Raw genomic sequence first — 57,671 nt, forward strand, 5'->3', positions numbered from 1 at the left:
TTTTGCTTTATAATTAATTTTAGTATGTGATTTCATTGCAGATAAATTATACTAAAAAACAGGTCGAAGAGCTACCGCTCTTCGGCCTGTTTTACTTTTATGGGCTTTTTATTTTGAAACAGCCCCTTTTTTATCTATTCTACTTTTTTATTTCATCAACAAACTTTTTTGTTATTATTTGTGGCCTTGTAATAGCACTTCCTACTACTACAGAATGTGTACCTAATTCTAAACATCTTTTTGCTTTTTGTGGTGTATCTATTTTGCCTTCTGCTATTACTGGAATATTAACATTTGTTATAATTTTCTTTAAAAAATCAAAATCATTTTTGTCAATACTTTCTTCTCTAGAATACTCTGTATAACCTACTAATGTAGTAGCTATAATATCAAAGCCAAGTTTTTCTGCTTTTATTGCTTCTTCAAAATTAGATATATCAGCCATTAATATTATATTAGAATATTTTTCTCTTATATCTTTAACAAAATTACCAAGACTTTTCCCATATGGCCTTTTTCTATTTGTAGCATCAATAGCCACTATATCTACTCCTACTTCAACAAGTTCATCTACTTCTTCCATTGTAGGAGTAATATAAACATTAGAATCTTTATAATTCCTTTTTACTATACCTATTATAGGTAAATTTACCATCTTTTTTATTTCAGCAATATCTTCCTTGGAATTTGCCCTTATACCTACAGCTCCACCTTTTTTTGCTGCTAAGGCCATTTTTCCCATTATATATGAATTGTGTAATGGTTCATCTTCAAGAGCTTGACAAGAAACTATTAGCCCATTTTTTATTTTGTCTAAAACCATCATATCCCTCTTTTCCATTTACTCTCCTATGAGCTCTTCGATTTCATTTTTTATTATAGTTACAGAAGGACCATAAATTACTTGTACTCCATTACCTTGTATTATAGTTCCTTTTGAACCAGTATTTTTCAGCATTTCTTTATTAACTAATTCTTTATTCTTTACAGTAACTCTCAATCTTGTGGCACAGCAATCTACTTCATCAAGATTTTCTTTTCCACCTAAGGCCTTAACTATAGATTCTGCTCTATCATTACCTGTGACTACCTCCAAGCTTTCTTCTGATGCTTCATCTTCTCTTCCTGGTGTTTTTATATTAAATTTAGTTATTAATATTCTAAAAGTTAAATAATAAAGTAAAAACATACCTATTCCTAAAATTGGAACCATAACCCAATTTGTTTTTGAATTTCCCTGCAATACTCCAAACAATATAAAGTCTATAAAACCACCTGAAAATGTTTGTCCAATAGTTATTTTAAATATATGTGCTAACATAAAAGATAATCCATCAAACAAAGCATGAATTACATATAAAAATGGTGCAACAAACAAAAATGAAAACTCTAATGGTTCCGTAATACCTGTTAAAAATGAAGTCAAAGCTGCTGACATAAGGAATCCTGCAACTTTCTTTTTGTTTTCTGGTTTAGCCGTATGATATATAGCTAAAGCTGCTCCTACAAGACCAAACATCATAGTTAAAAATCTACCAGCCATAAATCTTGAAGTTCCAATAAAAAATTTACTTACATTTGGTTCTGCCAATTGGGCAAAAAATATCTTTTGAGTTCCCTCAACTAAAGTGCCATTTATTACTTCTGAACCTCCAATACCAGTAGTCCAAAATGGCATGTAAAATATATGATGTAAACCAAGAGGTCCTAACATTCTTAAAATAAATCCATAAAAAAAGGTTCCTATATATCCAGTAGCAGTAACAGCCTTACCCATAGCTGCAATGCCATGTTGAATTGGAGGCCATATGAAAAATAGTATAATACCAACTAAAATTGCCGCCTCTGAAGATACTATAGGTACAAATCTTGAGCCACTAAAAAATCCTAAAAACTCAGGCAATTGAGTTTTATTATATTTGTTGTGAATAACTGATGTTACAGTCCCTATTAATATTCCACCTAAAACTCCTGTTTCAAGAGTTTGAATACCAAGAGTCATTCCTTGACCAACGGATGCAATATTATCAGTAGCCAATTTGCCAGTTATGATTAATAATGCTTTTATTGATGTATTCATAACAAGATAGGATAATACCGCTGCAAGACCAGCTGTTCCCCTGTCTGATTTAGCCAATCCTACTGCAATTCCTACAGCAAATAGTACTGGTAAATTAGCAAAAACTATCTCCCCGCACATACTCATTATCGTAAATAAAGTTTGTAACCATCCTATATTTAAAAATGGGTAAGCTTCTATAGTATTAGGATTTGATAAAGCTCCCCCAATGCCAAGCAAAAGTCCAGCTGCTGGCAAAACTGCTATAGGAAGCATAAAAGCCTTGCCGAATTTTTGAGCCTTACTAAATGCATTATTCATTTTCGTTCACTCCTTTTTATGAAAACTATTTTCATGATTATTATATCAAAGAAAATAGTTTTTGCAAGCGTTTCTAATAAATCTCAAAAATAAAAAAAGCGTTACAGATAATTTTATCCGTCCGCTTTTCTATACCTATCTACCGCCTCTAATGTTTTATTCATAGAAGAAGATAGTTCTTTATCTCCTAATAATAAAAGTGATAGAATGTCTATTAAATAAATTGTTGACAACTGACTGTTTATAAAATTTTTCTCTCCTACAAATTTTGTATTATATGTTATTATTGATAGATCAGCATACTTGTTTATAGGGCTGTCATCAAAGCTTGTTATTACTAAAACAAAAGCCTCTTTTCTTTTAGCTTCTTTCAATCCTTTAATTACTTCAACTGTAGTACCAGAATTAGAAATTCCTATAACCATATCATCTTTTGTTAAAAGACTACTATTCATTGCCATAATATGTGGATCTGTTACAGCATCTACTATCATCCCCATTCTCTGCAATCTATATTTCATCTCAAAAGCTGTTAATCCAGAACTTCCAAACCCGTATATAAATATCCTATTGGCTTTCTTAACTTCTTCTACAAATTTTAAGATTATTTCTTTGTCTAGTATCTTGTTAGTTCCGCTAATAGTAGTATTATAATAAGAATATACCTCTTGGAAAATATCATCAGTAGCAGCATTATTTTCTGTAGCATTAGATGCACATAATTGCATCTTCATTTCAATAAAACTTTTACAACCTATCTTTTTACAAAACCTAGTAATAGTAGAATTGGATGTATTTGTCTTTTCTGCTAAATCATTAATATTAATATTTTTTAAAGTACTACTATGCTGAATAATGTAATCAGCTATCATTCTCTCCTTTTCTGAAAATGATAGATATTTATTTTGTATTTGAAGTAAAATATTATTATCCAATATATCACCTTCCTAGATACCAATTATATCATAATAAATTTTAAATTTAGAATCTAGCATTAATTATATAGTTAAATATAAGGACAGTACCTTCTAATCTATAGCAAAAATTATCAAACTACTGTCCTATTCCACTATTCTATTATTTTAGTTCCTTCTCCAAATACTTCTTCCCAATCTGATACAAATTTATCTACGCTATAATCTGTTAAAGGATGGTTCATTAGAGATTTAGCTACATCTGCCGGTACTGTAACACTTTGAATTCCATGTTTAAATATTTCTAGAACTTGTTGAGCATTTTTAAAGCTTGCACCTAACACTTTACAATTAGAATTGTATTCTTTAAATATCGTTAGAAGATCTTTTACTACATTTATTCCATCCCCTGAAATATTATCTAGTCTATTCACATATGGAGCTACATAGCTGGCACCAGCTTTAGCTGCCAAAACTCCCTGATGAGCTGTAAATATAGCTGTTGCTGTCACTTTTATACCTTCTTTAGATAATTCTTTAACAGCTCTAAAGCCTTCCTTAGTAACTGGTATTTTAACAAAGATATTTTTATGAAGCTTATTTAAAAATCTAGCTTCTTCCATCATTCCTTCAAAATCACTACTTACTACTTGTACATGTATTATCTTATCTTCCCCTATTATATTAGATATCTCTTTTACTGATTGGAATATCCTTTTGTTTTCCTTAGCTATTAAGGTAGGATTGGTAGTTACTCCATCAATGGGCAATATAGAATTTAGTTCCTTAATTTCTTGTATATTTCCTGTATCTAAAAATAACTCCATATTAATCTCCCCTATCTATTTAAATTTTTTTAAATCTTAAAAACTAGGTGGCGTCATGGCCCAAATAGATATACATTCTTCTTCTCCAATATTTATATATCTATGAGGTATAGTACTATCTAAATAAATACTGTCTCCTTCTTCTAAGATATATTCTTTGTCCTTAGTTTTAACCATTAATTTGCCTTTAATGACTATTCCACATTCTTCTCCATCATGGTTAATGAGACCAGTCCTTGAAGAATCTCCTGGATTAATAGTTATATATAAAAATTCTATCTTCCTATTCAAATCTGGTGTTAATAATTCATAAGTAGCAATAGTGTCTGAGGTGACTATCCTCTTCCTTTTATCTTTCTTTACTATTGGATTAAATACTGGAGTAGGTTCCTCATCAAAAAAATAGCCTATAGATGAATTTAAACTTTTAGATATTTTCCAAAGAGTAGCTACTGAAGGGTTGACAGCATTCCTTTCAACTTGGCTTATTAGTCCAGCACTAACTCCTGATAGTTTTGAGAGATCTGCAATACTTATGTTTTTTTCTTTTCTTAATTCTTTTATTTTTGAACCTATATCTATTTCCAAAATACTCACTCCTATAAAAGATATCGTTAATATTTTACCATAATATAGTTTTCAATACACTAAATAATATTCAATATATTGAATTATTTAAAAATATATATTATACTATAAACATAACAGAATTTGGTTAAATATTTTATATAATTTAAAAATTATATTTTCTAAAGGGGGATTTTTAATTATTATATGGAAGGAAAGCCACTTCTTTAAGTGTTAGATAAATAACTAGTATTTAATAAATTAAATTTTATTGTTATTTTTTTTAAAATAGGATATAATAAATATACAAGAGGTTGCAGAATAAATTAACTAAATAGTTTTTTAAATAAACATGTGTTGGAGCACATGTTTATTTTTTTGTGTTCTTTTTATTATTTTTTATATTAAAGTTTAATTCATTTTCTATTTTATCATTTATTTTATTTTTAGCTTTAAATTCTAATTCTATCTTTTCTTTATTGTATATAGTTATGGCTCTAGCTAATTTTAAGATAATACCTACAGATGCACCTACCTATGATATGGTTTGGGATTATGTAGTACCTTTAGCATTGCCTATGCTATTATTTAACGCAAATATTAAAAAGATTTGGAAAGAAAGTGGGCGTATGGTTATCATATTTGTCATAGGCGCTGTGGGAACTGCATTGGGAGCAACTTTAGGTTTCCTTTTATTAAAAAATCATATTCCTGAATTATATAAAATGGCAGGTATGATGACAGGCTCATATATTGGCGGCGGAGTTAATTTTGTAGCTATGGCTGATAATTTTGTAGTATCAAAGGAGTTGATTTCTGCCTTAGTAGTAGCAGATAATTTAAATATGGCCTTATATTTCTTTATTCTCATAGCTATTCCATCAATTTCATTCTTTAAAAAGAATTATAATCACCCTCTAATTAACGAATTAGAACAAGTAGGAGAAAATGGAGAATCTAAGACTAGAGCCGCAGCTTATTGGGATAAGAAAGAGATTTCCCTTAAGGATATCGCTTTCACAGTAAGTATAGCTTTTATAATAGTAGCTATATCTGATGCTTTGGCTAATTTTTTAGCTAGTATTATTCCTACTGGAAATTTTGGACTAGCATTACTTAATGGGTTTTTAGGAAATAAATATTTAATTATTACTACTCTTACTATGCTTCTTGCAACTTATTTTCCAGATTTCTTTGGAAGTATAGGTGGAGCACAGGAAATTGGAACTTTCTTAATATATATTTTCTTTGTAGTTATTGGAGTACCAGCTTCTATACACCTTATTATTACAAAATCACCCCTATTATTAGTATACTGTTCTATAATGGTCATAATTAATATGATATTTATACTAATCTTAGGGAAAATATTTAAATTTAATCTAGAAGAAATCCTTATTGCATCAAATGCAAATATAGGTGGACCTACTACAGCTGCAGCAATGGCTATTGCAAAGGGATGGACCTCTTTAGTTCTTCCATCAATTTTAGCAGGAACCTTAGGATATGTAATTGGTAATTATTTTGGTATATTTATTGGTAATTTATTAAGCATTTTCTAAATTATAAATATTAGTAGAGAAGGGATGAGTATATGATTTTTGATTGTCACGGTGATATCTGGACAGATGTTACTGTTCAAAGAAGTAAAGGTATGAAAAATATTATAAAAAATAGGCATTTAGATAGATTTAAAAAAGGAAATATTATAGGTGGAATTTTTGTACTCTGGACAGACCCTCCACATGATAAAACTCCAAGAAAAAGGTTATTAGAAATGGTTGAAGCTACTGCTGCAGAAATAATGGAAAATCAAGATATATTAAGAATTATTCTAGAAAAAGAAGATTTTAATAAGGCATTAAATGAAGAAAAACTAGCTGTTATAATTGGTGCAGAAGGATTGAGTGGTATTGGAAAGAATATTGATTTGATAAATGCCTTGTATCTCTTTGGTCTAAGACACGCTTCTCTTACTTGGAATGAAGAAAATTTACTAGCTACAGGAGTAAGAGGAAATCCTAAAAGAGGTGTTACAGAGTTGGGAAAAAAGGCTCTCCATCTAATGGAACAATTAGGAGTAATAGTTGATGTATCTCATGCTAATGATAAAACTTTCTGGGATATATATGAAAATACTACCAAACCTTTTATAGCTTCTCATTCAAATTGTAGAGCTCTTTGCAATGTAAAAAGAAATCTTTCTGATGAACAACTGAAAGCTATTCGAGAAAGAGACGGATTTATAGGACTAAATTCCTTTAATGAGTTTGTCCATTTAGATAAGGACAAACAGGATTTAAAACATTTAGTAAATCATTTAGACCATATGGTAGAAATAATGGGTGTAGATCATGTAGGTTTTGGATTTGATTTCTTTGATTTTCTAGAAAATAATACTACTGATGATTTTGTAGAGGGAAATACTATAGGAACTCTAGGCTTCGAAAATGCTTCTAAAACCCATAATTTAATTGAAGAAATGAAAAATAGAGGATATAGCAAGGAAGATATTGAAAAAATAAGCTATAAGAATTTCTATAGAATCATTGAAGAATTAATATAAAAATAATGGACAAGATATCTTGTCCATTATTTTTATATTAATTGTTTGAAAAAATTTATATCTGGATTTTTCCGGTCTTCTCTTGTCACAATTATGCAAATCAGTCTGAATAATCTTGCCTAATATATAACAGTAAGATAATACTCTAACTTAATTAGCTATAATATCTAAATATTTTTGCTAATTTCAAAATCAATCCCAATTTCAAACATCCTATGCCATGGAAAATAGATTTTCAAATTATTAATTGATATATTCTTAAAGCTTTTCTTGATAATTTTTTCATACAACTGTTTAAGTCTTAGCTTTACTTCTTTAGAAACTTTTTCATCTTGACCATTCAACTGAAAATAATTTCCTCCCAATGATGGAAGTACATCATCTGTCACAACTTTCCTAATTTTTGCTTGATAAAGCCCATCTTCTAATAAATGATATAGTAAATTTTTTCTCATATATAACTGATTTTGTTTCTCAAGCCCAAATACTCCTGCTGCTATAGACGTTCCTAACGTATTACAGTTAGTATTCCACCCTTTATATGAAACTAAACGCTCTAACACATTATACTCATCTAAATATCGAATTAATTCTAAATCTCCACCATTAGCAAAAGCACTATCTGCAACTACAACAGGCTTATTTTGATTAACAAACCGATAGATTTGATCAACAAAGAAGTTAAGTTGTCTGAAACTATTATAGCTTATATCTTTATTATCTTGATAAGTAGCTTCTTCCATTATTTCTCCTGGTGAATTAATAGCTAATATAAAATCTGCATCTTCAGGGCTATTTATCCATTGGCATCCTGAAGCTAATATATGTGCCTTTAAACTTTCATTTAAAGGCCGGTCTTCGTATAGTGGAATTATTAATGGTCCTTTTGTTGAGCTATAAAAAGGGTATACTTTAGGACTCCTATCTAGTAAATAATTTAAAGCCCTAGCAATTAGAGTACTTCCTACTTCATCAGCACCAGGATATATCATAACATCGTTCTGAATATTTTTCTTCAATATATTTCTATATATAACTTTCTGATCTTTTGCTGTGTATCCATAAACAGATGAATCATCCTGTGGAATAGAAAGAAAATCAATTATATCCTTTTCAACTAATTCTAAAATACTTTTATTAATTAAGAGATTAAATTTTCTTCTATTTTCATAATCTTTCAAATATTCCTGTGGAATAATATTACAAATTTTATTTAACATTTTTTCTTCATCCACATTAAGCCCTACACGACTTTTTTTATCCATTAAATATGCTCTATAAAAGATTTTTTCACCATATTCTTCATAATAGTCTGGTTCCTCATCAGAAGAATTATACCTTGGAGTTCTCATAATTAAATTAAATCCAAATATTGGAGTTAATGGATTTAACTCTTTTAATGTAATAAAATTATTTATACGTTTTGATCCTTCTTCTTTTGACAAGTTATGAAGTCTAGATGGAAGTAGTCCACCATAAATAAGCATTTCAATCGATAAAACCATTATATCTGCATTAACTGATTCTTCTAATACAAATTCCCAAATCTTATTAACATCTCCAGGTTCTTTCTTATTTCCTAATAGTTCTTTATGTGGAACAATTAATTCAATGTCCTTTCTAGTTTTAGAAATATATTGTGGATATAAATAATTACATGGACGCTCATCCAAAGGAACATATAAAATCTTTATAATTTTTATCACCTCAATTATCATAAACATAACATTTGATGTATCATAATGCTTTGTATAACTTATTTTTTAAAATACTAATTTTCTTCATCTATATAGGATTCATTTTAAGAAAATGCAAATTTCTTAGTTGAACTACATTGATCATTGAATCTATGGATTCTTTTCTTTGAATAAAAAATCTATGAAACTAATTTAGTTTATACATGAACATGATAAGCAATATTTTGATTCTGATATTAACAAAAATTCTTTAGAACTAAAAAGGTTGCTTTTATTCCCTTATAACTATTATTAATGATCATACTGATAAAATTAATATTATACTTTAACCATACTATTTATTTCTTTCTTCAGTTTAATCTATTCTTTCCATACCTGAACAACTATCATTCAACATTGACCTAATACAATCAATGACTGTATTGTAAATGTAAGTTGATTTTTCTTTTACTGATATAGGAGAATGTTCCATTGCATAAGAGTTTTTAGTAACTTCATACATTGATATATCATTCTCAGAGTCTCCAATAACATGTACTTGATTAGATTTCAATTTCAGCTCATCCATTATTTTTCTTATAGCCATTCCCTTAGATACATCTTTTGGAATAATTTCTAAAGAATGCTTACTAGTAATAACACAATCAACAAACTCTCCATATTTTTCAGCTACTTCTTGTCTTATTTCTGAAAAAATATCTAAGTTACCAAAAATAAGAAATATAGTAGGAAATATATCTATTCCTATCCTTTCATACATATTAGGAATAATTATTGAAGAATCAACGAATTCTGCTACTTCTCCTTCTGGTCTTGAAGATGGAAAATATCTACGTTTAAAGTCTGAAACTTCAAATCTAATATCTTTTTCATATAATAATTTTGATATTTGTCTTGCAATCTCTGAATTAATCCTCTTTCCAGAAAACATATTTCCATGATGATCTTTTATAACTGCACCATTTTGGCTAATACGATAAAGGCCACTTATTTCCATCCTCTTTTCAACATAAACTATATCATGATCTAGTCGTCCAGTTGCAATTATAAATTCGCCACCAAAACTTGTAAACTTACGGATAGCCTCTGCAGTTCCTGGTACAATTCTATTTTTGTTATCTAGTAGTGTACCATCTAAATCACAAAAAATTGTTTTTAACATGAATTACCTCCTATATTTCTGTATTCTCGTCTTCTAATTCTGTATGAGCTGAAACTATATTTGTTGCCATTACAAATGGAAGATAAACTATTATAGAAATACCAATTAATAATGCTGCTAAAACTGCTGCTCTCCAATCTCCTGCTGTAGACAAATAAGCAGATAAAATAGGTGGTGTTGTCCATGGTACCATAACAACAGTTTTAGAAATTAAACCTAATCGGGTTGCTATATAAGCAATATTTAAATTTATCAATGGCACTAATATTAATGGAATTGCTAAGATTGGATTTAAAATTACTGGTAACCCGAACATGAGAGGTTCATTTATGTTAAATAAACCTGGTGCTATAGATAGTTTAGCTATTCCTTTATCTTCTTCTCTCTTGGAAGCAATTAATATAGCTATTATCAGCCCTATAGTACAGCCACCACCACCAAGCATTGCAAAACTATCAATAAATGGTTTTGTTACAATATTTGGAATATCTAATCCAACATTAAAAGCATTAATATTTTCTTGAATAGCTACTAATAAAGTAGGTTCGGTAATTGGCCCTAATACAAAAGTTCCATGTATTCCTAGAGACCATAATAAATTTTGAAATAACATTACAATATTTATTCCAATCATACCTTGAAAAACAGCACTTAACGGTTTTTGTATTAACTTTACAACTAAATCCTGTAATCCAAATCCAAATAAACTTTCTATAATAAACACAATAACTCCAAATAATGTTAATGTAATAAAAGCTGGAATAAGTGCACTAAATGATTTAGATACTGCCAAAGGTACAGTATCAGGTAAAGAAATTTTAAACTTATTATTCTTCTGAAGTCGTAAAAATATTTCAGTACCAACCAATGCTGATATAATAGCGAATAATAATCCTGTAGCAGAGGTTTCATTCTGACTAATAGCCCCCATAACTTCTACTGGTTTGTCAGCACCAATAGGTACTATTTCAAGCGTAGATGGAAACATAGTCACTAAGACAGCAACTGAAATAACTCCTGAAATTAATCCATCTTCTCCATAGCTCTCTGATAATTTGTAAGCAACAGTAAAAGCAATCAATATTGATAGAAAACCAAGTGTTCCGTTATAAACTTGATTACCAATTGCCTGATATCTACTTAAATCAACTATATTTCTTAATATCCCATTATTACTATCCAATATAACATTATTGATCAATATGAAAAAAGAAGATACTATAACAAGAGGCATTAAAACAACAAAACCATCACGTATAGCACATAAATGACGTTGGTTTGAAAATTTCATTGCCACTGGTGTTAGCCAATTTGATATTTTACTTGAAAACTTTTTCATAGTTTCTCCTCCCTTTCTATTTTCTATTATTTAAAGTTTCCATAATGCTGGTTAAAACATTATCTGCATTCATCATCCCATAATCAGTACTATTAATTACTCTCACTGGACATTTACCATTTACTAGGTGCTCCATTTGTTCTTTCATGAATGCAACTTGAGGTCCTAACAGAAGGAGATCGTATTCCTCCTTTTTAATAAGAAATTTTCCTTCTGTAATTGATACTGCCTGAATATTTAAATTAACTTCTTTTTTCTCTATTTCTTTTTTTATTTTCTCTACCAACATACTAGTAGACATACCTGCACTACATAAAACTAAAACCTCATACATTTTCTTTTCCTTCCCTATAAGCTAAATTTACCAACTTGAATACTAATAATTTTCTTAAATAATTTTAGTTGTCATATCATACTATAAACAAATTTTTTTGTAATCTCTTTAGGCCTAGTAATAGCTGTACCTACAACAACAGCATATGCTCCAATATCTAAAGCTTTCTTTGCTTCAACAGGAGTATTAATTCGTCCTTCTGCTAAAACAGGTATATTAAGATTTTTGACTAGTTTGGTAAGAAGAGAAAAATCAGGTCCTTCTTTTTTAGAAGAATATGTAGTATAACCTGCTAATGCAGTAGATACACAGTCTACACCTAACTTTTCTGCCATCACTCCCTCTTCAAATGTAGAAACATCTCCCATGACCAAACAATTATTATTCTTAATATAAGAAATTAAAACTTTAAGTTCTTGGTCTTTTGGTCTTTTTCGATTTGTTGCATCTAAAGCAATCATATCCACACCAACTTTTAATAATTTATCTACTTCCCTTTTTGTTGGTGTAATATATACATCTGAATCGGAATAACTTGCCTTAATAAGTCCTATAATAGGAAGTGGTACTTCTGCTTTTATCTCTTTAATATCTTCAACAGAATTTGCACGTATAGCTGCAGCTCCACCTTGCCATGCTGCTTTTGCCATTTTACCCATAATATAAGAACTATGCAAAGGTTCATCTTTTAAAGCTTGACACGATACTATTAACTTCCCTTTTACCTTATCTAACATATCATCACCTTCTATTTGTTTTTCGTAAATCAATAATTTCATTTGCTAAATCTCTAGCTAATAATGCAGTCATAAGGTGATCTTGAGCATGAACTAAAATAATTGAAACTTCGTTTCTTTCTCCTCTTGCTTCACTTTGTACTAAATTTGTCTGAATTTTATGAGCAACTATCAGTTCTTCATCAGATTTTGCCATTAGCTCTTCCACCTTTTTGAACTCATTATTTCGTGCATGTTTTAATGCTTCCATAATATTGCTTCTTGCATTTCCACTATGCATAATAAGTTGAAAAGCAATCTCATTTGTATTCATAATTTCCTCCTATTATTATTTTTATTTCATTATACCAAAATAAAAATAGCCTGTAAAGCATATTTCTCCAGTTTTATTTTTTTGGAGAATATATTTCAAATTAGATATACAAAAAATCAACAGTTTAGTTAAACTGCTGATTTTTATTATGAAATTAAGCAAATAATTACTCATTTAATTGAACGAGATATTTTTTCTTTCATATATTTAATTTTCTTTTCATCTATTTCAAAAAGATAATAACAAATTTGCTCTATAATGAAAAGCTGAGACATTTCCGTAATAAGGGTACTTCCTTCTTGATCCACTTCTTTGCCAGCTGTATAAATAATTAAATCTGCAATTTTTGTTATAGGAGATCTAGAATGGTTGGTAATTGCTATTGTTTTTGCATTATTCTGCTTCGAGTTTTTTAAACAATTAAGAGTTTCTATTGTATCACCTGTTATACTAAAAGCTATCGCCGTATCCTTCTCAGTTATTAGATGAGATGATACTAATTGTATATGTTGCTCAGTAAAAGAATACGCCTTATATCCAAGACGCATCAATCTACCTTGAGCACCTTGTGCTGCTAATCCAGAAAAACCAACCCCAAATAAATAAATTGTTTGACTTCCCTTAATCCATTTTGCAGCTTGTCTTAAACTCTCTATATCAGTCAGCTGCATAGTTTCATCAAGCATTTGAATCATTTCATTATAAACCCCACAACCTTTTTTTCTAAAATCAGGCTCCTTTGGATTACGTAAGTTTTTAGCCATATTTGTTTTAAAATCATGATATCCTGAAAATCCTATTTTCTTAAAAAAACGAAATATTGTAGCTTCTCCTACACCACATTCCTCTGAAAATTCACTTAAAGAAGTAAATACTATGTTTTGGTAATTTTCTAATATATACTTAGCCACAATTTGTTCACTTGGTGTAAGCGAAGGGTATACACTTTTTATTTTTGTCAAAAATTCAGATGCCATCATATAAATATATTTCCTCCTAACTCCAATAAAATACATAATGTATTATCTTACAATATTAACAATTAATCTAATAATACCTTTTCTATTTCTGTATTCCATAATAAAATTTCTTCAATTAAATTTTAATACCTTATATTACTTTTGTCTACTTTATAAAATATCACAAACGCCAACATAGATTTGATTCTAAATATTACATTTATTAAATTATTTAAACAATCTAAGCGTAAAATCACCATTGTCTCTAGAATTCTTTCAATTCTGTAGTAACATATAACGGATTATAATTCATTAGAAATCAAATTTTGTTCATTTAGCTTTCTACAAAAACTATTTTAATTTATTTGCAATTAATTATACATAAGCTAGATAATTAGCTAGTATCTAGTTGCAATTATAAATAATATTAAAATCTAGTAGATATAGTATTTTATTTCTTATCGTAGACTTATTTTTTAATACCTCTCTTAAATTAATAAAGGGGGAATAATTATCCCAAAATCAGATTTAGCTATTATATTTGGTATACGCCCACTCATAGACAGAAACACTAGGTTTGGTATATTGTTTTCTATATCCTCATCCACATTCCTCATATTCTATCTAACTGTAGTGATGAACAAATCCGTAAATTTATTTTTAATTTTAACTTTTCCCCATTATATTTTATTATTCTTGAACTTGTTTTTTATTCTAAAAAACATCATTATATATTTTATTATCTAGACATACTTCAAAATCTAAATGTCATCATCCCGCTACTCTTCATATTATCAGTAATACTTGAATCTATCTTTAGAAAATAAAGCTAAATAAATTATATAATCTATTCCCAGATTTTAAATTCTATTCTCTGACAATTTATTTATCTAAAAGTATACCAAATATTGTTCTTATTACAAGATAATTTATATCATATACCATAAACTTCTTCATCAACTATAATACGTTTTTTAAAAAAAGATACCGAAAAAGCAAAGAAATCTAGGTTTAATAATATTGAAATTTATGAAACTCATTGATATTTAATTAATGGGTTTTCATCACCATTTTCGACTAAATACGAGTACAATAAAAATCTATAATACAGGACTAGCTTTTAATATATTTATATTTGAAAAAATAAGCTATAAGAATTTCTATAGAATTATTAAAAAATAGCTATTTTCATATTCCATTGATATTATAAATTTTTCTTCTGCAGTATACTTACTTCTTTTTAACATAAAAAAGCCCCTTAAGATATCAAATTTTTATTTTTTAATCTATCTACCTTAAGGGGAGTATATAGATGCCTTATCCATTATTTTTAAAAAAGTTTATATCTGGATTTTTCCTGTCTAATATATTTTTAACTCTCCGTACCTTATTTATTCTAGGGTATAGGCTAAATCAAAACCTGTTTGTGTTGCATTAGAAATTTTTCCTGGTTTAGTTGCATCTCCTAAAATCATTACATTATTGAAATTATTTTGTATATCTTTTACAAACTCATTATTTTCTACACTAGTAACTCCCAATGAAAGTACTACATAATCTGTTTCTATGGCTATTTTTTCATTATTATTAGTATTTAGTACATTTACTTTTCCATTATCTATCCCAACTAATTTTCTACAAGGTATCATTTTTACACCGTATTTTTCAAGTCTAGTAGTTATATCATATAATACTGAGCGATAGACTCCAGGACCTATTTCATTTAGCATTTCTACTACTTTTACTTTATTGCCTTTTTCAGCTAAATACTCTGCAGTTTCTAACCCTGTCATTCCAGATCCTACTACTACTATTTTCTTATTCTTCACATCCATTTCCTTATCTAATACATTAGTTGCTAATACTACATTTTCTCCATGAATTCCTGGTAACTCTGGTACTATATTTTTTCCACCTATTGCTATAAATACTGAATATGGATTGAGAGCTTTTATTTCTTCTATAGTAGGCGATGAACCCAACCTAATATCTACTCCAAGTTGTCTCATTTGATATTCCATATTATCTATTAAATTTTGTAATCTTTCTTTGCAAGGTGGTTTACTTCCTAAATACACACTCCCCCCAAGATTATTTTTCTTTTCAAATAGTACTACCTTAAATTCTCTTTCAGCTAATACTCTAGCAGCTTCCATTCCTGCTGGTCCTCCACCTATGACTACTATTGTCCTTCCTTCGCCATTTTTCCTATAGTCGCTATATTCATTCTCATAGCCCAGTCTAGGATTTACAGCACATTCCACTGTTTTTCCATTCATCAATTGTTCTATACAATGTAAACAAGCTATACAAGGTCTTATTTCCTTTTCCCTTCCTTCCTTTGCCTTCTTTGCCCACTTAGAATCTGCAAGTTGTGCCCTACCTAGAGCTATAAAATCACAATTTCCTTCTTCTAAAAGCTTTTCTGCAAATTCCGGAGTTTTAATAGCATCACAAGCAATTACTGGTATTTTTACATTATCTTTTATTCCTTGAGCTAAATGTTTCTTCCATCCTTCTTTATAAGAAATTGGTTCAATAATTGTTATACCTGATTCATAAGTACCTGAGCTTACATTTATAGCATCTATCCCTATACTTTCTAAATATCTAGCCATCTTTATAGCTTCTTCGTGAGTTATTCCACCTTCAACAAATTCATCTCCATCTATTCTCACACTTATTGGGAAATTTGGTCCACAAATATGTCTTATTCCTAAAATTATTTCTGTTACAAATCTCATCCTATTGTTAAAGCTTCCACCGTATTTATCAGTTCTCCTATTTGTCAATGGGCTTAAAAATTGACCTATTAAATATCCATGAGCACCATGAAGTTCAATACCATCTATTCCTGCTGTTTGTGCTATCTTAGCTCCTATGACAAATTTCTTTACAAGTCCTTCTACTTCTTCAGTAGTCATTTCTCTTGGCTTTTCACCTACAGTCTTACATGTTATAGGACTTGGTGCTACAATTTGTCTTCCTTCAATAAGTCTGCTATAAGACTGTCTCCCTGGGTGATGGAGTTGTAAAAATATCTTTGTACCATGTCTATGGACTGCTCTAGCCAATTTTTCTAATCTAGGTATGTGTTTTGCCTCTATGGCACATAATTGATTTGGTAATCCAACTCCTGTTTCATTGTCAATTCTAGTGATTTCTGTGATTATTAAACCACAGCCACCTTCTGCTCTTTCTTCATAATATCTAATTATTTCATCTGAGGCTTCTCCCGTTGATGTAGCTAATGATGTTCCCATTGCTGGCATTACTATTCTGTTTTTAAGATTCACTTTCCCTATACTACCTTTCTCGAAAAGATTTTTATACTCCATAGATAAACCCCCTTATTAGTAATATAAAGTTATATATAACTTTATATTAAATAGGATTATGTTACCATTAATAGATTATTCATACATAGAAATACTATGAATTATAGATTGAATAAAATAAGAGAAATAGGAAATATAGCTTTAGACAACAGCGAAGAGATATTTAGACTCAATATGTCAATAAAGATATTAGAATATATACTCAATATACATTAACGAGAATCTTCTTAACCCTTACATAAGGCAAAAAACCTAATCCATAGAGCCTAATCTTTTCAGATTTATTATCTAAATATTAAATGTAAAAAATTGGCCTATGGATTGCCAATATGAATCTATAATCTATATAGATGATCTAAAGGTCCTTTACCCTTTCCTAAATCTAAACCTGCTTTTATTGCTCCAGTTAAATATTCTTTAGCTTCTTCTACTGATTCTAATATATCCATACCTTTAGCAAGATTTACTGCTATAGCTGAAGATAAGGTACAACCCGTTCCATGAGTATTTGGATTAACTATTCTCTCTCCTGCTAGCCAATAGCATTTCCCATCCATATATAATAAATCATCAGCACAATTTTCTAAATGGCCACCTTTAACTAGTACTGCTCCCTTTATTAATTTATCTATTATTCTAGCAGCCTTTTCCATATCCTTTCTATTATTTACTTCTATGCTACTTAATAGTTTGGCTTCAAACATATTTGGTGTGATAATATCCGCCAATGGCAATAATTCTTGAATTAAAGTTTTAGTTGCAGTAGATTTCATTAAAGAGTTTCCACTAGTTGATACCATAACTGGATCTACTACTATATTCTTTCCATCATACTCTTTTAATTTTTCAACTATTACCCTTATTATATTTTCATTTGATATCATTCCAATTTTTATTGCATCAGGATAGATATCAGTAAATACTGCGTCTAATTGTTCCCCTATAAATTCTGGAGATAAATCTACTACATTTGTTACGCCGGTGGTGTTTTGTGCTACTACAGAAGTAATAACACTCATTCCATAGGTTTTATGAGCAGCAAAGGTTTTCAAATCTGCCTGTATACCTGCTCCCCCACTAGGATCTGTACCTGCTATAGTTAATAATTTTTTCATAATTTCTCAACCTCCAATTGACTAAAATTATCAATATATATCTACAACTTCCCTTATTTCTTCCAAATCAGATAAGTCTGATTCATTTTTTACTGCAACAATGTTTAAACCACATTTTTTAGCTACTAATATACAATGGAGAGTATCTTCAAACCTTATATATCCTTAGGTTTTAATCTAAGTCTATTAGTTGTATTTTGAAAAATTCAGATTGTTCTTTACTTAAACCAAGGTCTTCAGCAGTTTGGATAAATTTAATATAATCTTTAATGTAATGTACAATTGAATTTTACTTCTATACATTTTCAAAGATGTTTTTAAACCCTAATATTCCTCTATTTTTATATAAAAAAGACTTGCCATTGCAAGTCTCATTATAAATTCTTAAATGATCCCTACGTTGGCATTATCCAAATCAGGTTATATGGTCGAACTGATACCACAGCTCCTCTCAGCAAAGTTTATCTAAGCCCCCATTTTTATATTCTCTTGTACTTTAATCATATCATAAATTGTTGAAATAAATCCAATAATCTTGCGTTACCTTTTTATTTGTAAATATTTGTTATTGTCAATTTATAGTATAAATTGACAATAACAAATATAGGGATAGTATTTTGATAATCATATACATTAACAAAATACTATCCCCGTATCCAATTTCAAACTAATATTTGAGTATTATTCATACTTTGCCCTTTCTCCACCAATAAGTTTTGGTCTTACTCTAGCTGCAGTCAAATGGGCTGAGCCAATATTTTTAATAGACAATCTTACTGGAACAGCTACTCTTTTTAAATGCATGCCAATAAAAGTATCTCCTATATCAAGACCTGCATCTGCCTGTATTTCTTCAACTACTACTGGATTGTCTAAAGCTCTATAATAAGCAGAGCTTAATGATCCCCCTGCCTTAGGATGAGGTACTACTGTAACAGGTGTTAATCCATATTTTTTAGCACATCGTTCTTCTATAATTAAAGCTCTATTTAAATGTTCACAACATTGAACAGCTAGAAATATGTTTTCTCTTTTGATAATAGGCATTATACTATTAATAAGTTCTACCCCAATATCTGGTACAGAGGCAGAACCAATAGTTTCACCAATAATTTCACTAGTACTACCACCTATAACTAAAATGTCTTCTTCTTTTAAATTAGCTTTCTCTAATAATTCTTCTACTGCACTAATAAAATCTTCTTTTAAATTTTCTAATTTATCCATAAAAAACACTTCCTTTAAAAATTGTTAAAGTATTGAATAATAAAGTTTTATGATATAATAGATTTGAGATTATTTATGTCACGCCAATTCTTTGCAGTTATTTGTTCTACAGATCTAAAGTCTTCTCTCATTTCTTTAACTTCATCATGAACATATTGAACTTCTGATTTTAATTCCTTTCTAGTCATATCATGTTCATTTTTTATACGTTCTTCTATTGACTTAAAGCGATTATCCATCTTTTCTTCTAATAACTTAAACTGGTCTTTAGTATTCTTTTCTGAATCTGAAAACTTATTGTCTAATGATTTAAACTGCTCTTCAGTGCTTTTTTCTAAGTCTGAAAATTTATTATCTAATGATTTAAACTGCTCTTCAGTACTTTTTTCTAAGCCTGAAAATTTATTATCTAATGATTTAAAATGCTCTTCAGTACTTTTTTCTAAGCCTGAAAATTTATTATCTAATGATTTAAAATGCTCTTCAGTGCTTTTTTCTAAGCCTGAAAATTTATTATCTAATGATTTAAACTGCCCTTCAGTGCTTTTTTCTAAGTCTGAAAGTCTGCTGTCAAATGAATTAAATTGCTTTTGAATGTCACCTAGTATCATCAAAATTTTTTCTTCATTATCCATAGCATTATCCCCCAGCCATTTTATTATATTATATCATAAACTAAATTCTTTAACTATATCTGAAATAAGTTTCTTTTTATCCTCTTTACTAATAACATAGGATATACTAAATTCAGTATTAATCACCTGCTTTACTTTTATGTTATTGTCATAAAATGTTTTAAATATTCTAGTATGATAATCTGCCACTAAATTAATTCCTGTCCCAATTAGAGTTACTTTCATAGAATCTTCATCTTTAACAACTTTTATTGGATTAATTTCCGAGTAAACTAATTCTTCTATATTATCAATTGAACCATAATCATCTTTTGAACATATGAACGATATGTTTATAGCTTCATTTGGAATATTCAAAACATTTATAGTATTTATATCTACTCCAATGCTGATTAAAGTATTTAAAAAATTTATTATTTCATGTTCACTATTATTAATATTTAATATATTTATTATAATACAACTTTCATCTATTGATAATCCTGTTATTTTGCTTTCTTCCACCTTGCTAACCTCCCCTATAAAAGTACCCTTACTATCAGTAAAACTTGAAGCTAAATAAATTGGTACATTATATTGTTTAGCTAATTTTATGGCTCTTTTATCTAATACTTTTGTGCCAGAAGAAGATAGAGAAAGCATTTCATTATAGTCAATGTATTCTATTTTCTTTCCATTAGAAAATATTCTTGGATCTACAGAATATACACCTTCTACATCAGTATATATCTCACATATACAATTAAGTCTTCCTGCTAGAGCTACAGCAGTAATATCCGAACCTCCTCTGCCCAAGGTTGTTATATCTCCTTTATTATCAATTCCCTGAAAACCTGGAACTATAACTACTTTCCCCTGCTTTAAATATCTTAAAATACTGCTTTTATCAATATCTTTTATAGTAGATCTAGTATGCTCACCTTCTGTATATATTTTGGCTTGATATCCCGTTAAAGAAATAGAATCACATCCTAATTCTTTTAAAATCATAGATAACAAGGCCGCTGTTTGCTGCTCTCCTGTGGACAATAGCACATCTAATTCTCTTTTATCTGGTATATTAGATACCTTTTTAGACAGGGATACTAATTTGTCTGTGGTATTTCCCATAGCTGATACTACTACAACTAAATTCTTTTTTTCTTGTTTTTTAGTAATTATTCTTTTAGCTATATATTTTATTTTTTCAATATTCTCTACTGAGGAACCTCCATACTTTTGAACAACTACATCCATTTGCTATCAATCCCTTCTAACCATATATTCCAGAATAAAAATACCTTATATCTTCTACATTTAATTTAATTTCATTTATCATTTTATTAATCAAATTTTCCGAAGTCCAAGGAAGTATTACAATTAAACTTTCTTTATCATTTATCACTTTATGCTTAGAATTATACATATTAAGTATATTTAATAGATAATTATTATCTTTTCCATCTTTTGAACTAAGTCTAAGATAATACTCTCCGTCAAATGTTAAATATTTATCTCCACTTATTTTTCTATTTTCATAAACTTTTCCATTTGTGTAAGTTCCCTTAACTATATCCAATACATCTAGCACTACAGAATTGGCTGTAGGATTTTTCCCAGCTCCTTGACCATAAAAACGTAATTCTCCAGTATTATAGCCTCTTAAGGAAATGATATTGAAAGCATCTTTAACATTAGAAAAGAAAGATTCATCCTTTACTAATAGTGGCTCCACACTTGCATAAATATGATTATCAGATCTTTGCGAACTACCAATGAGTTTGGGAACAAGTTTCAATTTTCTAAACTCATTTATATCTTCAATACTTATTTCATCAATTCCACGACAATTAATAAACTTTGAATCTACTGGTTGATTGTAAGCGATAGTGGATAATATAGCTAGTTTTCTTCCAGTATCATATCCTTTAATATCATCTGTAGGATCTGCTTCAGCATATCCTTTATCTTGTGCATCTTTTAATGCATCTTTAAAACAAATACCTTTTTCGTACATTTTTGTAAGTATGTAATTTGTTGTGCCATTTAATATTCCTTGAATTTGGAATATATCATCAGCTTTTATTCCTTGTTTTAAAGAATTTATTATAGGTATTCCTCCACCTACACTAGCTTCAAAAAGAAATGCCTTATTATTTTCCTTTGACAAATATAATAATTCCTCCATTTTGGAAGATACAACTGCTTTATTGGCTGTAACAACATGTTTCTTGTTTTCTAAAGCATATTTTAAATAATCATAAGCAATTTCTTTTTCACTCAAAACATCTATTACTATATCAACTTCTGGATCGTCTAATATATCTTTAGGATTTAAAGTTAGTAATTTATCATCAATATCAATATTTCTATTTTTATTTTTATTTTTAACTAGTACTTTTTTAATTTTTATTTTTTCCCCTATTTCATCTTCAAAAAATCTTCTCCTATTATTAATTATTTCATATACTCCTGAACCAACTGTACCAAGTCCCATAAGTCCAATATTTATCATTTATATACACCTACCTTATTAAATATTCATGTATCCAATTTGTATAAAATAGAGTAGCATGAGCTCTCCATCTTGATTTTAATTTAGTATTTAAATCATCCTTGTAAGAATAATATTTAGGCATTTTTATTGGTTTTCCTAATTTAGTATCTCTTTCATATTCTTTTTTCAATGTTTCAGATTCATATTCAAGATGACCAGTTAAAAAAATTTTATTACAACCTTTATCAGATACTAAAAATATTCCTGTTTCATCTGAAGTTGATAATATTTCGAGACCTTTCTCTTTTCTTATATCTTCTTCTCTCACTAATGAATATCTAGAATGAGGAACTAGAAACTCATCATCAAAACCTTTCAATAATCTATGATTTTTATTAAGAACATTGTGTGGAAAGACTCCAAATACCTTTTCTTCCAAATTATATTTAGGTATTCCATAATGATAATAAAATCCAGCTAAAGCTCCCCAACATATATATATGGTGGATTTTATATTTTTTTTAGAAAACTCCATTATAGAACTAAGTTCTTGCCAGTATTCTACATCTTCAAACTCTTTTAATTCTAAAGGAGCACCTGTTATTATCAATCCATCTAAAAAATCATTTTCTATATCTTTTAAAGTTATATAATTATCTTTTAAATACTTAAAACTACAATTTTTAGGAATATAACTTTCAAGACGAATAAAATATATATAAATATCTATAGAAACTTGGGATAAAAGATTTAAAAAATGTATTTCCGTTTCAATTTTATTTGGCATTAAATTTAAAATCCCTATTTTGGGAACTTTTTTCTCTTTTTCTAAATTTAAAACATTTTTTTCTAAATAAATACTCATTTTTATCACCTTTTTAAATTAAACTTAAAGCACTATGGAAGTCCTCTATTATATCTGAAATATCTTCTATTCCTACAGATACTCTTATCATGTCTTCTTTAATTCCAGCCTTTTTCAACTCTTTAGTACTAAGTTGTCTATGGGTAGTTGAAGCAGGATGAAGTACAGAAGTCCTTACATCACCTAAATGGACGACTAAAGAAACAAGATTTAAATTAGTCATAAATTTTTTAGCTCCAGCTTTTCCTCCTTCTATTCCAAAAGTAAGTATACCACTTCCACCTAAAGGTAAATATTTTTGACTTAATTCATAGTCAGGATGACTTTCTAATTTAGGATAATTAACCCAAGAAACTTTTTCATGACTTTCTAAGTATTTAGCTAACTTTAAAGCATTTTGGCTATGTTTTTCCATTCTTAAATGAAGGGTTTCTAACCCTAAATTAAACATAAAGCTGTTAAAAGGACTTAGAGAACAACCTATGTCTCTTAATAATTGGGTTCTGGCTTTTGTTATATATGCTTTTTCTTTAAACTCTTTATAATATCTAATACCATGATAGCTTTCATCAGGTTCTGTAAACTCTGGATATTTCCCATTATCCCAATTGAAATTACCTCCATCTATTATTACACCACCTATATTATTTGCATGGCCATCTATATACTTAGTTGCTGAGTGGATTATAATATTGGCTCCATGTTTAAAAGGCTGACAAAGATATGGAGTGGGAAATGTATTGTCAACAATAAAAGGTATATCTAATGTCTTTGCTACCTTAGAATATTTTTCAAAATCTAAAACATTCAATGCAGGATTTCCTATAGTTTCTGCATATATAGCCCTAGTATTTGGTTTAGAATAATTTAGTATTTCCTCCACATCCATATTTGGATCAATAAAAGTTACTTCTATACCATATTTTTTTAAAGTTGTGGATAACAATGTATAAGTGCCACCATACAATGTGGATAAAGCCAAGATATGTTGATTTTGTCCACATATATTTAGTATTCCAATAGTTGTAGCTGCTTGCCCTGACGAAGTGGCTAATGCTCCTACTCCATCTTCAAGTTGACTTATCTTTTCCTCAAAGGCAGCAACAGTTGGATTGCTTATCCTTGAATACATATGGCCTTCTTCTTTTAAATCAAATATATTTGCAAGTTGATCAGGATCTTTATACTTATATGTTGTACTTTGATAAATAGGAAGCACCCTTGGCTCTCCTGATTTTGGAGAATATCCTCCTTGAACACATATTGTTCCTTGTTTACAATCTTTTTTCATGTATATCTCTCCTTTCAATTTTTAAAAAATAAAAGACACTTCTATAAATAAGAAGTGTCTAAATAAATAAATGAAAATAAGACCTTCTTATCTTTCAGCCAATGGCTGCAGGAATTGGCACATTTCCAGTTTAAACTGGTTGTTGCCGGGCTTCATAGGGCCAGTCCCTCCACCTCTCTTGATAAGATTATCCATCAAAAAATCCTTCCTAATGTCTTAGGAAGGATTTAATCTCTTTTTATCATCCATCTTATCGACATTAGCAGAACCACCTTATTAAAAATATAACAGGTTGGTATAGGGTCAACGAGCTAATTCTCTACCCTAATTCTGGATAAGTTATATTATTTAATTGTTGTAAACATATTAACATCAAGTATAAGATATGTCAAGGAATATTTAAATTCAAAAATTTATATTATCTCTTTTAGACTTATTTTAATCATCTAAATTTTAAGATATGCCAAACAAAACATCCCATTGACACACATCTACTTTGATCTAAACTTTTGCAAAGGTCTAATTTTATCTAATAAATATACTTCTTCATCTGCAACTTTACCTACTACACTTGTTTTGCCACTATTAGGCATAGGCTTTAATTCAAAATGTAATTATATACTGCACCTATTAAATTCGCATCATTTCCATATTCACATTTTTTTATAGTGGGCAAAATAGTAGTTATATCTATATGAGCTTTTAAAAATTCTAATTTCTCATTTATTTTATCTATTAAATCTTCCCTCTCGCTTATAGCACCACCTATTATTATAACTTCTGGGTCATAAATATATTGAAGTGTATATAAACCAGTTGCAAAATTTTGATAAAATGTTTCTATCGCCTTTATGCAATATTTATTTCCTTCCTCCGCCAATTGAAACACTCTAACTCCATTTAAATCTCTTGGACTTATTCCCATTAGTCTGGCTGCATTTCTAACTATAGATGATGTAGAAGAAGTTTCACTCCAATTTTTAAATTTTCCTGTTTCAAAATCTCTATCCATTATCATGTATCCAAATTCTCCACCATAAAGGTTTTTCCCAGTATGAATTTTTTTATTTTTTATTATTGAACCGCCTATTCCAGTACCACATATTACAAATAGGGCATCATTAACATCTTTTCCAGAGCCTTTCCATACTTCTGCTAAAGCTGCACAGTTTGCATCATTTTCAAATGATACTTTAAATCCAGTTGTCTTAGTAATTAACTCTCTCATATTACAATGATGAATATAAGGTACTGCGCTAGCCCCTTCTATAATCCCCGTATTATTATTTACAGCACCGGGAACACTCATAGCTATACCATCTATTTTACTCTCATCTATTTTTATTTTTAAACTATCTACTACTTTTTTTATACTATTTAAAAAATCATCTAGTTTTTTTGGTGTAGGGTATTTTCCCTTATAACAAATATTTCCTTTTTTATCTGCCATACCGTATTTGATGTTAGTTCCACCAATGTCAAAAGTTATGATTTTTTTATCCATTTTTTATTCCTTTCTAATCATCAAATCCATTATTTTTTGCTACTTCTTTTATCCAAAGTCCACTTTTCTTTAGGCTTCGTTTGAAATTATTTTCTAAGTCAACTCTATATAAGCCATATCTATTTTTATAAGCATTGCACCATGACCAATTATCCATAAATGTCCATAGATGATATCCAAAACAATTTGAACCTTCTTCTATACTTTTATGAAGCCATTTTAAATGTTCCTTTATAAAATCTATTCTATAATCATCTTGAACCATTCCATTTTCATCTATAAACCTTTCTTCATTTTCTACTCCCATTCCATTTTCTGATACAAACCAAGGAATATTTTTATAATTATCTTTTATATTTATGCCTATATCATATAATCCCTTTTCATATATTTCCCAGCCTCTATATACATTCATTCTTCTTTCTGGCCATATGTAATATTCAAAAAAATCTTCAGGCATTAAACTTTCTGTATCTTTAGGTGTTTCTCGTTTTTGTATTCTTCTTGGCTGATAGTAGTTTACTCCTAAGAAATCTACTGTGTTTTTCTTTATTATTCTTAAATCTTTCTCTTTCCACTCTGGAGTTAAATCATTTTCTTTTAAAAATTCTATAAGTTCACTTGGATATTCTCCTAAAACTGATGGATCTAGAAAACTTCTGTTGAACATGAGGTCTACTAGATTAGCCGATTTTAAATCTTCCTTATCGTTACTTCTTGGATATGAGGGTGTTAAATTCAATACTATCCCTATCTTTCCATCTAATTTAAGTTTTCTAAACTCCTCTATAACCCTTGCACTAGATAACATAGTATTGTATCCAACTTGAACTGCCCTTTTCATATCGGTTACTAAAGGATAATGCATTTTATAAAGGTATCCGGCTTCCACTGGCACTATAGGTTCATTAAATGTTATCCACTTCTTGACCCTATCTCCAAAAATCTCAAAAGCTTTTTTTCCATAGAGAGCAAAGCTTTCTACAACTTCTCTACTTTCCCATCCACCTTTATTTTGCATTAGCATAGGCATATCAAAATGGAAAAGATTTATAATAGGTTCTATATCATTATCTATCATCTCATCTATTAAATTATTATAAAATTCTACTGCCTTAGGATTTATATTTCTACCATCTGGCAACAATCTAGCCCAAGATATAGAAGTTCTATAGGAATTTAAATTTATAGCTTTCATATTAGCTATATCTTCTTTATACATTTCATAAAAATTAGATGCTTTTTCAGGTCCTATTCCATTAAAAAAGGCTGTCCTATCTTTTCCATACCAATAATCCCATATGGTTGGTGCCTTATCATCTATATTCCATGCTCCTTCTGTTTGGGGAGCTGATGCTGCACTTCCCCAAAGAAATTTTTTTGGAAAATTATATTTCATTTCATTACTCTCCTTAATTTTATTTACAAAAAACTGCTTTTTCTGTATCTAACCATCTTTCTACCAAATCTTTATCTCTTAATATATATTCGGAAAATATCATATCTATAACAATTAACATAGGTATCTGAGCTGATATGCTTCCTACCCAATCCTCATGATCTAAATTAGCTGTAAGTACATAATAATCCGCATATTCTATAATTGGCGAATCTTCGCTCCCAGTTATCAACACTACCTTAGCTCCATTTTTTTTAGCTACTTTTATACTTTCTAACATCTCAAGATTTTTTCCTCTCAAAGTTAAAGCCAAGACCAAATTATCTTCTTCTAATATAGAAGCCACCATCTGCATAGATTTCGCATCTGACACTACCTCTACATATTTTCCAACTCTGACTAGTCTAAATTTCAAATCTGAACCTACTATTCCATTTAGTCCCAAACCAAAAACATGTATTATTTTATGAGTACATATTAAATTTGCTATATTTTTTATAGATTCTATATCTACTTTTTCTACAACCTGCCTAATTATATCCATATATCCGTTTATCATTAAATTATCTGAAACTATATTGTTATTGGATTTAATCTTTAGTTCTTGATTATATACATATATCAGTTCTTTATAATTATTAAATCCTAGTTTCGAAGAAAATCTTGTTATAGATGCTTCAGATACGTTTAATTTTTGAGATAACTCACTTATGGTAAGAGACTCTCCTCTGTTTAAAAAATGTTGTGCTATAACAGTCTCTACATTAGTAAATTCCAATTTCATACTTTCTATAAGCAACATTAAATTTTTCCCCAATTTCTTCACCTCAAAGTAACAGATTATATTTTACATCCTTATTCTATAGTTTTTTATCTCCTTAGGATTGAATGATCCTATATTTAGGATATTAGAACCCTTTATACTTTCTATCTTATCTTCTTTCATATCTATCAATTCGATAGATTCTAGGGTTTTGTTTATCTTTATATTTCCTCCATTTTTGATAAATTCTTTTGAAGGATTGTATAATCTCAATATATACCCATCTCCATTGTCGCTTTTCTTAATGGCACTTACTATTATACCATCTATCTCATCCATATCTAATAGATTAAATTCATTGGGAAGTTTATGGGATAATTTATTGCTTACAAAGTATTTTAATGTATTAGTAAACTTATTTAACTCTTGTATTTGATAATACGGTGTAGATATAGAATAATTTATATACTTTTTCTTTATTTTATATGGAGAAAATTTCCTGTCTAAATCTATAGCAAATTTAAAATGTAACTGTTTTAATAATTGGCTATCAGGCGTTTCTATGTACTTAAATTGATTTCCCGAGGCAACTCCTGGTCTTCTTAAAAGTTCTGGTCTTCCTAAATATCCTACACTTCTAAATAAAGTAAGAGCTACTTTGTCTTTTCTATCACCTACTATTTCATATTCCTTAATGCCCTTTGACATTACTGTAAAACTGTTTTCATCTTCATTAAGATTTACATAGCTTAACATTGGATATATAGGAGTTGGTTCTTCCTTCCACCCTATTTCTCTCCAATCATCTATATGCTTAGGTACCGTCTCCCTTCTTATATAGCCAAAAGGTGTATCTGCATAAGAATATTTTGATTTTATACCAGTATTAAATATTATCCTCATTCTATGATCTTTTACATTATTGTTTATTTTCATATTGCATTCTATTAGTTTAGAATCTTTTGTAAGCTCTATTTGTAAATCATACTCTACATAACTATCTATTAAATCTTTTTTTCTACTTTCTAAGTCCTTAGGTAATTCATAATTGCCTTTTAATCTTATAACATCCACATATTTTCCATGTTTTGTATCTATGATACTATGTTTAAAATCAAATTTATATATTCTATCATTATACGGAGGAGAATAGTCATAAGTATCTCCTTCATCTCCTGATTCTTCTATATATATGGCATCTTTATATATTTTGTTTTTTTCTTTATCTATTATATTTATCTTTCCGTTTTCTAATTCTATCTTTATCTTTTCACTCTCTATATAATTGTCTACATTTGCTTCTGTTTCCGTAAAGCTTTGTTCTCCTTCTACTAACTTTATAGTCTTGTACCCCATAGGCTTTAAGCTTATAGGAAAAGCTATTTTCGTTACATAATAATATAAATCTTTTTTATAATCTTCCTTGTTTCTACTTATAACACCACTATATTCTTTTGTTCTATTAAGCACCTGGTATTCTATTTTATCTTCACCATCAAATAGTGCGAAATTCTTATCCTTTGTACTAACTTCAATCTTTATTACTTTGTATCTTGTATAAGGTAATGTGTTAAATATTGTTATATCATTCTTTTTCGAATCAACTCTAGATTCACTTATTTTTCTAACAAGATAATCTACTGTAGAGTAAGACATCTGTTCTGCTTTTTCATATCTACTTAATATTACTTTATTTGTTTTATCTGTATTGCATCCTCCAGCACTATCATGGGCATGATTTCTAAGTATCACTTCCCATATATTTTGTACTAATTGGTTTTTATACTCTATTCCAAATTGTTCTCCTATTACCATTAAGGGCTCTACTTGATATATTAATCTTCTTTCTACTTTATCATTTAAATATTTATGGTCATATCTTGAAGAATATATAGATCTGTGTATCTTTGAATCTTCACTATATAAAAATTCTCCTTGTATTTTATTCAAGGGTTTATCTTCTGCCAAAATATCATCAAACATTTTTTCATAAGTACTTTCTTTGAGATAATACTTTCCCTTTAATCTTTTATTAAATTCCTCTATTCTAGATTTTAAATTAAAGTCTACATACCTTTGATCTCCTCCCACTGGCAGAGGAATATTATTATATATTGTATCTTTTTCAATAGTTTCCATTAACCATTTTTCATCTTCTGAATATATTAGATTTCCACCTATGAAATAACCATTTTTTATATTGTATGCTAGAACTTCACTTCCATCTTCGCTACTCCACCAAAATTCTCTATATGGGGATATTTCCTTTGTTATTCCTCTCCAAAACACTACTTTATCTATACCCATCCCATTATATATTTGTGGAGCATCTATACTTTGACCAAATGAGTCTGGTACATACCCTATATTCATATATCCACCTAAATCTTTTGCCATATCTATTCCTATTTTTAAATTTCTTACAATAGATTCTCCAGATATTATCATCTGATCTGTTTGAGTGTACCATGGTCCAGTTATTAATTTGCCAGTGGATATAAGTTTTCTTATCCTATCTTCTTTATTTGGACATACTTCTAAATAATCCTTTAAAATACTAAGTTGTCCATCTAGAAGATAATAATCAATAATCCCTTCCTCTAAAGCTTTCAAAACTTCATCCATATGATATATCAATTGTATTAAAGATTCATTTGCAGAAAAATACCATTCAAAATCCCAATGTGTATGTGCTATTACATGTATTTTTTTCACTTTTTCCTCCTTTTTATAAACCTCCTAAACTAATAATTACACTAGTAAAGGAGGAAAGTTTAGTTTTTTATTTAATTTCTATTGAACTTACAATATTATAAAGTTTTTCCGTGTCATCTTCTTCTAAAAGCATATTAACAAACTCATTATCTATTAATTTTCTAGCAATAGAACTTAGTATTTTAAGATGTTGAGCATTTCCATCTTCTGGTATAGCAAGACCAAATGCAACTTTTATAGGTTTTCCATCTAAAGAATTCCATTCTATTGGATTACTCAATTTTATTAAGAATACTCCTGGCTTTATAACTGTAGAATTTTTACAATGGGGTATAGCAATTCCATCTTTAAACCCAGTAGTAACTTCATCTTCTCTTTGATGTAAACCTTTTAAATAATCCTCTTTTGATTTTACATATCCTTGTTTAAATGCTACACTAGCAAATCTTTCAAATACCTGATCTTTCGTTTCTGAATTATTGTCAAAATATATATGTTCTATGTCAAATACTTCTTTATTCATATTTAACCTTCTACCTTCTTTCTACTAAATCCTATAATAAGTGCTGTAACAAGAACTCCTACGGATATGGAAAATACCCATGTTATTATTGGAATTGGTTGTTCTATATATCCTACTATAGTCCCTAAAGGTGAACCTATACCACCATAAAATTTACATCCAAACTTTGCTACCAATGCTCCTGCAACTGCTGAACCTGCAACATTAGCTACTATCATTTTAACAGGTTCCGATGCTACGAAAGGTATAGCACCCTCTGTAACCCCTACCATTCCCATAGCAAATGCTGCATTAGCAGATACTTTTTCTGTAGATGTAAATTTATCTTTAAATAGTATAGTCGCTAACCAAACACCTAAAGGTGCTACTGATATTGCTGCCTGTGCTGCAGTGCCTGGAACAAAATTAGCTTGTTGAATTCCATATTTAGTAACTGTATCTGTAAATATAGTTGTACCAAATATTAATGCTGTTTTATTTATTGGTCCACCTAAATCAAATCCTATCATGGCACCTATTATAGCTCCCATTATTATAGGCGCTGATGCATGAGTATTGTTAAGATATGTAAGTCCATCGTATAATCCATTCATTATTCCAGCTATAGGTTTACCTATTACAAATAACACTATTACTGATATTGCAAATGTTGCTATAAGTGGTAATATCATTATAGGTACAAGTGGTTGCAATATTTTAGGCCATTTTATTTTCTTTAAACCTTTTATCATATATCCTACTATAAATGCCACTATAATAGCTCCTATAAATCCACTTCCTGCTTCAGTTCCTAATATTTCAGGATCATTTACTATATATGCTCCTATCATGGCTGGAGCTATAGCTGGTCTATCTCCTATAGATTTTGCAACAAAACCAGCAAACAAAGGTATCATTAATTTAAAACCAACCTGCCCTACTTGGAACATTTTAGACATAAAAAATCCCATAGTTGTGGATGTGTCAAATCCCCAATTTACTATTCTGCCTAGCTCATCTTTTTGAAATGCAAATACATTCGCTATAGCAAGTATAAGTCCTGCTGCTATACACATAGGTATCATGTATGATATACCATTCATAAGATGTTTGATAACTCCATCTTCTTTAGTTTTTCCTAATGTTATATCTCCAACTTTAGTTCCTTTTTTACCGAAAATTTCTCCACTTTCAAGAGCTGTATTTATAAGTACTTTAGAATCTTTTATAGCCTCTATAGATTTAGTTTGATATATCTTTTTACCTGTAAATCTTACAAGCTCCACATTGATATCAGCAGCTATTATTGCTACATCTGAATCTTCAATATCCTCTTTTGTTAAAACATTTTCTGCTCCTATAGTTCCATTTGTTTCAACTTTTATATCATATCCCATCTCTTTTGCAGCTTTTTCTAAAGATTCTGCTGCCATATATGTATGAGCTATACCTGCTGCACAGGCTGTTACTGCTACAATTTTTTTACTCACTTTTTTCATGCCCCCCTTATTATTTCTACTATATTATATCCTTGACAGTTACTGATGTAAACGATTTCAACTCATATAGGTTCTAGTATCTTTTTATATGATTTTTTTGAAAAAAATTTCATTAATAATTTTGGATAAAAAAATAATAGATTGGTATAGGAGCAATAAATGAATAGATTAATAATTTTAGATAAAAAAAGAGCCTTGTTATGGCTCTTTCAAGTTTCAATTCCTTATAGGTAGACTAATGCCTTATTATTTAGAGTAAAATGTTAAACACATGTTTAATATTTTACTCTCTATTTTATTTTGTAGAAAATTTTTACTAATACGATAAAAACAGCTAAACATATAATAATGGTTAAAACTAAATTTTTTATCATTGGAGTAAGGTTGGGTATAACTTTCATAGTTTCTTCTATAATATCATCTCCTTAAAGTTTCAATTCCTTAATTGAGGAGTGAAAAATAAGTTTCAATTCCTTATAGGTAGACTAATAGCATTTGGATACCTTGATATTACTATATTCTTTTATTTATGTCAAATTGCTTAAAAACCTTAGACTATTACATATATTTAATATAATCCTTCCTATATATTGCCATTACTAACTTTTATAAAAAATAGCCTGTCGTCGACTTCCCAGGGGTTTTGCCCTATTAGTAGTCGATAACAAAAATAATAGAAAATTAGCACGAGTAATTAATAAATCTCCTGTGATTGTGTATTCTCTAAAATGTGTCAAACAAAACGCCCCAGTGCTCATTTTATAATTCTAATATCTTAATAATAGCTTTTTCTAACTCACCACTATAAACTGACTTTAATGATTCTTGACCCCATTTTGGAAACTCTGGTCTTTTATATGCAAATATTAAAGTAATAAGGGTTGATATGCCGTTATCAATTATTTTTTCAGTTTCATTAATTTTACCGTATTTTTCAACAAATGCTTTTCTAGCTTCTTTTGATAGCGATAAACATACATTTCTAATATCATTATATCTAAATCCAATTCCTAGAAAATTATAATCGAACATTATTGCTTCTTTCTTGTCATGACTTACCGCCAAGTTTGTCCAATAAAAATCGTTATAAGTCAATGTTTGCTCAACTTCTCCAATCTTAGTGAAAATTAAATCTAAATTATCTATTATTAGCTGCCACACATGATTGTCTTCTGTCTTAGTTCTGTTTTTTATTAGTTCAATATTTTCTTTAGTAATAACATCTGCTTGTCTATAAAATATATTATCTTTATTAGATACATATTTTGCACCTTCATTGTGTAATTTTTTATACCATTCTGCCAAATCCTCTGCTACTTCAATATCGGATAAATCAGATTCTATTCCTAATCTATATGTTTTACTTTTTTCTAAGTCCTCTAATAACAAAGATTTGCCCGTATGTCCAACTACCTCAATTGTTGGTATGTTTAATTCTTTAAGAATGAAATAATTCTTAATTTCTCTTGTATATTCTATATTTTGAAAATATTTGAGTATATAAGAGCTATTTCCATATATTACTCTAAAAAGATAAATCCCATCTTTATTTCGAATTTCTTTTAGATCCAAATAGTTTTGTTTAGATATCCCAAATTTTTCTAACTCTTTATAAATATTCTTAATCAAATCTATCCCCCCAAAATTGAAAATCCTCAAAAAATTTTCTCCTGTTTAATAAAAGCCTTATAATCATATCGGAAAGTCTGTAATCCAAGTGACAAAATCTAATTTATAATTATAAATAAAACTAAAATCTAGTTCATATAATATGTTAACATATTAAGACTTTTTATAGTAAAATCAATATCTATATTACCATTACTATAAATATGTCGAAATATGAAAATACAGCTCTATTTTTAGAGTCATCATAAAGATAATGGTATTGGGTATATAATATTCATAATGGAGGGATCTTATATGAAAAAACTCTTTTCAGATGTTAAGATTAAAAGCTTAGAATTAAAAAATCGTATAGTAATGGCTCCAATGTGTATGGTTGCCTCTGATGATGAAGGTTATGCTAAAGATTGGCATGAAATTCATTATGCTTCCAGAGCCATTGGTGGTACTGGTCTTATAATCTTAGAAGCAACAGCAGTAGAAAGTAGAGGCAGGATAAAAAATGGAGATTTAGGAATCTGGGATGATTCTCATATAGAAGGATTGTCAAAGATAGTTAAAAGTTCTAAATCTCTTGGTGCAAAAGTTAGCATTCAGTTAGGTCACGCTGGGAGAAAATGTGAAGTAAAATCTGAGAGAATTATTGCTCCATCTCCTATTGCTTTTGATAATAGTTATTCTACTCCAAAAGAAATGACTAAAGATGATATAAAAACTGTAATAGATTCCTTTAAAGAAGGTGCTGAAAGGGCAGAAAAAGCTGGATTTGATGCTATTGAAATTCATGGAGCTCATGGATATTTAATTAATGAATTTTTATCACCACTGACTAACAAAAGAAAAGATGAGTACGGTGGAAATCCACAAAATAGGGCTAGATTTCTAAAAGAGATAATAAGAACAATAAAGACAGTATGGCCTGAAGATAAGCCTATAATATTAAGGATTTCTGGTGAAGAATATGTTAATGATGGAAATCATCCAGAAGATTTAGTCCATATTATAAACTTAGTAAAAAATGAAGGTATAGATATAATAGATGTAAGTTCTGGAGCTGTAGTTCCTGCTAATATTGATGTCTATCCCGGATATCAAGTGCCTTTTGCAGAAACCATTAAAAAAGGAACTGGACTACCAGTTATAGCTGGTGGTTTAATTACAGAACCAGAAATGGCTGAAGAAATACTCAAAAATAATAGGGCAGATTTTATATTTTTGGGAAGAGAATTACTTAGAAATCCTTATTGGCCATTGGAAGCTGCCAATAAATTAGATCAAGATATAGAATGGCCTCATTCTTATAGAAGAGCTAAAATTTAATGTATTTTAGTTTATTCTACTAAAAAAGTATAGACTATAATGGCCAAATATTAATATTTGGCCATTATAGTCTATGAACATTCAGATTATTTCTTTTTCAGTTCTTTTAATTTCTTCTCTATCAAGACCTATTAATTCCATAATATCTTCCATGTTAAAACCATTTTCAGTACTTCAATTCCTTTCTATAAAATGATTTAATAAATCCTCCACTCCAGATTTATCTTTAAATAAATTTCTCTTTAAAAATTCAGTATCTAATTTTTCTTCTAAAATGTACCAAACAAAATATCCCGATGCCATTCTTAAGATAATTTAGATTTTATTTCTTTTATATGCTTTTCAGTTAATTCTATTACTTCCATTATTTGTTCTAATGAAAGATTCATATTTATTAATTTCTTGACTATTTCTATCTCCTTCTTTTCCATGCCTTTTTTTCCGCATATTTTAATCTAGATATGTCATCTCGCCTTACTTTTTCCTTTGCAAAGTATTTTTCCCTATCTACTTTAATTTAAATTCCATGGTTACAGGATTATGATCTGTATATTGAAAATCTAGAGAATGTCCCTTAACATTTAAGATTTCAATATTGTCAGAGACTAAATAGCCATCTATTACTGCAGTGAAATTAACATCTTTTACATAAGGTGTAGCGTCCGTCCTCGTAGTTGGTACATTTTTATCTACTGCCCAAGTAAACCCTTCAGGTTTGAAATCATCTGGTATTTTTTGGAGCCAATCAGGCCATTCTTCTGTAGTTTTAAATATAGAAGGATCTGTCGTTGGCATTAAATGATTCCAATCTCCTCCAACTACTACATAGTTCCCATTTTTATATTCCTTATCTATATATTCTTTTAAAAATCCAAGTTGTTGCACTCTAATTTTTCCACCTTTATCATAAGCAGAAAAATGAGAGTTTATCAAAACTAGTTCTTTCCCATTCTCTAATGAAATTCTGCTTTCTAAAAAACATCTATCTAATTCAGCTAATTGACGTGGCCAACTTTCTTTTCCAGGAAATTGATATCTAGTTGCACTATCTACACTATATTTAGATAATGTGACCAAGCCAGCTGAGTTAACTCTTCCATGAGGTTTCAACATTGGAACTGGCACCCATAAAGTTTTATAATTAATTGCAAAACTTGATGAATAATCTTTTAGATTGTTTTTTAAATGTTCATATTGATTTACATGGAAGCTCCTTGTTGCATTTGTATCGACTTCCTGAACAAATACAAATGTAGAATCATTATTAGCTAAAAACTCTGTTATTCCATTTAAGTTTTCAATTGTTTTTTCTTTGCTTGAAGATCTAGAACCCTTCCCTCCATCCATAAAAAAGTCTTGATCTTTATCCATACCACAGTATCCTATATTGTATGTATCAACAGTGAAAACCTTATCCTTCTGGATTTTCTGTTTTTGTTGATTTTCTACTTTTAAAGGTATTTTGTCTTCTGGTCTGTAATCAGTAATAATCATAACTAATAAATATACTAGAAATATACAAATAACTATTCCTACAACCCATCCCAATCCTTTTAAAAAATTCATCATATACCCTCCCCCTTCAATGTATTTTAACATGTATGCTAATATATTTCGATAATTCTATGAATAGTTCTTATCCGAATATTTTATAGGATAATTAACAAGATATAAAATCTATTGAATATTTCTTGACTTACCATATGTGAAACTCTTAACATGTAAATATTAAAATTAAAAAATTAGCCGCAATAAAAACGCGGCTAATTTAAACTTATTCTTATTTCATTTCTTTTAAATCGAAAGATACTATCCCTTCTTTACCTATTTTTATTATATTCTCCTTAAGAGCTTCTATATCTTTTGTGTTTTTTTGCATAATAGCCTCTAATAATATTGATAAATTTACTCCAGATAAAACCTTGCTATTTTTTATATCTTGTGATAATAATACACAGGTTTTAAAAGGGGTACCTCCGACAATATCTGTTAAGAAAAGTAATCCACTACATTCTTTCATAGTTTCTATTTTCTTTTTTATATTGTTTTCTAGATCTTCTGTTGAATGGTCTAGTCTAAATTCTACACCTTGTAAATATTTTTGTTCTCCAGCTATTACATCTACTGAACTAATAAGTCCTTTAGCAAATTCACCATGACCTACTATTATAATACCTATCAATTTAATCACCTTTTTTTATAATATTGTTAAAAGTCTTCCCACTATACCTATTACTACAGTAAGCAATATTAAGACAATTGGGGAATAATCTTTCTTCAACAATTTATACATCCAAAATGTATATAATGCTGGTAACAATTTTGGCATTATTTGATCTAACACTTCTGCTTGTAATTTTATATCTGCTCCTCCTGCTGTGATAACTACAGGTGTTCCTAAAGAAATATAAGAAGCTACTAAAGCACCTACTACTGTTAACCCTACTATAGAAGCAGCTCTTGAAAATGCTTTAGTTTGTTCTCCTAACTGTTTAACAGCACTAACTCCTGTACTATATCCATAATTCATAAGTCCAAATCTAAGAACAAAATGGATTGCGTTAAATATTATCAAAAATATAAATGGTCCTGCAATATTTCCTTTAATGGCCATTGAGGCCCCTATACCAGATGCAATGGGTAGAAGAGTTAACCAGCATATGGCATCTCCTATACCACCAAGAGGTCCCATAGTTGCAACTTTAACAGCTCTAATAGTATCTGGCTCTTCTTTTCTCTCTTCCATGGCAATAACTATTCCCATTATAAATGTTACTAGAAAAGGATGGGTATTAAAAAATTCCATATGCATATTCATAGAATTAGATAAGTCTTCTTTATTTTTATGAATCTTTTTAAGTCCTGGTAGTAAACCATAAAGCCAACCACCTGCTTGCATTCTTTCATAATTAAAAGATGCCTGTAAAAATAATGATCTCCAAGTCATTTTATTTAGATCTTTCTTGGTAATAACATTATTTGTGCTTGGATCTTTATAAGTATAATTAGATTCCATTAGTACGAGCCTCCTTTCTATGAGAACCTTTTCCTTTTATCTTATTTGAATAATAGTCATATAAAGATATGGCTAATCCTAATAATGCTACCCCTAATATTGGTAATTCAAAATATGCTACAAGCACAAAACCAATAATTAAAAATGCCATATACTCTTTCTTGTACATAATTTTTAATAGCATAGCAAATCCTATTGCTGGCATAATTCCACCTGCAACTTCTAATCCTCCTATTAACCATTCAGGCATTTTAGCTACAACAGATTCTGCAGCTTCTGCTCCAAAATATACTGGTAGAAAAGCAATTATTGCATAGAAAATAAATAAAATCAACATTCCTAAATAATTAATTCTTTCGATGCCTTTAATATCTGTATTTTTAGCATACTCATCTGCTTTATGCATAACTGGAGAAAATGCTGTAAATATTAAAGTTATTGCTCCTTGTACAGCCACTGCAAAAGGCACTGCTATACCTACTGCTACTTTTGGATCTTGCTTTGTTAATATTGCAAATGCAGTTCCTACAATACCACCAATAACTACATTAGGTGGTTGTGCACCTGCCAATGGTACTGCTCCCATCCAAATTAACTCAAGAGTAGCACCAGTAATTAGCCCTGTTTTCATATCCCCCAGTATAAGACCTACAATCATTCCTGTAAATACGGGTCTATGTATATGAAATAACCCGTTAAAAAGATCTATTCCTGCAATTCCTGCCCACAAGGCTATCAATAATGATTTTCCTAACATAACGCTCCCCCCTTATTTTTTATATAAAACTCCCATAGAGGAGTTTATTTCTTAAATCAAATCCATAATATTCTTTCCTCTCTCATCTGGAACTCTTCTAACATCCATCTTCACACCTAGTTCATCTAATTTTTTAAAAGTTTCAATATCTTTTTCATCAACGGAAACAGTACTTATAATTTGTTCTTTACCTTCGCTATAGTGCATATTACCTACATTTACTTTGTCTATTGAAACACCGCCTTCTACTAGTCTTAAAAGTGTTTGTGGAGTTCTGACTACTAAAAATATAAGTTGATCATCAGCTGCATATCCTATATTGTCTATTGTCTCTTGTACAGTAAAATATCTTGTTTCAATAACATCTGGAACTGCCATATCCATTAAACTTTGTTGGATACTGTTCTCGGCAACTTTATCATCTGCAACTAATATTAAATTGGCTCCTATATGATTAACCCATGTTACTGCAACTTGTCCATGAATTAATCTATTATCAATTCTTGTTAATAATATATTAGCCATATCACTCACTCCTTTTTATTTTATAATCATAAATAGTAACACCTTTTACTACTCTATTAACAGTACCACTTGGACTTGGATTATCAGGTTCTATACCAAGCTTTTCAGACATCATTAATGCAAATATCTGAGCATATAATACATAAGCTACAGCTGAGTAAACTTCGTCACCTAATCCTTTCTTTTCATTATTTAAAAACCAATGATAATCTGAATGCTTTTCAAGTTCTTCATGGTAACTTTGTGATATAGTAACTAGTTTATGTTCTCCAGATTCTCCATAAACTTCTTTTACAAGGTCTAAATCATATCTTCTTGTATATTCATCTTCTGAAATATAAGCAAATACCAATGTTTTATCATTTACTATAGACTTTGGACCATGTCTAAAGCCTAATATAGATTCATAATTCGAAACTACTTTTCCACGAGTTAATTCAAGTAATTTCAAAGCACTTTCCCTTGCAAGTCCACTTAAACTACCTGAACCTAAATATACAACTCTGTCATATCCCAATTTAACTAATTCTTGTATATTTCTATAAGCATTATTAATAATGTTTGTACCTAGTTTTGAAATTCTAGTAACTATATCTTTTATTTCATCTATACTATTAATATCAAAAGTTAATAAAGAACCAAGCAACATATTAGTAAAACTACTAGTCATTGCAAATCCCTTATCATTTGATCTTTCTGGCATAAGCAATAATAAAATGTTTTCATTTCCTTCAGCAATTTTTGCCAGCTCTCCCTCTGGATTACATGTTACAAATATATGACTAATATCTTCAACTAATTTTTCAGCTAATTTATAAGTTGCAACACTTTCAGGACTATTTCCCGAACGTGCGAAGGAAACTATTATTGTTGGAGATTCTCTTTTTAAGTAGAAACTAGGATTTGATACTATATCAGTTGTTGCAATAGCTTCAAAACTGCAATCATATTTACTATTTAAATAAGGAACAATAATTTCTCCAACATAGGCTGAAGTTCCTGCTCCTGTAAATATAACTTTTGTATTTTTATTTCTACTTAGTCTCTTAAGAAATCCTTCTATCTCATTCTTATTTTGTTCAATTATTTTAATTGTTTCTAACCATAATTCTGGTTGCTGATAGATTTCTTTTGCAGTATTTAATCCATTTTTATCTTTCCATTCCTTTTCAGTTAGCCCAAACACTTATATCATCCTCCCTTTTGTAATGTTGTCATGTTGTAATTACCAGTTCATTTAAAAATTATTTATTAAGTATTACATGGAATTTAAATCTATCTCCTCTTGCAATACCCTTTGTATACTCAATTATTACATCTTTTTCATAGGTAATCCTTTCTATCATCATACTAGGGAAATCCTCTGAATACTCTAATAGCTCTGCTTCAAAGCTTCGAGTTAAAACCGATTGAAATATTTCTTCTGCTCTTGTAAAAGAAGCATCATATTTTCCTGTAAATATGTCATACATTGGTTTTTCTTGAAGTTCTTTTTTCGTTAGATCAGGAAACCTATTACAAGGTACATAACTAGTTTCAAGCATCATTGGTTCATTGTCTGCAAGTCTCAATCTAGTAAACTCATAAACCTTGTCTCCAATTTCTAACTTCATTTTTTTTGCAATTTTTTCATTACATTTAATAACCTTAAAATTTAGTACTTTAGATTTCGGTTTTTTACCCATCTTCTTCATTTCTTCTGTAAAACTATAAAACCCTAATAAATCTTGTTTTAATTTCTTAGGAGATACAAAAGTTCCTTTACCATGTTCTCTATATATGTAACCTTCTTTTTCTAACTCTTGAATTGCCTGCCTAACAGTAGATCTGCTAACATCATACTGTTCACACAATTCCCTTTCGGAAGGAAGTTTATCATCCTCTTTTAAATTTTCTATCTCTATCATTTCAACAATTATATCCATCAATTGATAATATAAAGGAATCCTACTTTTTTTATTTACCTTTTTCATTTAAACCAACCTTCTATATATTATTCATTCTGGTACGTACCACTTTCTATATATCATATTATAATAAGTATTAGATTTTGTCAACAGTAAATTCTGATTAGAGTTTCCCCATTTTTTTAAAAGAGAACCTCCTTGTGATTTTTTAATTTGTAATTAGCATACTACAAATTTATTTTATCACTTGGAGGTTATTTTTTAAAAAATTATTGTTAAAGTTTTATAAGATATACGCTGTAACCAAGGAATTTCCTCTGCTTTTTAACTATTATATTTAATAATCAATTTCATTTGAATCTATCAATTTTTTATTTTCCGAAACTTTTTTCCACCAGTAAGCACTTTTTTTAGGATATCTATCCTGTGTATCATAATCTACATAAAACAACCCATATCTTTTATTAAATCCATTTGTCCAAGACAATAAATCCATTAAAGACCATATGAAATATCCTTGTACATTCACTCCATCTTCTATAGCATCTAAAATTGCATCCATATGATTTTTAACATAGTCTATTCTCTCATCATCATATATCTTTCCATTTTCAAAATTATCCTTATATCCTAAACCATTTTCTGTTACATATATAGTCTTATATTTTGGATAATCATTTTTAATACTCATTAACATATCATATAATCCCTTTGGATAAATTGGCCAGTCCCAATCAGTAGCAGGTATATCATTATTTATAACTCTTTCACCTATACCTTTGATTCTAAACACCAAAGTTCCCTTATCTCCTGTACCATTATGCCTTATTTCAGTTTCTCCATCATAGTGAGCAAGAAAATCACTAGCATAATAATTTACACCTAAAAAATCGTTTTTCCCTGCTGCAGATTTAATAATTTCCATATCATTTGGTTCAATTTCTAGGCTTCCATTATTAGCTTTCAAAATATCTTGTACAACTTTTAATGTTTCAGCCTGGTAGCCTCCACCTAAACATGCATCTAACATAAATCTATTTGCCAATATATCTTCCAAATAAGCTGCCCTCTTATCTTCTTCTGATTCAGAAATAGGATACTTAGATTGTAATATATGAACAATACCAATTTCACCCTTTAAATCCATAGACTTATATAGCTCTACCACTTTAGAATGTGCAACCATCATATTGTGCATAGCCTGCACAGACTTAGGAATATCATATCTAATATTTGGTGGAAAATGTCCTATTACATATTGACCTAAAGCTAAACTTAAAGGTTCATTTATGGTAATCCATTTCTTAACCCTATCTCCAAAGTTTTCAAAACATACTCTTGCAAACCTTACAAAATGTTCTATATTTTCTCTGTTTAACCAGTCACCTTCTTTATAAAGTGGTAGCGGAGTATCAAAATGATGTAAAGTAACAAAAGGTTCTATACCATTTTTTAAACATTCATCTATCAATTTATTATAATAATCTATTCCCTTTAAGTTTATTTCTCCTTTTCCATCAGGAATAATTCTTGTCCATGCAATAGAAATTCTAATACCATTTACTCCAAAATCTTTTGAAAGCTGTAAATCTTCCTTGTATTTATGATAAAAATCGCTTGCTATATCTCCATTATATCTACTTTCAGGCCTATGTAAATATTCATCCCAATAACACGGACCTCTTCCATCAATATTAACAGCCCCTTCTGCTTGATAAGCTGCTGTTGCCCCACCAAATATAAAATTACTATCAAACGCTCTCATAATCACTACTCCTTTGCTTTATCAATCATTTTTTAAATTCCATAATACATAATTTAAAGCATCTATAGGTTCTCTTGTTAATGCTACATATTTTTTTCCTGAAGTCGAAACAACTTTAGTTTTCGAATTACTAACAGATTTCTTGACTTCTTCTAATCTTGAGCCCATCTGTGGTGCCAATACTACTAAATCAAAGTCATTTACAACATCTGTATGTTGGCCATAAGCCATTGCTATTGCTTTTACATCCATATTCTTTTCATTTGCTCCTTTACCTATGGCATTAGCTAACATACCACTAGTTGCACCATTAGCACAAATAACTAATACAGAAATTGACTTATTTAAATCATTATTTGTAATTTCATCCATTTCATCTATAACTTCTGTAGCTTCTTTATTAATTTTTTCTTTGTTAACTTCCTCTTCCATATCATTTGTTTTTTCTTTTTCAACTAGTTGAGTATCATAAGCTTTCATAAAAGGATAATATATTAGGAAATCTGCTAAAAGTAATAATGGTGCTAATAAAAATGACATTGGTGCAAATCCAGTCCCCATAATTAATCCTATTGGTCCTGGAGTTGTCCAAGGAAGATTATAAACAAATCCATTCATTCCCAAATCAATAAACAGTTTTAATAACCATACATTTACAATAGGTGCTGCAATAAACGGAATTAAAAACATTGGATTTAAAACTAAAGGACCACCAAATAAAACTGGTTCATTTATACCGAACGCTACAGGAATTAATGAAGCTCTTCCCACTGCTTTTAACTGTTTCGACTTTGCCATAAAAGCAAACATTATTGTAATTATTAATGTAGCTCCAGTACCTCCAATAGTTGCTACAAAATATTGTGATCCCTGTGAAAGTACCTTAGTTGCATGTTCACCTGCTTGAAATGCCATAAAATTCGCCTCTACATTGGCTAAGTATATTGCTGAAACTGCTGGCTCTACAATTGAAGGTCCATGAATACCTACAAACCAGAAAAAAGCCATAGCACCATATATAATAGCTAGCCCTAGATAACTATCTGCAGCAGTAAATAATGGCTGAAATACTCCTAATACCCATTCACTAAATCCAGTGTTAGTAGTATATCTAAATAAAATATCAATTACCCAAAATACCAATATCGATAATGCCATTGGAATTAAATCAGCAAAAGTTTGAGATATATGGCTGGGTACTTCTTTAGGCATTTTTATAGTAATATTATTTTTTACACATATTTTATAAATATTAGGTACAATAAAACCTGCTACAAATGATGACAATAAACCCTTTGTTCCAATAAAGTCTGTTCCAAAGCCACCTTCAATTGAATCAACACTAAGCAATAAAAAACCTATTATAGACGCTACCATTACAGATAACGAATTAATTTGATTCAACTTTGGCAATCGTCTATTAAAGTTATCTGACAAGCTCTTTGCTATAGTTGCTGACATTAAAAGACCTAATATACCCATAGAATAGTTATAGGCTTTAAGTAATACATCTGTAGTTTTATCAGGCCAATAATGTCCAAAAATATTCGGCACAAAAGCCACTAATAAAAATAAGCTAGAAAACAAAATTACCGGTAAAAGACTTATAAAACCATCTCTAATAGCCATAAGATACGGGTTGTTTGAAATCTTTTCAAATACTGGCATTCTTTTTTCTAGTCTTTTTATAATCTTATCCACACCAAATCCCTCCTAAGAATCAAATTATAAACTTTTATTAGTTCTCTTATATAAACTAATAAAGTTATTTATTATATCTCTTAAAAGCATGATAGTCATTAAATGATCTTGTGCATGGACCATAAAAAAACCTATTTCTTGTGCCTCTCCCCTCGCTTCACTTTGAATCATATTAGTTTGGATTTTATGAGCATCTACAATACATTTATTACCATTTTCAATTAACCTTTCTGCTTCCTCAAAATTATTATTTTCAGCTTCCTTTAATGCATTTAAAAAATATGTCCTAGCTTCTCCAGCATTAGCAATAATCTCTAATGCTATCATTGCAGTATCTTCATATTCTTTTACCATATCCTTCCCTCCTAGTCATGATAATAACCTCTATCCCATTTTTCAAGAAGATCATCGAAGAGATGCTCATCATTTATATAGCTATCATCTTCTATCATGTCATCAATAGATTTAATAAGTTCTTTATTTTCTTCTGTCTCTTTATACTCAGTAGATATAAATGTATCTATAATTTCTTCCATCAACCCTATACCTGTAATTCTTCCGCCAATGCCAATAATATTCGCATTTAATTCTTCTTTAGAATATTTAGCAGTAGTTATATCTCTTACTAAAGCTGCTCTAATCCCTTTTATTTTATTAACTGATGTTGTAATCCCTACACCAGTTCCGCAAATCACAATACCAAGATCTGCCTCTTTATTTATTACTCTTTCAGCAGTCTTTTTTCCATATATAGGATAATGAGTTCTTATATGATCATAAGTTCCATTATCAATTACTTCATGTCCTTTAGCTTCTAAGTATTCGACAATATGATTTTTAATATCTGTTACAATATGGTCACATCCAATAGAAATCTTCATATTCATCACTCCTATGCCAATCTATTTAACATATCTATTCTTATTTGATGTCTTCCACCACTATACTCATTATTTAAGAAGTTCATAACTATGTTTTCTGCAAGTGTTTTCCCAATTATGCCAGAGCCTAGAGAAATAATTTTAGTATTATTATGTTCTTTTGTCATATGAGCAGAATGTTCATCAGATACTTCTGCACAAATAATACCCTTTATTTTATTAGCAACCATAAAAGAACCTGCACCATATTCATCAATTACAATCCCGAAGTTATCTTCTTCTTTTAAAACTTCCTCGCTTACTAATTTAGCTGACTCAACAAAGTTTAGATTAGGGTCTGGCGACACATCTACAACTTTATAATCTTTTGAGTTCAGAAATTTTATCAAATGTTCTTTTAACTTAAAACCTTTAACATCAGAACCAATAATAACTTTCAAGTAAATCCACTCCTCTATAAAACTATTTTATATTGATATATATTGTTGTGTTTTGTTATCTTATGTTAATAATATCAATATGCTCACTATTTGTCAACATGTTTTTAATATATCACTCATAATTTATTCTTTACCGGCTAATTTTAAGCCCTTCATCAATGTATTATTATTTTTGATTTTGTTATATAATGAAATTATACAAAAAATATATCGCCTATATCTCTTAACTTCATATCTATTTTGTATAAAGTTAAAAAACATAGACGATATATTTTGATTCTTTTAGAAGATAATATTATATTTTCAATTTTGTAATATTTATTCCATTAATAATATTTCTAACATTATTTATATTTACCTTACCTGTTTCTTCCTCCATGGCATTAGCTGCACCACAAGCTGCTGCTACTTTCAACATATATTCAAAATCATATCCTTCCATTAATGAAATAGCGAATCCTGCAATCATAGAGTCTCCAGAGCCTACAGAATTTACAGTTTTCACACTTGGTACATTTATTTTATAGGCATAGCCTTTATTAAAAACTATTGCACCTTCTCTACCAAGGGAAACAACGACTATTTCAATGTCATTTTCTAATAAACACTTTGCAGCTTTAACTATCTCATCATTAGAAGTTATAACATGTCCTACAAGCTTCTCTAATTCATCTTTATTTGGCTTAATTAAAAAAGGTGAAGCTTCCATGCCTAATTTCAAAGCATCTCCACTGGTATCAAGTATAAACTTTTTATTTTGAGACTTAGCTACAGATATCAGATCTTTATATGTTTCTAGTGGCAACCCCTGAGGTAAACTTCCTGAAGCACAAATTATTTCACTTTCCCTTATTAGTTCATTATATAAATGATTAAAATTTGATATTTCTTCGTTAGATATAACTGGCCCCTTTTCTAGTATTTCAGTTTGACTTCCATCATCTGAGTGAATAGCCAAGCAACTTCTTGTTTCCCCATTAACAGAAAGAAAATTGTGATTAATATTTAGCTCATCTAATTTTTCCTCTATGAAAGAACCACTTTTGCCACCTATAAAACCAGTAGCTATTAGAGAATCACTAAATGTCTTAATTACTCTAGTTACATTTAATCCCTTGCCGCCAGGAGTATACTGAACATTCTCTGCTCTAAAAACTTTGTCCTTTTTAAATCCCTTAACATAATACCTTCTATCTATAGAAGGATTTAATGTTATAGTTAATATCAAATAATACACCTCCAAATTATGCCCTGTTTTCACACCCACAAATTTTAATCTTATCTATTACAACTTTTTTAATAGCTTCTTTACCAGGTGTTAGATAATTTCGTGGATCATTTGCAGATGGATTTTCTGATAAATATTTTCTAATATTTTTAATAAAAGCCATCTTTAACTCAGTACTAATATTTATTTTGCAAATTCCATGTTCTATAGCTTCTATTACACTTTTTTCTGGAACCCCTGATGCACCATGAAGAACCAATGGAACATAAACTTTATTACGTATTTCTTCTAATCTATCTATGTCAAGTTTTGGCTCTAATTTATATACTCCATGAGCTGTTCCTATAGCTATTGCCAAAGAATCAATTTCTGTTTTTTCTATAAAATCTAGAGCTACATTAGGATCAGTATATAGTACATCTTTTTCATCTACTTTTCTTTCATCTTCTTGACCACCAACTACTCCTAACTCTGATTCTACAGTTGCACCATACTTTTGGGCAAAATTTACTATCTCTCTTGTCAATCTAATATTTTCTTCATAGTCCTTTAAGGAAGCATCTATCATTACAGATTTATAGCCTGCTAAAATACATTTCTTTATAAAATCCACATCACTACAATGATCTAGATGAATTGCAATAGGAATATTAAAATTTTTAGCCCCTGCTTTTGCCATACCAACTAAAAAATCTAATCCTGCATAATTAACAGTTCCTGGAGTAGTTGCTATAATTATTGGTGATTTCATTTCCCATGCACCTTCTAATACAGCTTGCATAGTTTCTAAATTGTGAATATTAAAAGCTGGAATAGCATAGCTATTCTTTTTTGCATCTAAAAGCATTTCTTTTGTTGATACAATATCCATTTTTTTCCCCCTTTTTTCAATTAATTATCTTAACATATTGTTCATACTTTTTCTTAATGCTAGGATTAATCTTATCATCTGTAATTATAGCTGTTACATCTTCTAATTTATAAAATCTATAAAAATCCTCTTTGTTAAACTTACTATTGTCACATAAAATATATCTTTCATTAGCATTATTTAAAATAATCTTTTGGCATACTCCTTCTTCCTCATTAGAGTTAGTAAGATAATTCTCAGAAATTCCATTTGTTCCTACAAAAGCTAGCTTTACCTTTATCCTTGATAACATTTCATTAGCAAAACTCCCAACAAATGCACCTGTTCTGGAACGTATTCTCCCCCCAACAAGAATTAACTCAAAACGGTTGTCATTAGCAAATTTTGAAAAGATTGATATAGAATTTGTAATTATCTTTGCATAAGAAACATTGAGATAATCATATATAAATTCGTTAGTAGTACCTGGACCAATAAATACAATATCATTTTCTTCTATTAAACTAGCAGCCATTTCTGCAATATGTTTCTTTTCTTCAACCATTATATACTTTTTCTCATTATGAGATAGTTCTCTAAACATATTGAATTCTTTCTTTTTAGCTCCACCATGAATACAAATCACATGTCCACGTTCTTCTAATATCTTCAAGTCTCTTCTTACAGTCATTTCACTTACATCAAGTAATTTGCTTATTTCAGATATCTTAATAACATTATTTTCGTTGAACATTTCTAGTATCTTGTCAAGTCTTTCGGCTTTTAACAAAATATCACCTCTCTAACTACTTCTATTCTTCGCTATATATTTATCTGTTATATGTTGTTATCTTCTGTCCTTTTATGTAAATACTATCAACATATCTTTCCATTGTCAATATGTCTATAAAAAAATCAGAAAAAAAGCTAATAAAAGCTCCTTTCCTGATTTTTAAAATATGCCAAATGTTCCAAACAAAATTCCCCAGTGGCACATTATTCTATTTTTATATCTTTAGATATTTTTATATTTAATTTTTTAAATTTATTATATAATGTAGTTCTATGAATTCCTAGTTCATTTGCTGTTTTAGAAACATTATAATCATTTTTGACTAAGTAATCTAGTATGATTTCTTTTTCAAATTCATTTATAATGAGATCTAAATCATTTCCTTTAAAACCACTTGAAAGTTTTTTACCTGAAGTTATAATATCTGATGACAATTGTTTTATACCTACCATTTCATTATCTCCTAGAGCATAGGCACTTTCTACTACATTTTTCAATTCTCTTACATTTCCAGGCCAAGTATGATTTTTTAAAAGCTCCATAGCTTTTGGACTAATACTTGTATTTGTCTTATATTTTCTATTTAATTCATCTAAAAATTTATTAACGAAAAGCTCTATATCTTCAGGTCTTTGCCTTAGAGGAGGTATATGAACATTTATTACATTAAGTCTATAATATAAATCTTCTCTAAATTTTTTCTTCTCTACAAGTTTTTTTAAATCTTGATTTGTTGCAGATATAACCCTTACATCTATAGGTGTAGGTTTGTAACCACCAATTCTTTCAACTTCATTTTCTTGAAGAACTCTTAAGAGTTTAGCTTGCATATGCATTGGCATATCTCCTATTTCATCTAAAAATATAGTTCCACCATTAGCTAATTGGAATTTTCCCTTTTTTCCTCCTTTTTTAGCTCCTGTAAAAGCTCCTTCTTCATAGCCAAAAAGTTCAGATTCTAAAAGTTCTTCTGGAATAGCAGCACAATTTATACTTATAAGAGGCTTGTCTTTTCTATCAGATGCATAATGTATATAGTTAGCAAATACTTCCTTTCCTGTTCCTGTTTCACCAGTTATTAGTACAGGTAAATTATTATTCGAAGCTTTTTCAGCTAATCTTTTTGTTTTTTCGAATTCTTTACTATTTCCTATTATTTTATCATCTGAAAATTTATCTTCTCCTAATCTTCTAAGTTCATCTCTATAATATTTTAGCTCTTGATCCTGTACCCTTAATTTTTCTGCTAGTTTAATAGTATGGAATCTAAATTTTACTTGTGCAACTGCAGCAATTACTTTTCCATTTCTCTTAACTGGTGCTCTAGTTACTAATAGAAAATCATCCCCTTGGATCTTTTCCTTATTTGCAAATTCATGGATTACATCCACTTCTTTCTTCCCTGTGGCTGCAATTTCTGGCATCTTTGTATTTTTAATGAATTTTCCTATATGTTTGCCAATAGCCTCTTCTTTGGTTGTTCCAAGGAAATCACAATAAGATTTATTCATTTCCAATATAGTTCCATCTATATCTGTAACAACAAAGCCGTCTTCCGTCATATCCAATATTTCATCAAAGAGAAGTTTATAATTTTCATAGTCTTCATACATTTTACTTTCCATACTTTACCTCCTTATAGATTTTATAAGGCTCCAAACATCATATTTATTAGACTTATACCTTAAATTATAATTTACCATAATATTTTTGTCAAAATTCAAAAAATATTAATTTTAATTGTACTATAAAATCTTGGAATATATTTTGCTTATTATTTAACAATAGAATTTGATTTTAATATAAGGAGGAGTTTTTATGGAATTTAAAAATTTAATTTTAGAAGAAAAAGATAATATTTTAATCCTTTCTTTTAACAGACCTGAAGTTCTCAATGCTTTAAATAATGATACATTAAAAGAATTAGATTCAGCTATATCTTATGTGGAGTCAAATAATGAGATCCTTGGTATGATTGTTACTGGTGGAGAAAGTAAGGCTTTTGTTGCAGGAGCCGACATAGAGCAAATGGAACCTTACAAATCTGAAGAAGGCAGAAATTATGCCCATTTTGCTCAAAACGTCTTTAATAGGTTAGAGTCACTTAATATACCAGTTATTGCTGCTGTAAATGGATATGCTCTTGGTGGTGGATGTGAACTTTCCATGGCTTGTGATATTAGAATTGCTTCTGAAAAAGCTGTCTTTGGCCAACCAGAAGTAAATCTAGGTGTTATTCCATGCTTTGGAGGTACCCAAAGATTAACTAGACTCGTAGGTAAAGGTATTTCAAAAGAACTTATCTACACTGGAAAATTCATAAAAGCTGATGAAGCTAAATCCATAGGATTAGTTAATTTAGTTGTTCCACAAGATAAATTACTAGAAGAATCATTAAAAATGATGGGAACAATCATATCTAAAGCTCCATTAGCCATAAAATATTCTAAATTAGCAATAGATAGAGGAATTGAAACAGATCTATATACAGGACTTGAACTAGAAAAGGATTTGGCTGCACTTTGTTTTGCAACTGAAGATAAAGATGAAGGAATGACTGCATTCCTCGAAAAAAGAGAGCCAAAGTTTAAAAATAAATAAAATAATAAAAAAACAGGTTAATAATTTATTAGCCTGTTTTTTATTTAGTAAAATTTTAACATATTCTATTGCTTTTTTATCTCAAAACTTTGTGAAATAATAGTGTAGCATTTTTTATACAGTTTTTTTGATTTCTGCAATTTATCTCTTTTTTAAAAAATTGAAAGTATTTAATTTTCTTAAATATAGAAGATTTATGTGTGTATTGTATATATTTATCTACAGTTTATTAAAAATTATACACTTTTTTAATGAAAAATTCATATTTCTTCATAATACAATTTTTGTTTTTTAAAAAATCCTTATAATTTGTAGTATTTTATCATAAAAATAGATATTTTTTTATCATAGTTAACCTCCTTGGCACAGTTTGTGCAAAATAGTAATGTTGTTGATTGTTAATAAAATAACCATTCGTCTTGGCCAAGACTATAATGTATTTTTTGCTCCTTATACCTTTATATCAAAGGTGTAAACAAAAACTTGTACTTAAACAATTTCAAAGTTATAGATTTTTCTATACTTTAATGGTTGATAAAGTTAAATATATTACGTTTAAAAAAATACAAATTAAGGATAGGTGGGATTTAGATGAATGTTTCTGTGTTAATCAGTATGATAGGAATTATAGCTGCCTTAGCTTTAATGACAATCCTTATTATGAGAGGTACTAATATTTTCGTAGTAGCCATTTTATGTTCTGCTATTGTTGCCCTAACAGGAAAGATCAATTTATATGAAGCATTAAAAGAAGACTATATGGCAGGATTTGTAACCTTTTTCCAGAATAATTTCTTGATTTTTTTAACAGGTACAATCATGGGAAAAGCCATGGAAGTAACAAATGGAGCAAAGGCTATTGCTAAGATGATAGTTGATAAATTTGGTACAAAAATGGCAATTATCTCTATTCCATTAGCTTGCGGTATTATCTCCTATGGTGGAGTAAGTGTATTTGTTGCAAGTTTTGCAGTATTCCCAATAGCTTTAGAGGTTTTTAAAGAATCAAATTATCCAAGAAGATTTATTCCAGCTGCTTTGACATTTGGCTGTTCTACCTTTGCTATGATAGCACCAGGAGCACCTCAGATTCAAAACGCTGTTCCTGCAGCTGCTTTAGGAACAGATCTAATGGCTGGAACTGTAGTGGGATTTATTAGCTCTGCTGTTATCCTTGTAGTTGGTTGTATTGTACTAATAAAAATGGTTAATAAAGCACAGCAAAATGGAGAAACCTTTGTTGCAAAACCATTAGATGATTTTAAAGATAATGAAGAATATCCAAATGGACTATTAGCCCTTCTACCACTAATCTTAACTATACTTATGATTAATATAAAAGTTAATGGAGAACCACTATTGCCATTAGAAGCAGGAGTGTTCTTCGGGTCTATTCTAGTTATAATTCTACTTAATAAATATCAAGACAATTCAAAGATTGTACACAATTTAGGAGAAGCTTGTATAACATCTGTTTCATCAATTGCAAACACTTGTGCAGTAGTAGGTTTTGGTGCTGTTGTCCAAAAAACATTAGCTTTCCCTGTTATTGTAGATGCTATGGTGAACATGCCAGGTCCTTATTATGCTAGTGCTGCATTAGGTACTACTGTAATTGCTGGTATATGTGGTTCTGCATCTGGTGGATTAGGAATAGCTGCACCTCTTTTAGGTCCTGTGTATATAGCAAAAGGTGCAGTAGCAGCTGCTTTGCATAGAACTATGAGTATTTCTTCTTCAGCGTTAGATTCATTGCCTCACAATGGCTATATTGTAACTGTAACAAATGGTTTATGTAATGAAAGCCATAAAGATGCATATAAGCCTGTTTTCTGGTTAACAGTTATTACGCCAATAGTAGGCTCTGTTGTAGCTATAATATTGTTTTCACTATTTCCAAATTTACCATAAATAAAAGTTTTTAATATAAATAGATGAGGAGGATGGCAAATGAGTAAAGTAGTTTCAGCAAAATATGCTGTATCATTAGTAAAAGATAATATGACATTAGGAATTGGTGGTTTTGTAGGATCTGGAGTCCCAGAAGAATTGTTAATTGGATTAAAAGAAAGATATGAAAAAGAACAATCTCCAAAAGACCTAACATTATTTCACTGTGCTGCAGTAGGGGATGGAAAATCTAGAGGAGCAAATCATCTAGGTGCAGAAGGATTATCTAAAAAATTAATATGTGCACATATTGGCTTAGAACCTGAATTAAATAAATTAGTTGTTGAAAATAAAATTGCAGCGTATATGATTCCACAAGGTGTAACAGCCCATCTATTGAGAGCAATTTCAGGTAAAAAGCCCGGAGTATTAACACATGTTGGATTAAAAACTTATGCAGACCCTAGACTTGAAGGCTGTAAAGCTAATCAAGCGGCTATTGATTCTGGTGAAGAAGTAGTATCCTTAATTGATATTGATGGAAAAGATTATTTACTATATAAATCATTCCCTATAGACATATGCTTTATTAAAGGCTCTATAGGTGATACTCAAGGAAATATTTCTTTAGAAAAAGAAGCTGTTTTTTCAGATCAACTTGAAATGGCAAATGCTACAAGAAATTCGGGTGGCATAGTTATTGCACAGGTAGAACAATTAGTGGAAGCAGGAACTTTAAAAGCTGCAGATGTAAAAGTACATGGTTTTATGGTAGATTATGTAGTTGTTGGAAAGAAGGAAAATAATTTGCAAGTTTGGGTTTCTGAAGACTATAGACCTGAATTATCTGGTGAACATAAAATACCTTTAGATGAAATTGAACCTATGAAATTGAACCACAGAAAGGTTTGTGGTAGGAGAGGAGCTCTTGAGCTTAAGAAAAATTGCTTAATTAATTTGGGAATTGGAATTCCTGATGCAGTTGCAGCAGTAGCAGCAGAAGAAGGACTATCCAATGATATTACTCTTTCCATAGAATCTGGTGCATTAGGCGGAGTTCCAGTAGGAGGTATAGGAATTGGAGCAACTGTAAATCCAGAATCTATCTATAAACAGCCAGATATATTTGATGTCTATGATGGAGGTGGCATTGACATTACATTCTTAGGTGCTGCTGAGATTGACGCACAAGGAAATGTGAATGTATCAAAATTTGGAGGTAAAGTTGTTGGACCTGGCGGATTTATAAATATTTCTCAAAATTCTAAAAAAGTATGTTTCACTGGAACATTTACTGCCAGAGGACTTAAGACTGAAATGAAAGATGGCAAACTAATTATTGCAAATGAAGGAAATGAAGTGAAATTTAAAAATGAAATAGAGCAAGTTACTTTTTCTGCAGAATATGCTTCTGAAACAGGGCAAGAAGTTCTTTATATTACTGAAAGAGCAGTATTTAAATTAACAGAAAAAGGAATCATGTTAACAGAAATTGCTCCAGGAATTGATATTGAAAAAGATATTCTGCCTTATATGGAATTTAAACCACTAATTGCAGATGAAATAAAATTGATGGATGAAAGAATATTTATTGATAAACCAATGGGCCTCTCTTTCTAAGACATAAGTTTAATTAACGTGAGTAAATATAAATAATAACTATAATTTTAAAATAAAGACAAGGAGGTATTTTGATGAATTTTGATTTTACTAATGAGCAAAATATGGTTAAACAATCTATAGAGGAATTTGTTCAAAATGAAATTGAACCTATTGCTGAAGAAATTGACAGAGAACATAGATTCCCTAGAGAAACAATAAAAAAATTAGGAAAGAATGGTTTTTTGGCTATACCTTTCCCTGTAGAATATGGTGGAGCTGGTGGAGATACAATCTCTAAGAATATAGTAATAGAAGAAATAGCCAAGAAATGTGGTGCTACTGCTGCTATAGTTTCTGTCCACTATCTTCCTATAAACCTTATATTAAAATTTGGAACTAAGGAACAAAAAGAAAAATATGTTGCCAAATTAACTAGTGGCGAACATATTGGCGCTTTTGCACTAACTGAACCAAATGCTGGATCTGATGCTTCAAATGTTCAAACTACAGCTGTATTAGATGGAGATGAATATATATTAAATGGTTCTAAATGCTTTATAACTAACGGCGGAGAAGCTGACACATACGTTATACTTGCTATGACTGACAAATCCGCTGGGACTAGAGGTATGTCTGCTTTCATAGTTGAAAAAGATACTCCTGGTTTCAGTATAGGTAAAATAGAAGATAAAATGGGTATTTGTGCTTCTTCTACTGCAGAACTTATATTTGAAAACTGCCGTATTCCAAAAGAAAATCTTCTTGGAAAAGAAGGTCAAGGTTTTAAATTAGCTATGGTTGGTTTAGATAGCGGAAGAATAGGTATGGCTTCCCAAGCATTAGGATTAGCTGAAGGAGCTCTTGAAGAAACTATTAAATATTTAAAAGAAAGGGAACAATTTGGAAAGCCTCTTATTAAATTCCAAGGGCTTCAATGGTATCTTGCTGATATGCATTCTAGAATAGAAGCATCAAGATGGTTGATATATCATGCTTCTTATCTTGAACAAACTGGAAAGCCATTCACTAAGGAAGCTGCCACTGCAAAACTTATTGGTTCTGAAACCGCTATGTATGTTACTCACAAAGCTGTACAAATGCATGGTGGATATGGATTTATGAAAGATTATCCACTTGAAAGAATGATGAGAGATGCTAAAATAACTGAAATATATGAAGGTACTTCTGAAATTATGAAGATTGTTATTGCTTCTCAAATTACTAGATAGATTAAGGAGGTTTAAAAATGAAAATTGTAGTTTGTGTAAAACAAGTTCCAGATACTAATGAAGTAAAAATAAATCATGAAACTGGTACATTAATAAGGGAAGGTGTTCCCAGTATAATTAACCCTGACGATAAAAATGCACTAGAAGAAGCACTTAGAATAAAAGATGAACATGAAAATGTTCATGTAACTGTACTAACTATGGGACCTCCTCAAGCTAAAGAAGCTTTAAAAGAAGCCCTTGCCATGGGAGCAGATGAAGCTATTCTTTTAACCGATAGAGCATTTGCTGGTTCTGATACTTGGGCTACAGCCACCATACTATCAGCTGCTTTAGATAAAATAGGAGACTATGATATAGTATTTTGCGGTAGACAGGCTATTGACGGGGATACAGCTCAAGTTGGCCCTGAAATT

Annotated in this window: 55 protein-coding genes and 3 riboswitches (1 of these 58 running past the window's edge); of the genes, 9 read left to right on the plus strand and 46 right to left on the minus strand. The window is 29.6% G+C overall.

Annotated features, from left to right (window positions below):
- Positions 1 to 139 precede the first annotated feature (139 nt).
- The 5 genes from NSA23_RS09765 to NSA23_RS09785 all read right to left on the minus strand — a co-directional run bounded on the left by NSA23_RS09765 (position 140) and on the right by NSA23_RS09785 (position 4,709).
- Entirely contained in the window at positions 140 to 841 is a 702-nt protein-coding gene (locus tag NSA23_RS09765; protein WP_257490477.1) for an N-acetylmannosamine-6-phosphate 2-epimerase, read from the minus strand.
- The gene (gene ptsG, locus NSA23_RS09770) at positions 842 to 2,380 is read right to left on the minus strand and encodes a glucose-specific PTS transporter subunit IIBC (protein WP_257490478.1); all 1,539 of its coding nucleotides are present in this window, start codon (positions 2,378 to 2,380) and stop codon (positions 842 to 844) included.
- Between the two features lie 113 nt (positions 2,381 to 2,493).
- On the minus strand, positions 2,494 to 3,315 hold the full coding sequence (locus NSA23_RS09775) for a MurR/RpiR family transcriptional regulator (RefSeq protein ID WP_222704842.1): 822 nt from the start codon (positions 3,313 to 3,315) through the stop codon (positions 2,494 to 2,496).
- A 134-nt stretch (positions 3,316 to 3,449) separates the two neighbouring features.
- Positions 3,450 to 4,121 (minus strand): fructose-6-phosphate aldolase, encoded by a 672-nt coding sequence (gene fsa, locus NSA23_RS09780; protein WP_042683449.1) that lies wholly within the window; start codon positions 4,119 to 4,121, stop codon positions 3,450 to 3,452.
- A 36-nt stretch (positions 4,122 to 4,157) separates the two neighbouring features.
- Positions 4,158 to 4,709: a cupin domain-containing protein gene (locus NSA23_RS09785; protein WP_187116716.1), complete on the minus strand. Its 552-nt coding sequence runs from the start codon at positions 4,707 to 4,709 to the stop codon at positions 4,158 to 4,160.
- Between the two features lie 359 nt (positions 4,710 to 5,068).
- Between NSA23_RS09785 and NSA23_RS09790 the strand changes: the two genes are divergently transcribed.
- On the plus strand, positions 5,069 to 6,250 hold the full coding sequence (locus NSA23_RS09790) for a DUF819 family protein (RefSeq protein WP_257490479.1): 1,182 nt from the start codon (positions 5,069 to 5,071) through the stop codon (positions 6,248 to 6,250).
- Positions 6,251 to 6,282: 32 nt separating this feature from the next.
- Positions 6,283 to 7,254 (plus strand): dipeptidase, encoded by a 972-nt coding sequence (locus NSA23_RS09795; protein WP_042683447.1) that lies wholly within the window; start codon positions 6,283 to 6,285, stop codon positions 7,252 to 7,254.
- Positions 7,255 to 7,421: 167 nt separating this feature from the next.
- Here the strand turns inward: NSA23_RS09795 and NSA23_RS09800 are convergent, their stop codons facing one another.
- From NSA23_RS09800 to NSA23_RS09835, 8 genes are all read right to left on the minus strand, one after another.
- Positions 7,422 to 8,972 carry a DUF4127 family protein gene (locus NSA23_RS09800; RefSeq protein ID WP_222704841.1) on the minus strand — a complete coding sequence of 517 codons (1,551 nt, stop codon included), beginning with the start codon at positions 8,970 to 8,972 and terminating at the stop codon, positions 7,422 to 7,424.
- A 334-nt stretch (positions 8,973 to 9,306) separates the two neighbouring features.
- Complete coding sequence (locus NSA23_RS09805) at positions 9,307 to 10,113, minus strand: HAD family hydrolase (RefSeq protein ID WP_257490480.1); 807 nt, start codon at positions 10,111 to 10,113, stop codon at positions 9,307 to 9,309.
- A 10-nt stretch (positions 10,114 to 10,123) separates the two neighbouring features.
- Positions 10,124 to 11,452 (minus strand): PTS sugar transporter subunit IIC, encoded by a 1,329-nt coding sequence (locus NSA23_RS09810; protein WP_257490481.1) that lies wholly within the window; start codon positions 11,450 to 11,452, stop codon positions 10,124 to 10,126.
- A 16-nt stretch (positions 11,453 to 11,468) separates the two neighbouring features.
- On the minus strand, positions 11,469 to 11,786 hold the full coding sequence (locus NSA23_RS09815; RefSeq protein WP_257490482.1) for a PTS sugar transporter subunit IIB: 318 nt from the start codon (positions 11,784 to 11,786) through the stop codon (positions 11,469 to 11,471).
- Positions 11,787 to 11,857: 71 nt separating this feature from the next.
- Entirely contained in the window at positions 11,858 to 12,565 is a 708-nt protein-coding gene (locus NSA23_RS09820; protein ID WP_246119239.1) for an N-acetylmannosamine-6-phosphate 2-epimerase, read from the minus strand.
- Positions 12,528 to 12,836 (minus strand): PTS sugar transporter subunit IIA, encoded by a 309-nt coding sequence (locus tag NSA23_RS09825; RefSeq protein ID WP_042683444.1) that lies wholly within the window; start codon positions 12,834 to 12,836, stop codon positions 12,528 to 12,530. The genes NSA23_RS09820 and NSA23_RS09825 overlap by 38 nt, the downstream gene beginning before the upstream one ends.
- Before the next feature lie 170 nt (positions 12,837 to 13,006).
- Positions 13,007 to 13,816, minus strand: a complete 810-nt coding sequence (locus NSA23_RS09830) for a MurR/RpiR family transcriptional regulator (RefSeq protein WP_050069917.1) — start codon at positions 13,814 to 13,816, stop codon at positions 13,007 to 13,009.
- A 1,370-nt stretch (positions 13,817 to 15,186) separates the two neighbouring features.
- On the minus strand, positions 15,187 to 17,133 hold the full coding sequence (locus NSA23_RS09835) for an NAD(P)/FAD-dependent oxidoreductase (protein WP_257490483.1): 1,947 nt from the start codon (positions 17,131 to 17,133) through the stop codon (positions 15,187 to 15,189).
- 81 nt (positions 17,134 to 17,214) lie between these two features.
- Here NSA23_RS09835 and NSA23_RS09840 point away from each other — a divergent pair, with 81 nt between their 5' ends.
- Positions 17,215 to 17,349: a helix-turn-helix domain-containing protein gene (locus NSA23_RS09840; RefSeq protein ID WP_257490513.1), complete on the plus strand. Its 135-nt coding sequence runs from the start codon at positions 17,215 to 17,217 to the stop codon at positions 17,347 to 17,349.
- 119 nt (positions 17,350 to 17,468) lie between these two features.
- On the opposite strand, the gene thiD is transcribed toward NSA23_RS09840, so the two are convergent.
- The 15 genes from thiD to NSA23_RS09915 form a co-directional block, all read right to left on the minus strand.
- Positions 17,469 to 18,248 (minus strand): bifunctional hydroxymethylpyrimidine kinase/phosphomethylpyrimidine kinase, encoded by a 780-nt coding sequence (thiD, locus tag NSA23_RS09845; protein WP_257490484.1) that lies wholly within the window; start codon positions 18,246 to 18,248, stop codon positions 17,469 to 17,471.
- Between the two features lie 373 nt (positions 18,249 to 18,621).
- Positions 18,622 to 18,735, minus strand: a riboswitch (TPP riboswitch).
- 194 nt (positions 18,736 to 18,929) lie between these two features.
- Positions 18,930 to 19,475 carry a TIGR01440 family protein gene (locus NSA23_RS09850; RefSeq protein WP_042683441.1) on the minus strand — a complete coding sequence of 182 codons (546 nt, stop codon included), beginning with the start codon at positions 19,473 to 19,475 and terminating at the stop codon, positions 18,930 to 18,932.
- A gap of 47 nt (positions 19,476 to 19,522) precedes the next feature.
- The gene (locus NSA23_RS09855) at positions 19,523 to 20,110 is read right to left on the minus strand and encodes a hypothetical protein (protein ID WP_257490485.1); all 588 of its coding nucleotides are present in this window, start codon (positions 20,108 to 20,110) and stop codon (positions 19,523 to 19,525) included.
- Between the two features lie 33 nt (positions 20,111 to 20,143).
- Positions 20,144 to 21,346 carry an aspartate kinase gene (locus NSA23_RS09860; RefSeq protein WP_042683439.1) on the minus strand — a complete coding sequence of 401 codons (1,203 nt, stop codon included), beginning with the start codon at positions 21,344 to 21,346 and terminating at the stop codon, positions 20,144 to 20,146.
- 16 nt (positions 21,347 to 21,362) lie between these two features.
- Positions 21,363 to 22,604, minus strand: coding sequence for a homoserine dehydrogenase (locus NSA23_RS09865; RefSeq protein ID WP_050069916.1), 1,242 nt, complete (start codon positions 22,602 to 22,604; stop codon positions 21,363 to 21,365).
- A gap of 10 nt (positions 22,605 to 22,614) precedes the next feature.
- Positions 22,615 to 23,451: a homoserine O-succinyltransferase gene (locus NSA23_RS09870; RefSeq protein ID WP_257490486.1), complete on the minus strand. Its 837-nt coding sequence runs from the start codon at positions 23,449 to 23,451 to the stop codon at positions 22,615 to 22,617.
- A gap of 13 nt (positions 23,452 to 23,464) precedes the next feature.
- Complete coding sequence (locus NSA23_RS09875) at positions 23,465 to 24,742, minus strand: O-acetylhomoserine aminocarboxypropyltransferase/cysteine synthase family protein (protein WP_042683437.1); 1,278 nt, start codon at positions 24,740 to 24,742, stop codon at positions 23,465 to 23,467.
- Positions 24,743 to 24,826: 84 nt separating this feature from the next.
- Positions 24,827 to 24,930, minus strand: a riboswitch (SAM riboswitch).
- A 59-nt stretch (positions 24,931 to 24,989) separates the two neighbouring features.
- A riboswitch (SAM riboswitch) is annotated at positions 24,990 to 25,083 on the minus strand.
- A gap of 150 nt (positions 25,084 to 25,233) precedes the next feature.
- The gene (locus NSA23_RS09880) at positions 25,234 to 25,335 is read right to left on the minus strand and encodes a phospho-sugar glycosidase domain-containing protein (RefSeq protein WP_147525010.1); all 102 of its coding nucleotides are present in this window, start codon (positions 25,333 to 25,335) and stop codon (positions 25,234 to 25,236) included.
- 5 nt (positions 25,336 to 25,340) lie between these two features.
- The gene (locus NSA23_RS09885) at positions 25,341 to 26,246 is read right to left on the minus strand and encodes an ROK family protein (protein WP_042683436.1); all 906 of its coding nucleotides are present in this window, start codon (positions 26,244 to 26,246) and stop codon (positions 25,341 to 25,343) included.
- A gap of 13 nt (positions 26,247 to 26,259) precedes the next feature.
- Positions 26,260 to 27,645 carry a glycoside hydrolase family 1 protein gene (locus tag NSA23_RS09890; RefSeq protein ID WP_042683435.1) on the minus strand — a complete coding sequence of 462 codons (1,386 nt, stop codon included), beginning with the start codon at positions 27,643 to 27,645 and terminating at the stop codon, positions 26,260 to 26,262.
- Positions 27,646 to 27,664: 19 nt separating this feature from the next.
- Positions 27,665 to 28,447: a MurR/RpiR family transcriptional regulator gene (locus NSA23_RS09895; RefSeq protein ID WP_257490487.1), complete on the minus strand. Its 783-nt coding sequence runs from the start codon at positions 28,445 to 28,447 to the stop codon at positions 27,665 to 27,667.
- A gap of 45 nt (positions 28,448 to 28,492) precedes the next feature.
- Positions 28,493 to 31,123 carry a glycoside hydrolase family 38 N-terminal domain-containing protein gene (locus tag NSA23_RS09900; RefSeq protein ID WP_257490488.1) on the minus strand — a complete coding sequence of 877 codons (2,631 nt, stop codon included), beginning with the start codon at positions 31,121 to 31,123 and terminating at the stop codon, positions 28,493 to 28,495.
- Between the two features lie 67 nt (positions 31,124 to 31,190).
- Complete coding sequence (locus tag NSA23_RS09905) at positions 31,191 to 31,646, minus strand: PTS sugar transporter subunit IIA (protein WP_042683432.1); 456 nt, start codon at positions 31,644 to 31,646, stop codon at positions 31,191 to 31,193.
- A gap of 2 nt (positions 31,647 to 31,648) precedes the next feature.
- Positions 31,649 to 33,115: a PTS fructose transporter subunit IIC gene (locus NSA23_RS09910; protein WP_257490489.1), complete on the minus strand. Its 1,467-nt coding sequence runs from the start codon at positions 33,113 to 33,115 to the stop codon at positions 31,649 to 31,651.
- Between the two features lie 768 nt (positions 33,116 to 33,883).
- On the minus strand, positions 33,884 to 34,753 hold the full coding sequence (locus tag NSA23_RS09915; RefSeq protein WP_257490490.1) for a hypothetical protein: 870 nt from the start codon (positions 34,751 to 34,753) through the stop codon (positions 33,884 to 33,886).
- Between the two features lie 294 nt (positions 34,754 to 35,047).
- Here NSA23_RS09915 and namA point away from each other — a divergent pair, with 294 nt between their 5' ends.
- Complete coding sequence (namA, locus tag NSA23_RS09920; protein ID WP_257490491.1) at positions 35,048 to 36,070, plus strand: NADPH dehydrogenase NamA; 1,023 nt, start codon at positions 35,048 to 35,050, stop codon at positions 36,068 to 36,070.
- Between the two features lie 174 nt (positions 36,071 to 36,244).
- On the opposite strand, the gene NSA23_RS09925 is transcribed toward namA, so the two are convergent.
- The 18 genes from NSA23_RS09925 to NSA23_RS10010 all read right to left on the minus strand — a co-directional run bounded on the left by NSA23_RS09925 (position 36,245) and on the right by NSA23_RS10010 (position 51,558).
- Positions 36,245 to 36,373, minus strand: coding sequence for a hypothetical protein (locus NSA23_RS09925; protein ID WP_257490492.1), 129 nt, complete (start codon positions 36,371 to 36,373; stop codon positions 36,245 to 36,247).
- A 2-nt stretch (positions 36,374 to 36,375) separates the two neighbouring features.
- On the minus strand, positions 36,376 to 36,501 hold the full coding sequence (locus NSA23_RS09930; protein WP_257490493.1) for a hypothetical protein: 126 nt from the start codon (positions 36,499 to 36,501) through the stop codon (positions 36,376 to 36,378).
- Positions 36,502 to 36,577: 76 nt separating this feature from the next.
- Positions 36,578 to 37,636, minus strand: a complete 1,059-nt coding sequence (locus NSA23_RS09935) for an endonuclease/exonuclease/phosphatase family protein (protein ID WP_257490494.1) — start codon at positions 37,634 to 37,636, stop codon at positions 36,578 to 36,580.
- 214 nt (positions 37,637 to 37,850) lie between these two features.
- Positions 37,851 to 38,261, minus strand: coding sequence for a PTS galactosamine/N-acetylgalactosamine transporter subunit IIA (gene agaF / locus NSA23_RS09940; RefSeq protein ID WP_081915293.1), 411 nt, complete (start codon positions 38,259 to 38,261; stop codon positions 37,851 to 37,853).
- Between the two features lie 6 nt (positions 38,262 to 38,267).
- The gene (locus NSA23_RS09945; protein WP_042683426.1) at positions 38,268 to 39,086 is read right to left on the minus strand and encodes a PTS system mannose/fructose/sorbose family transporter subunit IID; all 819 of its coding nucleotides are present in this window, start codon (positions 39,084 to 39,086) and stop codon (positions 38,268 to 38,270) included.
- Complete coding sequence (agaW, locus tag NSA23_RS09950; RefSeq protein ID WP_042683425.1) at positions 39,076 to 39,843, minus strand: PTS N-acetylgalactosamine transporter subunit IIC; 768 nt, start codon at positions 39,841 to 39,843, stop codon at positions 39,076 to 39,078. The genes NSA23_RS09945 and agaW overlap by 11 nt, the downstream gene beginning before the upstream one ends.
- 51 nt (positions 39,844 to 39,894) lie before the next feature.
- A complete protein-coding gene (gene agaV, locus NSA23_RS09955; protein WP_042683424.1) occupies positions 39,895 to 40,368 on the minus strand; it encodes a PTS N-acetylgalactosamine transporter subunit IIB in 474 nt (157 codons plus the stop codon).
- Position 40,369: 1 nt separating this feature from the next.
- Positions 40,370 to 41,554, minus strand: a complete 1,185-nt coding sequence (locus NSA23_RS16650; protein ID WP_257490495.1) for an SIS domain-containing protein — start codon at positions 41,552 to 41,554, stop codon at positions 40,370 to 40,372.
- A 58-nt stretch (positions 41,555 to 41,612) separates the two neighbouring features.
- A complete protein-coding gene (locus NSA23_RS09965; protein WP_257490496.1) occupies positions 41,613 to 42,341 on the minus strand; it encodes a GntR family transcriptional regulator in 729 nt (242 codons plus the stop codon).
- A 271-nt stretch (positions 42,342 to 42,612) separates the two neighbouring features.
- A complete protein-coding gene (gene lacG, locus NSA23_RS09970; protein WP_257490497.1) occupies positions 42,613 to 44,040 on the minus strand; it encodes a 6-phospho-beta-galactosidase in 1,428 nt (475 codons plus the stop codon).
- A gap of 21 nt (positions 44,041 to 44,061) precedes the next feature.
- Positions 44,062 to 45,741, minus strand: a complete 1,680-nt coding sequence (locus NSA23_RS09975; protein WP_257490498.1) for a PTS transporter subunit EIIC — start codon at positions 45,739 to 45,741, stop codon at positions 44,062 to 44,064.
- 24 nt (positions 45,742 to 45,765) lie between these two features.
- Entirely contained in the window at positions 45,766 to 46,095 is a 330-nt protein-coding gene (locus tag NSA23_RS09980; RefSeq protein WP_257490499.1) for a PTS lactose/cellobiose transporter subunit IIA, read from the minus strand.
- A gap of 11 nt (positions 46,096 to 46,106) precedes the next feature.
- The gene (gene lacB / locus NSA23_RS09985; protein ID WP_257490500.1) at positions 46,107 to 46,622 is read right to left on the minus strand and encodes a galactose-6-phosphate isomerase subunit LacB; all 516 of its coding nucleotides are present in this window, start codon (positions 46,620 to 46,622) and stop codon (positions 46,107 to 46,109) included.
- An 11-nt stretch (positions 46,623 to 46,633) separates the two neighbouring features.
- The gene (lacA, locus tag NSA23_RS09990; RefSeq protein ID WP_042683417.1) at positions 46,634 to 47,062 is read right to left on the minus strand and encodes a galactose-6-phosphate isomerase subunit LacA; all 429 of its coding nucleotides are present in this window, start codon (positions 47,060 to 47,062) and stop codon (positions 46,634 to 46,636) included.
- A 295-nt stretch (positions 47,063 to 47,357) separates the two neighbouring features.
- Positions 47,358 to 48,290: a 1-phosphofructokinase gene (gene pfkB / locus NSA23_RS09995; protein ID WP_042683416.1), complete on the minus strand. Its 933-nt coding sequence runs from the start codon at positions 48,288 to 48,290 to the stop codon at positions 47,358 to 47,360.
- 16 nt (positions 48,291 to 48,306) lie between these two features.
- Complete coding sequence (gatY, locus tag NSA23_RS10000) at positions 48,307 to 49,161, minus strand: tagatose-bisphosphate aldolase subunit GatY (protein WP_042683415.1); 855 nt, start codon at positions 49,159 to 49,161, stop codon at positions 48,307 to 48,309.
- A 16-nt stretch (positions 49,162 to 49,177) separates the two neighbouring features.
- Positions 49,178 to 49,930 carry a DeoR/GlpR family DNA-binding transcription regulator gene (locus NSA23_RS10005; protein WP_042683414.1) on the minus strand — a complete coding sequence of 251 codons (753 nt, stop codon included), beginning with the start codon at positions 49,928 to 49,930 and terminating at the stop codon, positions 49,178 to 49,180.
- Between the two features lie 206 nt (positions 49,931 to 50,136).
- Positions 50,137 to 51,558 carry a sigma-54 interaction domain-containing protein gene (locus NSA23_RS10010; RefSeq protein ID WP_222704839.1) on the minus strand — a complete coding sequence of 474 codons (1,422 nt, stop codon included), beginning with the start codon at positions 51,556 to 51,558 and terminating at the stop codon, positions 50,137 to 50,139.
- Positions 51,559 to 51,751: 193 nt separating this feature from the next.
- Here NSA23_RS10010 and NSA23_RS10015 point away from each other — a divergent pair, with 193 nt between their 5' ends.
- The 5 genes from NSA23_RS10015 to NSA23_RS10035 all read left to right on the plus strand — a co-directional run.
- Positions 51,752 to 52,534 carry an enoyl-CoA hydratase-related protein gene (locus NSA23_RS10015; RefSeq protein WP_042683413.1) on the plus strand — a complete coding sequence of 261 codons (783 nt, stop codon included), beginning with the start codon at positions 51,752 to 51,754 and terminating at the stop codon, positions 52,532 to 52,534.
- 591 nt (positions 52,535 to 53,125) lie between these two features.
- A complete protein-coding gene (locus NSA23_RS10020; RefSeq protein ID WP_042683412.1) occupies positions 53,126 to 54,445 on the plus strand; it encodes a GntP family permease in 1,320 nt (439 codons plus the stop codon).
- A gap of 39 nt (positions 54,446 to 54,484) precedes the next feature.
- Complete coding sequence (locus NSA23_RS10025) at positions 54,485 to 56,044, plus strand: acyl CoA:acetate/3-ketoacid CoA transferase (RefSeq protein ID WP_042683411.1); 1,560 nt, start codon at positions 54,485 to 54,487, stop codon at positions 56,042 to 56,044.
- 74 nt (positions 56,045 to 56,118) lie between these two features.
- A complete protein-coding gene (gene acrC, locus NSA23_RS10030) occupies positions 56,119 to 57,255 on the plus strand; it encodes an acryloyl-CoA reductase (protein WP_042683410.1) in 1,137 nt (378 codons plus the stop codon).
- A 17-nt stretch (positions 57,256 to 57,272) separates the two neighbouring features.
- A protein-coding gene (locus tag NSA23_RS10035; RefSeq protein WP_042683409.1) for an electron transfer flavoprotein subunit beta/FixA family protein crosses the window boundary here: on the plus strand, positions 57,273 to 57,671 show its 5' end (the start). Its footprint extends 399 nt past the window's final position; 399 of the gene's 798 nt are visible here — the first part of the coding sequence; the start codon lies at positions 57,273 to 57,275; its stop codon lies beyond the right edge, outside the window.

Origin of the sequence: Anaerosalibacter massiliensis (assembly GCF_024623155.1) — a bacterium.
GTDB classification, from domain to species: Bacteria; Bacillota; Clostridia; order Tissierellales; family Sporanaerobacteraceae; genus Anaerosalibacter; species Anaerosalibacter massiliensis.

Bases quoted from the DNA above. Each gene is read 5' to 3' on its own strand.
- NSA23_RS09765 (WP_257490477.1), bottom strand. From the start codon at position 841: ATGGAAAAGAGGGATATGATGGTTTTAGACAAAATAAAAAATGGGCTA.
- ptsG (WP_257490478.1), bottom strand. From the start codon at position 2,380: ATGAATAATGCATTTAGTAAGGCTCAAAAATTCGGCAAGGCTTTTATG.
- fsa (WP_042683449.1), bottom strand. From the start codon at position 4,121: ATGGAGTTATTTTTAGATACAGGAAATATACAAGAAATTAAGGAACTA.
- NSA23_RS09795 (WP_042683447.1), top strand. From the start codon at position 6,283: ATGATTTTTGATTGTCACGGTGATATCTGGACAGATGTTACTGTTCAA.
- NSA23_RS09800 (WP_222704841.1), bottom strand. From the start codon at position 8,972: ATGATAATTGAGGTGATAAAAATTATAAAGATTTTATATGTTCCTTTG.
- NSA23_RS09805 (WP_257490480.1), bottom strand. From the start codon at position 10,113: ATGTTAAAAACAATTTTTTGTGATTTAGATGGTACACTACTAGATAAC.
- NSA23_RS09810 (WP_257490481.1), bottom strand. From the start codon at position 11,452: ATGAAAAAGTTTTCAAGTAAAATATCAAATTGGCTAACACCAGTGGCA.
- NSA23_RS09815 (WP_257490482.1), bottom strand. From the start codon at position 11,786: ATGTATGAGGTTTTAGTTTTATGTAGTGCAGGTATGTCTACTAGTATG.
- NSA23_RS09820 (WP_246119239.1), bottom strand. From the start codon at position 12,565: ATGAAATTATTGATTTACGAAAAACAAATAGAAGGTGATGATATGTTA.
- NSA23_RS09825 (WP_042683444.1), bottom strand. From the start codon at position 12,836: ATGAATACAAATGAGATTGCTTTTCAACTTATTATGCATAGTGGAAAT.
- NSA23_RS09830 (WP_050069917.1), bottom strand. From the start codon at position 13,816: ATGATGGCATCTGAATTTTTGACAAAAATAAAAAGTGTATACCCTTCG.
- NSA23_RS09835 (WP_257490483.1), bottom strand. From the start codon at position 17,133: ATGGAGTATAAAAATCTTTTCGAGAAAGGTAGTATAGGGAAAGTGAAT.
- thiD (WP_257490484.1), bottom strand. From the start codon at position 18,248: ATGAAAAAATTATTAACTATAGCAGGTACAGATCCTAGTGGGGGAGCA.
- NSA23_RS09850 (WP_042683441.1), bottom strand. From the start codon at position 19,475: ATGGATAAATTAGAAAATTTAAAAGAAGATTTTATTAGTGCAGTAGAA.
- NSA23_RS09855 (WP_257490485.1), bottom strand. From the start codon at position 20,110: ATGGATAATGAAGAAAAAATTTTGATGATACTAGGTGACATTCAAAAG.
- NSA23_RS09860 (WP_042683439.1), bottom strand. From the start codon at position 21,346: ATGGATGTAGTTGTTCAAAAGTATGGAGGTTCCTCAGTAGAGAATATT.
- NSA23_RS09865 (WP_050069916.1), bottom strand. From the start codon at position 22,604: ATGATAAATATTGGACTTATGGGACTTGGTACAGTTGGTTCAGGAGTA.
- NSA23_RS09870 (WP_257490486.1), bottom strand. From the start codon at position 23,451: ATGAGTATTTATTTAGAAAAAAATGTTTTAAATTTAGAAAAAGAGAAA.
- NSA23_RS09875 (WP_042683437.1), bottom strand. From the start codon at position 24,742: ATGAAAAAAGATTGTAAACAAGGAACAATATGTGTTCAAGGAGGATAT.
- NSA23_RS09880 (WP_147525010.1), bottom strand. From the start codon at position 25,335: ATGCCTAATAGTGGCAAAACAAGTGTAGTAGGTAAAGTTGCAGATGAA.
- NSA23_RS09885 (WP_042683436.1), bottom strand. From the start codon at position 26,246: ATGGATAAAAAAATCATAACTTTTGACATTGGTGGAACTAACATCAAA.
- NSA23_RS09890 (WP_042683435.1), bottom strand. From the start codon at position 27,645: ATGAAATATAATTTTCCAAAAAAATTTCTTTGGGGAAGTGCAGCATCA.
- NSA23_RS09895 (WP_257490487.1), bottom strand. From the start codon at position 28,447: ATGTTGCTTATAGAAAGTATGAAATTGGAATTTACTAATGTAGAGACT.
- NSA23_RS09905 (WP_042683432.1), bottom strand. From the start codon at position 31,646: ATGAATAAAGAAGTATTTGACATAGAACATATATATTTTGACAATAAT.
- namA (WP_257490491.1), top strand. From the start codon at position 35,048: ATGAAAAAACTCTTTTCAGATGTTAAGATTAAAAGCTTAGAATTAAAA.
- NSA23_RS09925 (WP_257490492.1), bottom strand. From the start codon at position 36,373: ATGGCATCGGGATATTTTGTTTGGTACATTTTAGAAGAAAAATTAGAT.
- NSA23_RS09930 (WP_257490493.1), bottom strand. From the start codon at position 36,501: ATGGAAAAGAAGGAGATAGAAATAGTCAAGAAATTAATAAATATGAAT.
- NSA23_RS09935 (WP_257490494.1), bottom strand. From the start codon at position 37,636: ATGAATTTTTTAAAAGGATTGGGATGGGTTGTAGGAATAGTTATTTGT.
- NSA23_RS09945 (WP_042683426.1), bottom strand. From the start codon at position 39,086: ATGGAATCTAATTATACTTATAAAGATCCAAGCACAAATAATGTTATT.
- agaW (WP_042683425.1), bottom strand. From the start codon at position 39,843: ATGTTAGGAAAATCATTATTGATAGCCTTGTGGGCAGGAATTGCAGGA.
- agaV (WP_042683424.1), bottom strand. From the start codon at position 40,368: ATGGCTAATATATTATTAACAAGAATTGATAATAGATTAATTCATGGA.
- NSA23_RS09965 (WP_257490496.1), bottom strand. From the start codon at position 42,341: ATGAAAAAGGTAAATAAAAAAAGTAGGATTCCTTTATATTATCAATTG.
- lacG (WP_257490497.1), bottom strand. From the start codon at position 44,040: ATGAGAGCGTTTGATAGTAATTTTATATTTGGTGGGGCAACAGCAGCT.
- NSA23_RS09980 (WP_257490499.1), bottom strand. From the start codon at position 46,095: ATGGTAAAAGAATATGAAGATACTGCAATGATAGCATTAGAGATTATT.
- lacB (WP_257490500.1), bottom strand. From the start codon at position 46,622: ATGAAGATTTCTATTGGATGTGACCATATTGTAACAGATATTAAAAAT.
- gatY (WP_042683415.1), bottom strand. From the start codon at position 49,161: ATGGATATTGTATCAACAAAAGAAATGCTTTTAGATGCAAAAAAGAAT.
- NSA23_RS10010 (WP_222704839.1), bottom strand. From the start codon at position 51,558: ATGGAAAGTAAAATGTATGAAGACTATGAAAATTATAAACTTCTCTTT.
- NSA23_RS10015 (WP_042683413.1), top strand. From the start codon at position 51,752: ATGGAATTTAAAAATTTAATTTTAGAAGAAAAAGATAATATTTTAATC.
- NSA23_RS10020 (WP_042683412.1), top strand. From the start codon at position 53,126: ATGAATGTTTCTGTGTTAATCAGTATGATAGGAATTATAGCTGCCTTA.
- NSA23_RS10025 (WP_042683411.1), top strand. From the start codon at position 54,485: ATGAGTAAAGTAGTTTCAGCAAAATATGCTGTATCATTAGTAAAAGAT.
- acrC (WP_042683410.1), top strand. From the start codon at position 56,119: ATGAATTTTGATTTTACTAATGAGCAAAATATGGTTAAACAATCTATA.